This window comes from Vibrio anguillarum, from assembly GCF_001989995.2.
GTDB lineage: Bacteria > Pseudomonadota > Gammaproteobacteria > Enterobacterales > Vibrionaceae > Vibrio > Vibrio anguillarum.
In genome coordinates this window covers 1-40851 of sequence record NZ_JAHGUP010000062.1, presented here as the reverse complement: position 1 = coordinate 40851, position 40851 = coordinate 1, and the positions used below count along the sequence as shown (strand labels likewise).

40 protein-coding genes are annotated in these 40851 nt (G+C 45.7%); 26 read left to right on the top strand and 14 right to left on the bottom strand.

The features are described 5' to 3' along the window. Positions 1 to 285: 285 nt before the first annotated feature. The 3 genes from fadI to PL85_RS14070 all read left to right on the top strand — a co-directional run bounded on the left by fadI (position 286) and on the right by PL85_RS14070 (position 4416). Positions 286 to 1593 carry an acetyl-CoA C-acyltransferase FadI gene (fadI, locus tag PL85_RS14080; RefSeq protein ID WP_017044558.1) on the top strand — a complete coding sequence of 436 codons (1308 nt, stop codon included), beginning with the start codon at positions 286 to 288 and terminating at the stop codon, positions 1591 to 1593. Further along, on the top strand, positions 1593 to 3716 hold the full coding sequence (gene fadJ, locus PL85_RS14075) for a fatty acid oxidation complex subunit alpha FadJ (protein WP_088721090.1): 2124 nt from the start codon (positions 1593 to 1595) through the stop codon (positions 3714 to 3716). The genes fadI and fadJ overlap by 1 nt, the downstream gene beginning before the upstream one ends. 151 nt (positions 3717 to 3867) lie before the next feature. Next, positions 3868 to 4416 (top strand): NAD(P)H nitroreductase, encoded by a 549-nt coding sequence (locus PL85_RS14070; protein WP_013857243.1) that lies wholly within the window; start codon positions 3868 to 3870, stop codon positions 4414 to 4416. A gap of 61 nt (positions 4417 to 4477) precedes the next feature. On the opposite strand, the gene PL85_RS14065 is transcribed toward PL85_RS14070, so the two are convergent. Next, positions 4478 to 5353 (bottom strand): LysR family transcriptional regulator, encoded by an 876-nt coding sequence (locus tag PL85_RS14065; RefSeq protein WP_115339657.1) that lies wholly within the window; start codon positions 5351 to 5353, stop codon positions 4478 to 4480. A gap of 256 nt (positions 5354 to 5609) precedes the next feature. On the opposite strand from PL85_RS14065, the gene PL85_RS14060 reads away from it, so the two are divergent. The 6 genes from PL85_RS14060 to recR all read left to right on the top strand — a co-directional run bounded on the left by PL85_RS14060 (position 5610) and on the right by recR (position 11356). Then, positions 5610 to 6728: a response regulator gene (locus PL85_RS14060; protein WP_017044561.1), complete on the top strand. Its 1119-nt coding sequence runs from the start codon at positions 5610 to 5612 to the stop codon at positions 6726 to 6728. Positions 6729 to 7059: 331 nt separating this feature from the next. After that, on the top strand, positions 7060 to 7425 hold the full coding sequence (locus tag PL85_RS14055; protein WP_017044101.1) for a YbaN family protein: 366 nt from the start codon (positions 7060 to 7062) through the stop codon (positions 7423 to 7425). Positions 7426 to 7582: 157 nt separating this feature from the next. Further along, a complete protein-coding gene (gene apt, locus PL85_RS14050) occupies positions 7583 to 8128 on the top strand; it encodes an adenine phosphoribosyltransferase (protein ID WP_013857239.1) in 546 nt (181 codons plus the stop codon). A gap of 21 nt (positions 8129 to 8149) precedes the next feature. After that, positions 8150 to 10294 carry a DNA polymerase III subunit gamma/tau gene (gene dnaX, locus PL85_RS14045; RefSeq protein ID WP_115339658.1) on the top strand — a complete coding sequence of 715 codons (2145 nt, stop codon included), beginning with the start codon at positions 8150 to 8152 and terminating at the stop codon, positions 10292 to 10294. An 82-nt stretch (positions 10295 to 10376) separates the two neighbouring features. Further along, a complete protein-coding gene (locus PL85_RS14040; RefSeq protein ID WP_013857237.1) occupies positions 10377 to 10706 on the top strand; it encodes a YbaB/EbfC family nucleoid-associated protein in 330 nt (109 codons plus the stop codon). Positions 10707 to 10756: 50 nt separating this feature from the next. Beyond that, complete coding sequence (recR, locus tag PL85_RS14035; RefSeq protein ID WP_013857236.1) at positions 10757 to 11356, top strand: recombination mediator RecR; 600 nt, start codon at positions 10757 to 10759, stop codon at positions 11354 to 11356. Positions 11357 to 11434: 78 nt separating this feature from the next. Here the strand turns inward: recR and PL85_RS14030 are convergent, their stop codons facing one another. Next, entirely contained in the window at positions 11435 to 11683 is a 249-nt protein-coding gene (locus PL85_RS14030; RefSeq protein WP_013857235.1) for a YkgJ family cysteine cluster protein, read from the bottom strand. Between the two features lie 158 nt (positions 11684 to 11841). Here PL85_RS14030 and PL85_RS14025 point away from each other — a divergent pair, with 158 nt between their 5' ends. Further along, positions 11842 to 12282: a YcgN family cysteine cluster protein gene (locus PL85_RS14025; RefSeq protein ID WP_017047805.1), complete on the top strand. Its 441-nt coding sequence runs from the start codon at positions 11842 to 11844 to the stop codon at positions 12280 to 12282. Between the two features lie 22 nt (positions 12283 to 12304). On the opposite strand, the gene PL85_RS14020 is transcribed toward PL85_RS14025, so the two are convergent. The 5 genes from PL85_RS14020 to gap all read right to left on the bottom strand — a co-directional run bounded on the left by PL85_RS14020 (position 12305) and on the right by gap (position 16776). Further along, entirely contained in the window at positions 12305 to 12655 is a 351-nt protein-coding gene (locus PL85_RS14020; protein ID WP_013857233.1) for a hypothetical protein, read from the bottom strand. Positions 12656 to 12805: 150 nt separating this feature from the next. Next, on the bottom strand, positions 12806 to 13729 hold the full coding sequence (locus PL85_RS14015) for a ChaN family lipoprotein (protein WP_222717268.1): 924 nt from the start codon (positions 13727 to 13729) through the stop codon (positions 12806 to 12808). A gap of 70 nt (positions 13730 to 13799) precedes the next feature. Beyond that, complete coding sequence (rlmA, locus tag PL85_RS14010) at positions 13800 to 14621, bottom strand: 23S rRNA (guanine(745)-N(1))-methyltransferase (protein WP_088721095.1); 822 nt, start codon at positions 14619 to 14621, stop codon at positions 13800 to 13802. A 119-nt stretch (positions 14622 to 14740) separates the two neighbouring features. Further along, positions 14741 to 15625: a D-hexose-6-phosphate mutarotase gene (locus tag PL85_RS14005; RefSeq protein WP_115339660.1), complete on the bottom strand. Its 885-nt coding sequence runs from the start codon at positions 15623 to 15625 to the stop codon at positions 14741 to 14743. A gap of 155 nt (positions 15626 to 15780) precedes the next feature. After that, complete coding sequence (gap, locus tag PL85_RS14000) at positions 15781 to 16776, bottom strand: type I glyceraldehyde-3-phosphate dehydrogenase (protein ID WP_010317219.1); 996 nt, start codon at positions 16774 to 16776, stop codon at positions 15781 to 15783. A 337-nt stretch (positions 16777 to 17113) separates the two neighbouring features. Here gap and msrB point away from each other — a divergent pair, with 337 nt between their 5' ends. Continuing rightward, on the top strand, positions 17114 to 17518 hold the full coding sequence (gene msrB, locus PL85_RS13995; RefSeq protein ID WP_013857228.1) for a peptide-methionine (R)-S-oxide reductase MsrB: 405 nt from the start codon (positions 17114 to 17116) through the stop codon (positions 17516 to 17518). Between the two features lie 47 nt (positions 17519 to 17565). Here the strand turns inward: msrB and PL85_RS13990 are convergent, their stop codons facing one another. After that, positions 17566 to 18390 (bottom strand): DUF2989 domain-containing protein, encoded by an 825-nt coding sequence (locus PL85_RS13990; protein ID WP_013857227.1) that lies wholly within the window; start codon positions 18388 to 18390, stop codon positions 17566 to 17568. A 101-nt stretch (positions 18391 to 18491) separates the two neighbouring features. Between PL85_RS13990 and PL85_RS13985 the strand changes: the two genes are divergently transcribed. After that, positions 18492 to 18776 carry a YeaC family protein gene (locus PL85_RS13985; RefSeq protein ID WP_013857226.1) on the top strand — a complete coding sequence of 95 codons (285 nt, stop codon included), beginning with the start codon at positions 18492 to 18494 and terminating at the stop codon, positions 18774 to 18776. A gap of 92 nt (positions 18777 to 18868) precedes the next feature. Here PL85_RS13985 and ansA read toward each other — a convergent pair whose 3' ends face one another. Beyond that, positions 18869 to 19882, bottom strand: a complete 1014-nt coding sequence (gene ansA / locus PL85_RS13980; protein ID WP_017044568.1) for an asparaginase — start codon at positions 19880 to 19882, stop codon at positions 18869 to 18871. A gap of 120 nt (positions 19883 to 20002) precedes the next feature. Next, on the bottom strand, positions 20003 to 21853 hold the full coding sequence (gene sppA / locus PL85_RS13975; RefSeq protein WP_115339661.1) for a signal peptide peptidase SppA: 1851 nt from the start codon (positions 21851 to 21853) through the stop codon (positions 20003 to 20005). Between the two features lie 212 nt (positions 21854 to 22065). Between sppA and PL85_RS13970 the strand changes: the two genes are divergently transcribed. Continuing rightward, a complete protein-coding gene (locus tag PL85_RS13970; protein ID WP_115339662.1) occupies positions 22066 to 24069 on the top strand; it encodes an NADPH-dependent 2,4-dienoyl-CoA reductase in 2004 nt (667 codons plus the stop codon). A 125-nt stretch (positions 24070 to 24194) separates the two neighbouring features. Here the strand turns inward: PL85_RS13970 and purU are convergent, their stop codons facing one another. Further along, on the bottom strand, positions 24195 to 25028 hold the full coding sequence (purU, locus tag PL85_RS13965) for a formyltetrahydrofolate deformylase (protein ID WP_010317194.1): 834 nt from the start codon (positions 25026 to 25028) through the stop codon (positions 24195 to 24197). A 187-nt stretch (positions 25029 to 25215) separates the two neighbouring features. Between purU and PL85_RS13960 the strand changes: the two genes are divergently transcribed. The 8 genes from PL85_RS13960 to rnd all read left to right on the top strand — a co-directional run bounded on the left by PL85_RS13960 (position 25216) and on the right by rnd (position 32972). Next, on the top strand, positions 25216 to 25416 hold the full coding sequence (locus tag PL85_RS13960; RefSeq protein WP_013857222.1) for a hypothetical protein: 201 nt from the start codon (positions 25216 to 25218) through the stop codon (positions 25414 to 25416). Positions 25417 to 25510: 94 nt separating this feature from the next. Then, positions 25511 to 27454 (top strand): ATP-dependent DNA helicase, encoded by a 1944-nt coding sequence (locus PL85_RS13955; protein ID WP_115339663.1) that lies wholly within the window; start codon positions 25511 to 25513, stop codon positions 27452 to 27454. Positions 27455 to 27462: 8 nt separating this feature from the next. Then, the gene (gene tsaB / locus PL85_RS13950; RefSeq protein ID WP_088728747.1) at positions 27463 to 28164 is read left to right on the top strand and encodes a tRNA (adenosine(37)-N6)-threonylcarbamoyltransferase complex dimerization subunit type 1 TsaB; all 702 of its coding nucleotides are present in this window, start codon (positions 27463 to 27465) and stop codon (positions 28162 to 28164) included. 53 nt (positions 28165 to 28217) lie between these two features. After that, on the top strand, positions 28218 to 28523 hold the full coding sequence (locus PL85_RS13945) for a hypothetical protein (protein ID WP_026028052.1): 306 nt from the start codon (positions 28218 to 28220) through the stop codon (positions 28521 to 28523). Between the two features lie 15 nt (positions 28524 to 28538). After that, positions 28539 to 29102: a Slp family lipoprotein gene (locus tag PL85_RS13940; RefSeq protein WP_088728748.1), complete on the top strand. Its 564-nt coding sequence runs from the start codon at positions 28539 to 28541 to the stop codon at positions 29100 to 29102. A gap of 2 nt (positions 29103 to 29104) precedes the next feature. Further along, on the top strand, positions 29105 to 29959 hold the full coding sequence (locus PL85_RS13935) for an alpha/beta fold hydrolase (RefSeq protein ID WP_088728749.1): 855 nt from the start codon (positions 29105 to 29107) through the stop codon (positions 29957 to 29959). Between the two features lie 102 nt (positions 29960 to 30061). Continuing rightward, a complete protein-coding gene (gene fadD, locus PL85_RS13930; protein ID WP_026028639.1) occupies positions 30062 to 31756 on the top strand; it encodes a long-chain-fatty-acid--CoA ligase FadD in 1695 nt (564 codons plus the stop codon). A gap of 97 nt (positions 31757 to 31853) precedes the next feature. Beyond that, complete coding sequence (gene rnd / locus PL85_RS13925) at positions 31854 to 32972, top strand: ribonuclease D (protein WP_094124457.1); 1119 nt, start codon at positions 31854 to 31856, stop codon at positions 32970 to 32972. 56 nt (positions 32973 to 33028) lie between these two features. Here rnd and minE read toward each other — a convergent pair whose 3' ends face one another. Genes minE through minC form a run of 3 tightly spaced genes read right to left on the bottom strand, consistent with a single transcriptional unit; the run spans position 33029 to position 34794 of the window. Continuing rightward, positions 33029 to 33295 (bottom strand): cell division topological specificity factor MinE, encoded by a 267-nt coding sequence (gene minE / locus PL85_RS13920; protein WP_010317176.1) that lies wholly within the window; start codon positions 33293 to 33295, stop codon positions 33029 to 33031. Between the two features lie 4 nt (positions 33296 to 33299). After that, positions 33300 to 34112: a septum site-determining protein MinD gene (minD, locus tag PL85_RS13915; protein WP_013857214.1), complete on the bottom strand. Its 813-nt coding sequence runs from the start codon at positions 34110 to 34112 to the stop codon at positions 33300 to 33302. Positions 34113 to 34131: 19 nt separating this feature from the next. Beyond that, on the bottom strand, positions 34132 to 34794 hold the full coding sequence (gene minC, locus PL85_RS13910) for a septum site-determining protein MinC (protein WP_013857213.1): 663 nt from the start codon (positions 34792 to 34794) through the stop codon (positions 34132 to 34134). Between the two features lie 199 nt (positions 34795 to 34993). Here minC and PL85_RS13905 point away from each other — a divergent pair, with 199 nt between their 5' ends. From PL85_RS13905 to PL85_RS13885, 5 genes are all read left to right on the top strand, one after another. Next, positions 34994 to 35275, top strand: a complete 282-nt coding sequence (locus tag PL85_RS13905) for a YcgL domain-containing protein (RefSeq protein ID WP_094129503.1) — start codon at positions 34994 to 34996, stop codon at positions 35273 to 35275. Between the two features lie 23 nt (positions 35276 to 35298). Then, positions 35299 to 36267, top strand: coding sequence for a lytic murein transglycosylase (locus tag PL85_RS13900; protein WP_013857211.1), 969 nt, complete (start codon positions 35299 to 35301; stop codon positions 36265 to 36267). Positions 36268 to 36328: 61 nt separating this feature from the next. Continuing rightward, positions 36329 to 37276, top strand: a complete 948-nt coding sequence (locus PL85_RS13895; RefSeq protein WP_115339664.1) for a LysR family transcriptional regulator — start codon at positions 36329 to 36331, stop codon at positions 37274 to 37276. Between the two features lie 218 nt (positions 37277 to 37494). Beyond that, a complete protein-coding gene (locus PL85_RS13890) occupies positions 37495 to 38700 on the top strand; it encodes a NupC/NupG family nucleoside CNT transporter (protein WP_019282015.1) in 1206 nt (401 codons plus the stop codon). Positions 38701 to 39078: 378 nt separating this feature from the next. Continuing rightward, on the top strand, positions 39079 to 40851 hold a 1773-nt coding region (locus PL85_RS13885), incomplete at its 3' end, for an Ig-like domain-containing protein (RefSeq protein ID WP_234910758.1).

The window sequence follows — 40851 nt, the reverse complement described above, 5'->3', positions numbered from 1 at the left end:
CCCTTCCTACTTGAAGCCGCAGCGGTGTTGGCTACGTTCGTTCACCCCAATCACATAGTTTGCCTATGCTCATGGGGACTCACTCACTTGCCGCCTACCTGCAACTCCAAGTTGTTTGGGTATAACTCCATTATTCATTTAAAGATTAAGTGATTATCCATCTCCTTTCCCTACATTACTTTCTTCGATTCGATGCGAATATCACGTTTATTTAAACACTTGTTTGATTGTTTTAACAACCTCGTTACAATGTGCCAGGTCAGACCTCTATTCTAAGGAGAAACAATGGGCAAACAGGAAGTCAAAACGCGCTCTGGTGAGCGTGTGGCTATCGTCGCGGGGTTGCGTACCCCTTTTGCGCGTCAAAGTACCGAATTTAGTCAAGTTCCTGCAGTCGATTTAGGCAAGATGGTGGTGAGTGAACTGCTTGCGCGAACGGAACTCGATCCTAAATTGATCGAACAACTCGTCTTTGGACAAGTCGTGCAAATGCCTGAGGCACCAAACATCGCGCGTGAGATCGTTTTAGGGACAGGAATGAGCATCCATACCGATGCCTACAGCGTCACACGAGCGTGCGCTACCAGTTTTCAGGCGGCGGTGAATGTGGCTGAAAGCATAATGGCTGGCACGATTGATATTGGTATGGCTGGTGGTGCCGATTCGTCTTCCGTTTTGCCGATTGGAGTGTCTAAAAAATTAGCCGCTAGCTTACTCGCTTTAAGTAAAACCAAAACCGTTGCTCAGAAACTCAGCATCTTAAAATCATTATCTTTTAAAGATTTAATGCCAGTCCCCCCCGCGGTCGCTGAATATTCAACGGGCCTTTCGATGGGGCAAACGGCTGAGCAGATGGCAAAATCTCATCACATAAGCCGACTGGATCAAGATGCTTTGGCACATCGTTCTCACTCTTTAGCTTCACAAGCTTGGAAAGAGGGCAAAATCCAAGGCGAAGTCATGACGGCATTCCCAGAGCCCTATAAAAAGTGGATCGCTGAAGATAACAATATTCGTCATGACTCGACTCTGGAAGGTTATGCCAAGTTACGTCCAGCGTTTGATAGGCAATATGGTAGCGTGACGGCCGCCAACAGCACACCACTCACCGATGGCGCTGCCGCTATTCTATTAATGCGTGAAGGCCGTGCTAAAGAGCTTGGTTTGGAGATTATGGGTTATATCCGTTCTTACGCTTTTTCAGCGATTGGTGTTGAACACGATATGTTAATGGGACCGTCTTATGCGACACCGTTAGCCTTACAACGTGCAGGTATTGAGCTTTCCGATCTCACATTGATTGACATGCATGAAGCGTTTGCCGCGCAAACCCTCTCTAATATGAAAATGTTCGCCAGTGATAAGTTTGCACAGGAACATCTTGGTCGAGCAAAAGCGATTGGCGAAATTGATATGGATAAATTTAATGTGCTAGGTGGTTCTATTGCGTATGGTCACCCCTTTGCGGCGACGGGTGCGCGCATGATCACACAAACACTGCGTGAACTAAAACGACGTGGTGGTGGTTTAGGGCTGAATACCGCTTGTGCAGCGGGTGGTTTGGGCGCGGCAATGATTTTGGAGGTTGAATAATGAGCACAGAGAGAGCTTTTCATTTAACAATTGATGAACAAAATATTGCGTGGCTGGCGATTGATGTTCCCGGCGAAAAAATGAATACGCTACAAGCGGCGTTTGCCCAAGAGATGCAAGAGGTTTTTGCGACCTTGGAGGCTCAAAAAACCAGCCTAAAGGGGATGGTGATTCACTCGCTTAAGCCAGATAATTTCATTGCTGGAGCGGATGTCCGTATGCTGAACGCTTGCCAATCGGCCAGCGAAGCACAAGCATTGGCCAAGCAAGGTCAGGAGATGTTTCAAACCTTATCGGATTTGCCATTCCCAGTGGTTGCCGCGATTCATGGCCCATGCTTAGGTGGTGGTTTAGAGCTGGCGCTGGCTTGTCACTACCGGGTGTGCAGCGACGCGGACATCACGCGTTTGGGTTTGCCCGAAGTGCAATTAGGCTTGCTACCAGGCTCCGGTGGAACGCAGCGGTTACCGCGTTTGATTGGTTTGTTACCTTCTCTCGACTTGATTTTGACGGGTAAACAGCTGCGCGCAAAAAAAGCAAAACAGCTGGGTGTTATTGATGCTTGCGTAGCAGAGACTATCTTGCTGGATGTGGCCAAGAAGTATGTGCTCGATAATTCTGGGAAAAAACGTCATCAGGCCAATACGTCGGCCAAAGAGAAATTAATTTCTCATACGCAGCTTGGTCGCAAATTAATTTTTGATCAGGCCGCTAAAAAGACTAAGCAAAAAACACGAGGTAATTACCCAGCCGCAGACGCGATTTTAGAGGTGATCCGTCACGGTTTAGATCGTGGTTTGAAAGCCGGGTTAGAGCTTGAAGCGAAGCGATTTGGTGATTTGGTGATGAGCTCGGAATCCAAAGCACTGCGCTCGATTTTCTTTGCCACCACCGAAATGAAAAAAGAGACGGGCAGCGACGCAAAACCTCAAACCGTGAAACGTATCGGCGTATTGGGCGGTGGTTTAATGGGGGCAGGGATCAGCCATGTTAGCGTTGCAAAAGCCAAGGTTCCCGTACGAATCAAAGATGTTTCGAATGATGGAGTATTAAACGCGCTCAATTACAACTACAAATTATTCGATAAACAGCGCAAGCGTCGCATTTTATCCAAAGCGCAGATGCAGACAAAAATGGCGCAATTGTCTGGCGGGATTGATTTTACCAGCTATCAGCATATCGATGTTGTCATTGAAGCGGTATTTGAAGATCTCACGCTTAAGCAGCAAATGGTGGCTGATGTTGAAGCGAATGCCAAAACCAGCACCATTTTTGCGACGAATACTTCTTCGCTTCCAATCCAGAAAATTGCAGCGAAGGCGGCGCGTCCAGAGAATGTGATTGGGTTGCACTATTTCAGTCCTGTTGAAAAAATGCCTCTGGTGGAAGTGATCCCTCATCAAACCACATCGCAAGAGACGATAGCCACAGTAGTGGCCTTGGCGAAAAAACAGGGCAAAACGCCGATTGTGGTCAAAGATTGCGCTGGTTTTTATGTTAACCGTATCCTTGCACCTTACATGAATGAAGCAGCGCAGATCCTGATGGCGGGTGAGTCGATTGAAAAGATAGATACGGCTTTACTCGATTTCGGTTTCCCAGTCGGCCCTATCACGTTATTGGACGAAGTGGGCATTGATGTTGGCTCGAAAATCATGCCAATTCTAGTGCAAGAACTCGGCCCACGTTTTCAAGGACCAGACGTATTTGATTTGCTGCTCAATGACAACCGCAAAGGGCGTAAAAGTGGTAAGGGATTCTATACCTATAAAGGTAAGAAAAAAGAAATCGACAAATCTATTTATAAATTGCTGAAAATCACGCCAGATGCTAAACAGAGTGATAAGGAGATCGCGCTGCGTTGCGTGCTACTTATGCTGAATGAAGCCGTACGTTGTTTGGATGAGGGCGTAATTCGTTGTGCGCGAGATGGCGATATTGGTGCGATTTTCGGTATCGGTTTCCCGCCGTTTTTGGGCGGCCCATTCCGTTACATAGACCAAATTGGTATCAAGAAATTAGTGGAAATGATGAATCAACATGCTGAGAAGTATGGCGATAAATTCGCTCCTTGTGATGGGCTACTGACTCGAGCTGGGGTTGAAGCACGTTTTTATCCGTAGTCATCTCGGCTGTTTTCATCCATATGTTTGCTTAAATTAGGCGAGGGAATATCCTCGCTTTTTTTCATTTATAGCCAATGAGGTCATCTCTTTATGCGAGTTATTCTCAGTTTGGTATAAGATTATGGAAAATCATCAATAAGGAATCGAAATGGATGCACTAGAGTTGCTGCTTAACCGTCGTTCAATCGCCAATCTCACATCGCCTGCACCTGAAGGTCTGGTCTTGGAAAATATTATTAGAGCAGGCTTGCGAGCGCCCGATCATGGCGGTTTAACCCCTTGGCGTTTCGTGATTGCTCAGGGAGCGGGTTTGCAAAAGTTGTCGGGTATTTTGGCGTCTGCTGTGCGAGCGGATAACGGCAGTGATGCAGAGATAGAAAAAGCGAAAAATGCACCGTTTCGAGCACCCATGGTAATCACAGTGATCGCGAAAGTTACGGAGCATGAAAAGGTGCCAGCGATTGAACAGCATCTCTCTGCGGGATGCGCAGTACAAGCGATGCAAATGGCTGCGGTAGCCCAAGGTTTTCAAGGTTTCTGGCGTTCGGGAAGCTGGATGTTCCACTCTCACGTTCGGCAAGCATTAGGTGCTAAGGGCGATGATCAAATCGTTGGTTTCTTATACCTAGGAACTGCAGGGTGCACGCCAATGAAAGTGCCTGAACGTGATTTGAGTAAATTTATTGAGTTTCTATAGCGAGTTTATTGACTATCTGCCGCTGCGATAACTCATGGCCCAGCAATGCTGGGCCTAAAATCTAGTGGATGTGATAGGCAATCACAAAATCAATAAATAGCCTGACTTTTTCAGGTAGATGATCCTTGTGGTTATACAGCATATAAATATCACGAGGGTTGGAAACCCAGTCTTCCAGTACTCTGACTAAGCTGCCTTCTTCGATAAATTCTTTAATCATTACATCTGGCATTAAGGTGATACCCAGCCCCTCAGAGCAAGCGCTGCGCACTACGTTTAAAGCGTTGGCCTGAAAACGACCAGTATCACAATTGACCACGCATTCCCCTTTATTGTTGGTCAACTGCCATTTTACTAGAGGATATCCCTTCAATAATGAATGATTACTGAGCTCTTCGGCATGAGTTGGTGCAGGGTGTTTCGCTAAATACCCTGGGCTTGCGACTAACACATCTTTCACTTCATTAATTTTTCGCGCAATCAAACTGGAGTCTCGTTGAGGTCCAACTCTAAAAATGACATCCCATTCGGTTGGGTCGAGTTGATCGGCCTGATTGCTGGTGGTCAATTCTATGTTGATATCTGGGTACTGCATCATGAAGGCATTGAAGATAGGCATCATCATGCGTTTCGTGACATTAGATGGTGACGATATTCTTAGTTTGCCTGAAGCGCCACGACATTCATCGGTGAGCTCTTCTGCTGTTGCAGCTAAGCGATGCAGCAACGGTGAGCACTCTTGAAAAAAACGTTCACCCGCTTCAGTCAGCGAAAGTTTTCGAGCATGGCGATTCAACAATCTAAGATTCAGAGAATCTTCCAATGCTTGAATGCGTCGGGTAATGGTCGCAACGGGGATCATTGTTTTACGAGAAGCTGCGGTATAGCTTCCATTTTCGACAACCAGTCGAAAGAGGTTTAGGTCATCTAATTTCATTGTTCCTGACACATTATTTTTCGAATTTGAGTAATTTATACGTATATCATTTGTCAAATCTTGAGTCATATCAACTTGTTTGACGAAAGTAACATTCCGTACAATCCATACATAGCCCATATATATAGTATGCAACCGAGTTACAAAGTGGAACATTTGTATAAATCTTATTTTGCGACTACTTTATAAAGTAACCTATCAATTTATCCTATAACAATAAAATGACTGCTTTTTAAAAGCATTGTGAGGCAGGATTATGTATAAATCTCACATTCAGGCTAGTGAGTTCTTGGCGAAAAAACCTTCAGACAATCAGCACGTCGAGCAAAAACTGATCATGCTCGTTGATGATGACCCAATTTTTAGGCGAATAACCAGTGGTTATTTGTCGGCTCAAGGCTATAAAGTGCTTGAAGCTGAAAATGGCTTAGAGGGGTTGCGCAAGTTAAAAGATGCGGAGCCTGACCTTGTTGTGTGTGACTTAGCAATGCCAGTACTGAACGGCATTGAGTTTGTTGAAGAGGTGAGCCTTGAGTATCCCTCGCTGCCACTGATTGTGGTCTCTGCAACTGATGAAATGGCTGATGTTGCAAAAGTGCTGCGATTTGGTGTTAAGGATTTTCTTCCTAAACCGATTGGTAACCACCAGTATTTAAGCAGTGCAATAGAAAGTACGCTCGAAGATACGTTCAGTCGTTTATCTGATCAGCGCGATTTTTCGACGCAATGGTTCCGGGTCGATGATGGTGGTGATATTCCAGAAGAACAAGAGTTGCATTGGCATCTGGAGTATTTACGAGAAAACCCCAGTACCGCGAAAGATTTGCTGCACGCGTTATTACCAGAAAAGGATACTTCACAAGGCAGTTGGAAGTGTAGTTACCGTCTTTTACAATCGGCGGATGTGATGCCGCTGGTATTTGACTATGCGTGGTTGATGAACGGGCAGTTTGCCTTTTACTTGGTCGATTCAGATGCTCATTATGAAAATAGTGTGGCTTCAACATTGCTCGTTCGTGCTCTGTTTCACGATTATCTTCGCAACTTAAAAAGCTTCAGTGCCGATCTGAAAGACCTTGCCGACATACTGGAAAAAGGTATTGAATGCTCAGAGTGTGCTAATCCAATCAACGCAGTATTCGGTATTGCGGATTTAAGCGAAGGTACACTCTCTATCCTGCCAGCTGGGCTCGACAGTCAATGGTCAAATGGCTACTTAACTCAACATATTGCTGCGGGTGTTAGCCTTGGGCAGAACTGTTTAAAAAACTTTATCACTAAAGATTTACCGATCAACTCAACTTGTCAGCTATCAACTAATCGCTTAGGTTCGAGTAGTTTCAAACTCAATATTTACCAAGGTGGCAGCAGTTAATAACCTTATCTTTAGTCGGTGTTTGCGGTGATTTGTTTGAGGTATAGTTCGCGTCTAGAACAACAATCACCCAATTCGTTTACGTTACATTAACTTTGTTTATGGTGCCAAAACGAACGGAGTCATCCAACACTAGAGAAGTTATGATGGAAGAGCAGAATTTTAAAGAACCTTACAACATTTTTTATTTTTTAGGCTTTATTGCCGTACTTTCGATCCCTACATTGCCAGCAATACTGACTTGGATCCGTGTGTTTAATGGTTATTCAACTTTCTGAGTTGGATAGTACGTTGGGAGTTCACCATCAATATTCGTCATTTTCTTCTTACGGTGGCTGGTGGGCTCTGCCTTCTGTTAGGCGTGATAGGCATATTCTTACCGCTACTCCCCACAACCCCTTTCATACTCCTTGCTAGCGCTTGCTTCTTACGAAGTAGCCCTCGTTTTCATGCTTGGTTGCATCAACATCAGACGCTAGGCCCAATACTGGATAATTGGCAGCAACATGGCGCTGTTTCGCGGCAAGTGAAACAACGGGGATGTTTGTGGATTATTCTAAGCTTTATTTTTTCCATCTGGGTTGTCCCACACTTTTGGCTCAAAATTATGTTGTTTACTATGCTTGTGGTCCTGATCACTTGGTTTATTCGACTTCCCACTCATGAGCAGGTTGCTAACCAACAAGAAAATCACTAGCATTATGGGGAAGTGTGCCCATTCTTCGAATGGGCGTTTGTTTTTTCAGCGGCTAAGATATTGTGGCTTATCTATGTTGCTGAGAGCTCACGCTCTATCATTCTGATACGTAAATGTATCGTGAGAAATGAAGAGCCAATCTAAGTAAATGTAAGTTATGACAACCGAAACTATCTCTTTGATCAAATCGAGCATTCAAAGCATCCCTAACTACCCAAAACCTGGCATTTTGTTTCGTGATGTAACTAGCCTGCTAGAGGATGCAAAAGCCTATCAAGCAACCATTGCTTTATTAGTCGAAAAATATAAAGACATGGGCTTTACCAAAGTTGTGGGTACAGAAGCGCGTGGTTTCCTATTTGGCGCGCCATTGGCTTTAGAGCTTGGTTTGGGGTTTGTACCTGTACGTAAGCCGGGTAAGTTACCACGCGAAACGTTAGCTCAATCTTACGAATTGGAATACGGTACTGACACATTAGAAATTCACGTTGATGCGATCAAACAAGGTGATAAAGTGCTGGTGGTGGATGATCTACTGGCAACGGGTGGTACGATTGAAGCGACGACTAAATTGATCCGCCAGCTTGGTGGTGAAGTTGAGCACGCGGCTTTTGTCATCAACCTGCCTGAAATTGGCGGAGACAAACGTTTACAAGGTTTGGGCCTGAACGTTTATAGTATTTGTGAATTTGAAGGTCACTAAGCTAATCAACTGGACGTACTCATGAGTTATCTTGCCTTAGCGCGAAAATGGCGACCAACAAAATTTAATGAGGTGGTGGGACAAGCACATGTCTTAACTGCACTAGAAAATGCGTTGGCCCAAAATAGATTGCACCATGCGTATTTATTCAGCGGTACACGTGGTGTAGGCAAGACGACGATTGGTCGCTTGTTTGCCAAGGGGTTAAACTGTGAAACAGGTATTACGGCCACACCTTGTGGCCAATGTGATACTTGCCGAGAGATTGACCAAGGCCGTTTTGTTGATCTTTTAGAAATAGATGCGGCATCACGAACCAAAGTCGAAGATACGCGCGAATTACTTGATAACGTGCAGTACAAGCCTGCTCGCGGTCGCTTCAAGGTGTACTTAATCGATGAAGTGCACATGCTGTCGCGCCACAGTTTTAACGCTTTGCTTAAAACGTTGGAAGAGCCGCCTGAGTATGTGAAATTCTTGCTCGCTACGACCGATCCGCAAAAGCTGCCGGTTACGATTTTATCGCGCTGCTTACAGTTTCATCTTAAGCCGATCAGTGTTGAAAATATCCACGATCAGCTTGAGCATGTTTTAGCGGCAGAGCAGATCCCTTGTGAAGCGAGAGCATTAAGAATGATCGCTCATGCTGCCGATGGCAGTATGCGTGATGCACTTAGCTTAACTGATCAAGCGATAGCACTAGGTAATAAACAGGTGATGGCCGATGTAGTCGCCCCAATGCTTGGCACGCTAGACACAGATCAAGCACTCCATTTACTGCAAGCCATTAGCAGTAAACAGCCTCAAACGGCGATGGATAGCGTTGCACATTTAGCACAAAATGGTGTGGATTGGGATGGATTACTACAACAACTCGCGGTGCAGTTACACCGTATTGCGATGTATCAAGCGTTGCCAGCAACACTGGACAAAACCCAACCTGACTCAGAGAAAGTGCAACTGCTTAGCAAAGCACTGAGCCCACAAGATGTGCAGCTCTATTATCAAATTGCTTTAAAAGGGCGTGAAGATTTAGCACTCTCGCCAACCGCTCGAACGGGGCTGGAAATGATTGTGCTACGTATGATGGCGTTTCGTCCGGCTTCTGTATCGTTGGTGAATACGTTCAGTACTGAAGTGAGTTCAGATGTCGCAGTGCCAAGCCACGGCACTCCTTCACTACAACCCGCATCCGCGGCAACGCCTCTAACTGAACCTAAGCAAACGTCGGTGGCTCCCGTATCGGACAGTCAGGTTAATGAGCCACAAAGGCATGAGGATACTCAGCCTGATTATGGCATCGTTCAAGATTACGATAACCGCTATGCGGATATGAATGATGACATGTCCAGTGCAATGGAATATGCCCCAGAATCGTATGAGCCTGCACCAGTTCCTCAACCACCGGCACCTTCTTCAGCTCCACGTCTCTCACCGATTGCAGGGCTGCGACACCAGTTGCGTTCACAGCGCCAAGGGGTTGCTCAGCCAACAAAAGGAGTGAATGAAACAAAGAGCAACGGGACAAAAAAGCCTAATGCGGCATCGACTAAATCTGAATCTGTGCTTGAGCGTGTTGCCTCGCATGGAAAATCAGCTCGAGTGTCGCCTTTGTCAACATCCGCTCCTGAAGCCGCCCCAACCTTGGACAACGAGCCTTATCAGTGGCGTCCAACGCTGCAACCTGTGGTGGTTGAACAAAAAAAAACAGAGCTGACACCGACACAAATTAAGCAAGCGCTAGAACATATTAAAACGCCAGAGATGGCAGAAAAGTTACTTGCAGAATCGATAGAACAAGATGAGTGGGCAGCTCTGATCCACCAGCTCGATATTGCCAAGTTAGTGGAACAATTAGCACTTAATTCTGTCTACCACAAATCGGGCTCATCAATCGAGCTAGTGCTGCGGCCAAGTCAGGCCCATCTTAATACCGATAAAGCACAAAGCGAGTTGTTAGAAGCGCTCAATGAGACATTAGCTGAAGAGTGCCACCTTAGCGTGACAATTGGTGAGCAAGGTGAGACTCCATTGGAGCTTAGAGAGCGTCTTTACCAACTCAAATTAGAGCAAGCATTGAACAGCTTGGAGGCCGACCCTCACGTAATGTTCTTCAAGCGACGTTTTGATGCGGAACTTGATCGCGACAGTGTGCGGCCGATTTAATCAATTAAGCGAGTGTGGGGTTGAATCTATATGTTATGACCCCACCTTATGTGAAACACCCAATTCAACCAGAGAGATAAACATGTTTGGTAAAGGCGGTATGGGCAACCTAATGAAGCAAGCCCAACAAATGCAAGAGCGCATGCAAAAGCTACAAGAAGAAATTGCGAATATGGAAGTGGTTGGTGAGTCTGGTGCTGGTCTGGTAAAAGTGACCATTACTGGTAGCCACAGCGTACGCCGTGTAGAGATTGATGAAAGCTTAATGGAAGACGACAAAGAGATGCTAGAAGATCTGATTGCCGCCGCTTTCAATGATGCTGCGCGCCGCGTGGAAGAGACTCAAAAAGAAAAAATGGCTTCTGTCACTGGCGGTATGCAATTACCACCAGGTATGAAGATGCCGTTTTAACGAACGACTTTTTAACAAACAACCTTTTTAACAAACAAAATAGGTTACTAATGCGTACCAGTCATATGCTGGAGCATTTGATGGAGGCCTTACGTTGTCTGCCTGGGGTGGGTCCCAAGTCAGCACAGCGTATGGCCTTTCATTTGTTACAGCGCGATAGAAAAGGCGGCTTACAGCTCGCCGATGCTTTAAGCCAAGCCATGACAGAAATTGGACATTGCAGTGAATGTCGAACTTTCACTGAAGAAGAAACTTGTCATATTTGTAGCAACCCTAAGCGGCAGGATAACGGCCAACTCTGTGTAGTCGAAAGCCCTGCTGATATTGCGGCCATTGAAGCTACAGGCCAATATTCTGGACGTTATTTTGTTCTGATGGGGCACTTATCACCTTTAGATGGTATCGGCCCGAGTGATATTGGTTTAGATACGCTGGATTACCGTTTGCAACGTGGTGGCATTGCCGAAGTCATTCTTGCCACTAACCCAACCGTTGAAGGGGAAGCGACCGCGCACTACATTGCGGAATTATGTCGCGCCCATCAAGTCTCTGCGAGCCGTATTGCTCATGGTGTGCCTGTTGGCGGTGAGCTTGAGCTTGTTGATGGCACGACGCTATCACATTCTTTGCTTGGCAGACAAAAGCTGTAGCACCTTTCGAATCATTGCCCTAGCTGCTGGGGCAATTTTGAGTGACGCCATTAATTAATGGCAAACAAAGCAGTGCCATCAAGTGATTTTTTCGAGTTCGGTAATGTTGCTCAAAGCTTCTTGGTTCGTGTTGCCACAGACCATCGGGCAAGGCTTAAATTCGTGGCATACTTTTGGACGTTCAGGCTTACCAAATAACTTGCACAAATTAGCGTCATTAAGTTGAATGCAACGTACACCTGCTGGCTTTCCTTGCTCCATACCCGGGATGGAGGAAGAAATACTAGGGGCGATACAACACGCACCACAACCAAGTCTGCATTCCATAATTGAGTACCAGTAAAAAGAAAAGGGTGACGATCCTAGCAGATGTGACCGAAGTGTACAGCAATAGCTTCCTAAATTAACAAGCCGTTTTTATCCTTGAACTTTGGTTGGTGTGGAGGTATAACACGCACCCCATTCGTTAAGTAAGATAGAGACTCATGAACACACCATTCTGGCAAAATAAGAAATTAGAACAAATGACGGAATCGGAGTGGGAGTCGCTTTGTGATGGATGCGGTAAGTGTTGCTTACACAAGTTAATGGATGAAGATAGTGATGAGGTCTATTACACCAATGTCGCTTGCAGTTGGTTAAACAGCGATACCTGCTCATGCAAGGATTATCCAAACCGCTTCAATTCTGGTGAGGAGTGCTTAAAACTGACGCGTGATAAAATTGATGAATTTAATTGGTTGCCGGATACGTGCGCCTATCGTGTACTGTCAGAAGGCAAAACATTGCCGCAATGGCATCCTTTGATTACCGGCTCCAAAGAGGCGATGCACGCCGCGCAAGAAAGTGTTCGCAACAAAGTCGTTTATGAGATTGATGTTATCGACTGGGAGGACCACATCATCAACCATCCAAACCGCAATTAATATCCAATAGAAATCTAAAAGACTAGAGAAGCAGTAACAAACCTCCTACTGTTGCTGCGGCGGAAAAATATTTCCCTGCGGAATAGGAGCTATCGTCTTCTTCTGGTTTTTTATCTGGATGATCTAACCCCAAAGCACCATGAGCAAATGACTCCACTTTGCCTGTCACGGTTTTCTCTTTGTTTTCTAACTTACTCTCTTTGTCGAGTTGTTGCAGCGCTGCGAGCAAGGCTTTGCCTTCATCAGACAAAGTGACGGTATTCTGCTCCACTTTGAGCGGGGCAGAGGGGGCGGATGCCGCTGTAGAATTTGCTTGAGCCTTAACTTGCTGGAGTGAATGCAGTTGCGCTGAGCTTGTCCCTACCGGTGTCATACTTCTCTCCTATAAATGCCATCAGTTAATGTATCGACAGATTTATGAAAAACTTGTGCAAAAAATTCGCAATTTGTATGAAGTATGTACAAGCAAAAAACGCGCCTACTTTATATGAAAAGAATAAGCAGGCCCGTTATTCGCCGCTAATTAGTCGCAAGTGAGATCTGTGTTGCGATTCTTTATCTGTTGATAGGCTTGCATGCGATGCTCTGCTTGAACATAGGCGGTAGGAATTGGCAGTACAGTGAGTTGGAAATCCGGATATGATGCCTGGGTATCCTCTACGGGCGTGATGATGGCAACCTTTAAATCAGGATTTCGGCGAAGGATAGAATGCGCCGTGCCTAAACCCTGCTCGGTGTGGAACTTTCCTGCGATGTGCATCACCTGAGCTGTCGGGTGGTTTTGTAAATAATCCACCACGCTTTCTGCCATCGTTTCATCCCAAGCGACCTGAGCTGCGTACTGTTTTTCAGTTTGCTCTTTTGAACCGTGGTGCATTGATTCCATGAACTTCGCTTTGTATGGAGAGGCTGAGGTGTCAATTTGGTGTGCAACCTGAGCCCGCTCTACTGGCGTTAATTTATCAAGGTATTTGATCCCTACTTTGCCGATACAACGTACGAAAGGTTTAGGCGCATTAGCGGCAATGACATCCAACTGCTGTGATTTTGCAAATTCAACCAGTGGGCGGTAGTCACTTTGATAGTTTGGCCACGCTCTGGTCTGAGAAATAAGGTATTGTTCGCCGATTTCTCCTGCTAGATAGCGGTTCAGTATCTTTTGTTCATCGCGTGAAAATTGTTCCATAGACAAGGCTACATGGGTGTTTTCGCGGTTGAGTTGTGCCAATAGCTCGGTTTGGAAGCGATGAATGGCTGGGTGTGTATGCCACTCACCGACTAAAATGATATCGGCATTTTTTATCTCATTCGGCAGCGAATTGAGATTCAATGGTTTGCCGCTAGGGGTAGATAATTGGTAGTCATAAAAGTGAGCAATGGGCTTCGGCTGGTGCGAAGCACAGCCAAAAAGTGGTAATAGTAGAGCCAGAGAAGTAACTAAGCGCATGAGGGTCTCCATTTTGAATTTGGCATAATAATGGAGACACTATGGATTTGCAATATAATGAGAATTATTATCAACTAACTTTGCGGTAAACGCTGATCATAAAATCGGCCTCACAATTAAATTGCTCAGCTTGCTTTAATTGCGCTCTTAGCTTATCACTGGCCCGCCATGCAAACGGCGTCATCTGTAATAAATCAAAAGCATCGTTACCGCTTAATGCCATAGTGTAGTGCAGTTTTTGTTGCTCTACTAATGTAAACCCAGCTATCTCTTCTGCGGTTTCATCATGCAGTTGAACATTAGGATAGATCCCTTCTTTTAACTGATAGAGGTGCCTTGCCGCGGGTGTAACGGTAATCACCACTCCTTGGTTTTGAATGCAGCGGTAAAGCTCTTGCGCTTTACAGGGTGCATAAATTCGTAATATACCGGCTAGGGAAGCATCGTCAAAGGGCAAGCGGTGGCTGGAGGCAACGACAAAGTTGACCATAGGGTAGCGCTTTGCTGCATAACGGACGGCGATTTTAGAGATATCTAACCCATAGGTGACCGATTGTATCGAGTGTTGTGCAAGCGTTTGAGCGACAAATTGGGTGTAGTAACCTTCGCCGCAGCCAATGTCTAAAAACTGATAAGAAGAATCTTGCAGATATTTACTGCACAACTGAGCAACCGTTTGACGCATCAGATCGTAATGTCCACCTTCAAGAAAACGGCGACGAGCTTGCATCATCTCTTTATTATCACCCGGATCTTTTGAGCGTTTATGATGTGCAGGCATCAAATTGACGTAGCCCTCTTTGGCTATATCAAATTGATGATTATTTTCACATTTCAATATTTGCTGCTGTTGCAACAGAGGTTGCTGGCAAAGGGGGCACAGATACGCCATGAAGATCTCGCTTGAAAAACAAAGGCGCCAGTTTAGCGTCTGCGGCTAGAAATAAAAAGGACAGCGTGATTTCACTGCCCTCAGCATGAGTATGATGACGGAAAATTCGCCAAAAAAGCTTAGTTGGAAAAAACCGTCGTGACGAGCTGATGGCTTTCACCTGGTTGCAAGGTTTTTCCAGCGGATAAGCAAGGGGCATGCAGTGTAGATTCAATACACAGCATCGTTTGATAACCATCGTCAGGCATATCGGCCATTGATTGAGCGCCTTGAGCCCATGGATTCCACAAGACGGCAGAGTTGTGCCCAGAGTTTTCAACCACTAACGTGCGATTCAAAACAGGATCTTGGACCTGAATTTGTGCTTCAGGCGCGGTATAGACGCGATCAATCGTATCGGTGAGGATGAGTGTTGAACCACCTTGACACATTTTTGCATCTTGTAAGCTGTCTATATATTCAACGCCCATACCTGTAGTAGTGGTCTGGGTAATATTACCAACCTTGAGGTAGCTGTGCAGCGCTGCAGAAAACGTCCATGCTTTGTCATCCGTATTGGTCGTTTCTAAAGTGACTTTTAACTTGTCACCGATTTCAACATAAAGACGGGTTTTGAATTGAAATGGCCAAATAGCCAGTGTTTGGGGCGAATGGTCGAGCCCTAACACGATAATGACGCCCTGCTCGTTTTCTCTATGTTCAATCAATGCCCATTCACTGGTGCGTGCGAAACCATGGGCTGGTGCAGCAATACGGCCAAACCATGGCCAACAAACAGGGATCCCGCCTCTTAGAGCGGCTTTACCGTCAAAAATGGCCGTGTCACTCATCCAAATGAGCTCATCTTGTCCTTTAGGAGTGAATGAGATGACATGGCCGCCATGCATTGTAATTCCGGCGGTCGCTTTGTCATGAATAACGCGAACAATTTTAACGCCCTCTTTCTCAACGATGGTGACGTTGTCTGAAAGATAAGTCAGGGTAGGGAGAGATTGCAGATCCATAAATTCGATACCTCATACCATTCCTACCGGATAAATAAGTGAGGAACGGCTCGGATTGTCTAACGCAGTCCCATTAATGAAAGGGACAGATACTAAAAAGGCGACACAATGGCCGCCTTTTTGTTCTCAACGAATTTCTTCGCTAAACACTACGATTATTTAGAAACGTGAGCGATTAGGTCTAGAACTTTGTTTGAGTAACCGATTTCGTTGTCGTACCAAGATACAACTTTAACGAATTTGTCAGTTAGTGCGATACCAGCTTTAGCATCGAATACAGATGTGTTGATTTCGCCGATGAAGTCTTGAGAAACAACTGCATCTTCAGTGTAGCCTAGAACGCCAGCGAATTCGTTTTCAGAAGCGCGCTTCATTTCCGCACAGATTTCTGCGTAAGATGCTGGGTTTTGTAGGTTAACAGTTAGGTCAACTACAGAAACGTTCGCTGTAGGTACGCGGAAAGCCATACCAGTCAGTTTGCCGTTTAGTTCTGGGATTACAACGCCAACCGCTTTAGCTGCGCCAGTTGAAGATGGGATGATGTTTTGAGAAGCACCACGACCACCACGCCAGTCTTTCGCAGAAGGACCATCTACAGTTTTTTGAGTCGCTGTAGTTGCGTGAACAGTAGTCATAAGACCAGACTCGATGCCCCACTTGTCGTTAAGAACTTTAGCGATAGGTGCTAGACAGTTTGTAGTACAAGAAGCGTTAGAAACGATGTCTTGACCAGCGTAAGAAGCGTGGTTAACACCCATTACGAACATTGGAGTCGCGTCTTTTGAAGGACCAGTTAGAACAACTTTTTTCGCGCCAGCAGTGATGTGCTTACGAGCTGTTGCATCGTCTAGGAATAGACCTGTTGCTTCAGCAACCACGTCAACACCGATTGCATCCCATTTTAGATCTTCTGGGTTACGCTCAGCTGTTACACGTACAGTTTTGCCGTTTACAACTAGGTTGCCAGCTTCAACTTCAACAGTACCGTTGAAACGGCCATGAGTTGAGTCATACTTTAACATGTATGCCATATAATCTACGTCGATAAGGTCGTTAATACCTACAACTTCGATGTCGTTGCGCTCTTGCGCTGCACGGAATACGAAACGACCGATACGGCCAAAACCGTTAATACCTACTTTGATAGTCATTATAGTTGCTCCACAACTTAATTTCTGATTAAAGATAACTGGTAGTAAAATTACAGAATCCAGTAAATGTCTGCAACAGATAATCGGACTTAACTTGTTTAAAGTCAAAAAAAAGCGTCGCTTTTTTTCACAATTAATCGTAAGTGATTAAATTTTAAACTTTATACCGCTTCTGTTTACTTTCAGTTGGCGTAAAATACTTTAGCCTTCTAAGGCAGTTAGAAATTACATACCTACCATTTCATGGTGAGAAAGTATGTGCTACAAAGAGTGGAGTATGCAAGTTTTTGGCATAAAAAGTACCAGTTCAATATTGAGAAGAAGGGAAGTTTTGTAAGTGAAATCGAAGATTGAGAATAATGTTAAGCCTGATGAATACTGGCGTGAAAGACTAACGGATGATGAGTTTTATGTTTGCCGTCAACGCGGTACAGAAGCCCCGTTTAGTGGCAAGTTATTACATAATCGTGACACAGGTGTGTACGCGTGTACCTGTTGCAGCAGCCCGTTATTTGTCTCCAACAATAAGTATGATTCGGGGTGTGGTTGGCCAAGTTTTGATGCACCGATCAATGATACTGCAATCCGCTATCTTGAAGATTTAACGCATGGAATGATTCGAACTGAGATCCGTTGTGCGGTGTGTGATAGCCATCTAGGGCATGTTTTTCCCGATGGACCTCAAACAACAGGTGAACGATTTTGTGTCAATTCAGTGTCGTTAATTTTCAACAAAAAGTGAAAAAGCGGTGAACTTATCACCGCTCTTTGTTTTATGATTACATTTTGTTAGTTGGCAAAGTCGAGAGGAATGAGCTCTGGTTTAAACTGTCCATTTTTGATAGCGTCAACGATTTTTTCGGCGATATCGTCGAGTGCATCAAATTTTTCTTGATCAAACCCGTACAGCAATTTGAGTTCTGTCTCTGAAGCAACCGGCACATTGAATGTTTTTCCTACCATCGCCCAAATGTAAGCTTTTTCTTTCTGTTTGAGAATTTGGTTGGTACTGGCAAGAGATTTGATAGCATCAAGGTTGATACTGCCTTTTGGGCTGAGTTCTAAGGTTCGATGGAGCAAATAGATTGCTTTTTCTCGATCCCGTTGAACATAAAAAGTAGCGAGAGCGTATTGCATTTCTGCTGTATCTAGCTCGGGTTTACCTTCACGTTGTAAGAATTTTCTTTGTGCACTTTTATCACCAATCTGACTCCAGAGAAAGTATAAGGTTTCCGCGGAGCTGGATGACTGAAGCTCTTTTTCAATCTGCTCTAAATCTTTCCCTGTATTGACGAGTGCTGAAAATCGACGTTGTTTGAGTTCCGTTTGATCAATCGCTTGAATTTGTGAAGCGAGCTCGAGACATTTTCGATAAGCTTGAACTAATCCGTATTCTTTAATCTTGTTGCTATCGCTTGGATTTTTAAGTACTTCAAATCGATGCCAGATGAGGTCCGTGCGTGGAACTCTACATTGCCCATCATTTATATTGAGCCTTTCACAGCGCAAATTAGGATTATCAGCACATAGCTTGTCGGTATCTCTGTTATTCTCAAAGCAGCCACTTATAAGAAGTGATAGGCTGAGAATCATGGGCACTTTTATCAAATTCATAATATTAGCTTGTGATCAAATACACTTATTTATTGGGCTTGTCTTGACTCAATATCATGGCAAGTTATGTTTGTGACGAATTCGTTAATTAAGGATAGACCATGGATGCCGATCAACTCATTAACGCCATCACCCCCGAAGCTTACAAGCGATTAATGCACGCTGTTGAAACGGGTAAGTGGCCTGAAGGTACACCACTTTCACAAACACAGCGAGATTCATGCATGCAAGCTGTGATGTTGTATCAATCTAAGCATAATGTAGAAGCGGACCATATGACAGTTGCCGCTGGTGGAGAAATCAGTTTTAAATCAAAAAATGAGCTGAAAAAGCGCTTTCAAAACGGACAAGACGATATTGTTCGAGTCAATCCAAACCACGAATGAGTCTATTTGACTTGCACAGAATACAAAAATCCCCAATTCATTGAGTTGGGGATTTTGTTAATGAGGGGAAAATATATTGTGGGTGTTTAAAGCTATAAGCTCATTTCACCACGTAATACTTCCTGCATTTTCTGCTTCACTTCTTCATAAGAAAGATTCTGGCTCAGTAAATAGTGAAGCTTGGCTAAAGCGGCTTCGGGTGTCATGTCGTAGCCGCTGATCACGCCTGCTTCTGCAAGTGCACAGCCAGTTGCGTAACCGCCCATGTTGACTTTACCTGCTAAGCACTGAGTTAAGTTCATGACGATCACGCCACGTTCTGAGGCTTCTTTTAAATGCGCTAATAGTTGCGCATTTTGAGGTGCATTGCCCACACCAAAAGTCAGCAAAATCATCGCGTTGACTGGCTGTAATAAGGTGTTGCGGATCACTTCGTGAGAGATGCCAGGGTACATGGTAATCACACCGATCGGTTGTGGTGTAATGTTATGGACTCGGAAGGCTCCTTGCGGCTGTTCGCCAACTTTAACGTTACTGCTGATTTGAATATTGATCCCAGCTTCTAACAGCGGAGGAAGGTTCGGCGAGGTAAACGCATTAAAACCATCGGCGTGTGATTTGACACTGCGGTTACCCCGCATCAACTGATTATTGAAGAATAACGTCACTTCATTAATGGGGTAATTAGCGGCGATGTGCAATGCATTAAGTAAATTCGCTTGTCCGTCAGAGCGCAATTCGGCCAACGGAATTTGTGAGCCTGTCACAATGACGGGTTTACCCAAGTTTTCCAACATGAAAGAGAGTGCCGATGCCGTGTAAGCCATGGTATCCGTACCATGTAAAATCACAAAGCCATCGTATTTATCATAATTATCTCGAATATCGTTGGCGATTTGTTGCCAATCTTCAGGCGTCATGTCTGAGGAGTCAATCAGAGGGTCATATTCATGAATGGTGAACTCAGGCATTTCAGGGCGCTGAAATTCAGGCATACTTGCGAGTTGTTTTTCCATGAAGCCCGCAATAGGGACATAACCATGGTCGGATTTTAGCATGCCGATAGTACCGCCAGTGTAGGCGATGTAGATATGTTTTCTTGCCATAGCTAGAAATCACTCGTGTAGGGGAACAGAGCGGGGGATTATAGCGTATTCACTTAATATAAAAAGGGGCGCTCAACACAAAGCGCCCCAATGGTTTTTAGTCATTACAGATTGATATTGCTACTGAACTTGGCAGTTTAGGCAGAACGCATATTGCCCTTTCGGATCATTAAAATGGTTGAGTAAGCTGGCATCTTGCACCCATTGTTTTGCTACAGGTTGCAGCGACGCTGGCACTAGTGTTGATACATCAAAACCGAAGCGAACTTGCACTTGATTCATGATGTCTTGCAAGAACTGCTCAGCGGGTGAAAGGGGTTCTTCTACCCAATAAATATTGTAGGTCTCTAATTTTGCCAGTTGTGCTGCGAGCTTAATGGCATCATCAAAGTCACCCATTTGATCGACTAAACCATGATCCATCGCATCTTGTCCTGTCCATACGCGGCCTTGCGCGACCTGATCGACTTGTGCCAATGAAAGGCCGCGGTTCTCTCCCACCAAACTGATAAAACGCTGGTAACCATGGTTAATGCCCAGTTGTAGTGCGTCGGCCACGCCTTTTGTTAGCCCTGTGGTGACACCGACACCAGAAAAAGGTGAGGTTCCTACGCCATCGGTATAAACCCCCAATTTGTTGAGTCCTTTTTCGAATGTGGTGATGACACTAAAAATACCAATCGAACCGGTTAACGTGGTTGGCTGCGCGATAATTTTATCCGCACTCATTGAAATCCAATAACCGCCAGACGCTGCAAGGCTCGACATTGAGACGACAACCGGTTTGCCTGCGTCTTTTAACGCTTGAATTTCATTACGAATAACTTCGGAGGCAAAGGCACTTCCTCCTGGGCTGTCCACACGCAATACGACGGCTTTGACTTTATCATCGTTACGCGCTTGGCGAAGTAATGCGGCGGTGGTATCACCACCGACTGTGCCTCGTGGGTGATCTCCATCCATGATGGTACCACTAGCCACGATCACGGCTACATCGTCCATATCAGCGTTAAACTGTGGCCTAATGGTGGCTTGATATTCGTAGTAACCTACGGCGTTGTAGCTATCTTCTCCATTGCTGCCAAATGTTTCGGCGAGCGATAGGCGCATTTGTTGGCGAGTGGCCAATTCATCTACTAACCCTAATTTTAATGATAAAGCAGCGAGATCACCCTCGGTCGCTTTTAATTGGGTCAGAAATTCATCCATTGATGGGTTTAACGTTTTCCCGTCAATCTTACGGTTGGTCGCTACGTCATCGACGTACGCTCCCCACAACTGCGTTAACCAGCGAGAGGCGGACTCTTTTGCCGCGTCGGACATATCGTCACGAATAAATGGCTCAATGGCTGATTTATAAGTACCGACACGGAAAACGTGCGTATTGACATCCAGCTTTTCCAGCAAAGTTTTGTAGTACATTGAATAGGCACTGTAGCCTTTCAGCATCACTGCGCCATCCGGTGCCAAATAGACTTTATCGGCGTAGCTTGCCAAATAATATTGGCTTTGATTATAGAAATCTCCCACCGCGTAGATGGGTTTGCCCGTGGCTTTAAATTCGTTCAGCGCTTTAGCAATGTAACGTAGCTTAGTGAGGTTGGTTTCAGGCATTTCTCCGAGAGCGAGCACAAGGCCTGTGATTTTCGCATCGTCTTTCGCATGGCGAATGGTTTCTACTACATCAAATAATACATTTTCTTTGGGTAAGTCTTTGCCAAAAAATGAACCAGTCATTGAATCCATCGGATTGATGTAAGAACTCTGTTCAACAATCGGTCCCGATAAGTTCATTACTAATGCGGACTCTTTTTCTATGGTAGGCAGGGGAGAATCGGCATGCACATACAAGAAATAAATCAGTGCAATACTGAGCAAAAAGAACAGGTTGGTTAAGGCTAAACGAATAAAGGTAATGATTTTCCAAAAACCTTTAAATATCAAACCGATAAATCGAAATAGTGATTTCATTGTTTCTCCACTGCGGCTATTCGCAAGCGTGTTTAAATGAATCAAGGGATTAACCTTGAGATATTAATGGCTTACATCCTACGTGATCTAGTATACCCAAACAACCGCAAGATTGATCGGTGTTACAAAAATGTAAACACTTGTTTGATTTTTTTTGTGGGCAATAATATTCTGGTCAGACCATAACGCATAATTATAAAAGTGAAGTCGCCATGTACCCACATCTGTTAGAGCCTTTGGATTTAGGATTTACTCAGTTACGCAACCGTGTATTGATGGGATCAATGCACACGGGATTAGAAGAGCACAAGGAAGGGCTCCATAAGCTGGCCGCTTTTTATGAAGAGCGTGCAAAAGGTGGGGTTGGGCTGATTGTGACGGGCGGGTTTTCGCCTAATTTGCGCGGTCGACTTCACCCTTTCAGTGCTGAATTTAGCAAGGCAAAACATGCGCGTGCACACCAAGTTGTAACTGAGGCAGTGCATCGCCAAGGTGGAAAGATCGCCTTGCAATTGCTGCACGCAGGCCGATACGCAATGCACCCTTTTGCCCAAAGTGCTTCGGCGATTAAAGCACCTATTGCGCGTTTTGCACCGAGTGAAATGAGTGCCCGTCAGATAAAAAAAACCATTGATACCTTTGCCAGCAGTGCTGAATTAGCTCACCTTGCAGGATACGATGGTGTGGAAGTGATGGGCTCGGAAGGGTATTTGATCAACCAATTTATCTGTAAACGTACCAACATGCGTTACGACGATTGGGGCGGTAGTTACGAAAATCGTATCCGTTTACCCATTGAGATAGTGAAAGCGATTCGTGCAGTGGTTGGTAAAGAGTTCATCATCATTTTCCGTCTTTCAATGCTGGATTTAGTCGAAGAGGGCAGCACTTTTGAAGAGGTTTTAATGCTCGCTAAGGCACTTGAACAAGCTGGCGTGACCATTATCAATACGGGCATCGGTTGGCATGAAGCGCGCGTTCCAACGATAGCGACTCAAGTACCCCGTGCTGCTTTTACTTGGGTAACGGAAAAAATCCGCCCACATCTCTCTGTGCCCGTCGTGACCTGTAATCGCATCAACACTCCAGAAGAAGCAGAAAAAATATTAGCAACGGGTCAAGCGGATATGGTGTCGATGGCGCGTCCATTTCTTGCCGATCCAGAATTTGTTGCCAAAGCCGAGCAAGGAAAAGCCGCGCTGATCAATACGTGTATCGGCTGTAACCAAGCCTGTTTAGATAACGTATTTAAAGGCAAACGGGCCAGTTGCCTCGTTAACCCGCGGGCCTGCTATGAAACGGAAATGGTTATTCGCCCTGCGGCTCAGCCGAAAAAAATGGCGGTGATTGGCGCAGGTCCTGCGGGACTTGCTTGCGCGACTACCTTGGCTGAGCGTGGGCATCATGTTGATCTGTTTGAAAAAAATGATCGCATTGGTGGCCAGTTCCGTTTGGCGATGCAAATTCCCGGCAAAGAAGAGTTTCGAGAAACCATTCGCTACTTTGCAAATCGTATTGATCAAACCGGTGTGCATCTGCATTTAGATACTGACGTCAATTTTGAGATGCTCGAACCGTACGATGAAGTAGTGATGGCGTCGGGTGTCGAGCCGAGAAAAGTAAAAATTGATGGTATTGATAACCTAGAAAAGGTGGTGGATTACCAAACGCTGATCCGTGAAAAAACACCCGTTGGTGAAAAAGTCGCGATTGTTGGTGCTGGTGGAATTGGTGTCGACGTCGCCACTATGTTGACTGAGCCGACAGAGCATACGCTTGATGATTGGCTGCATGATTGGGGCATCGATAAAGAGATTGCTTATCCCGGAGGTTTGTACCCATTTCCCGATTGTATGAGTGAAAAAACGGTATGGCTATTGCAGCGCCGCAAAGGACGAGTAGGTAAAGGCCCCGGTAAGACCACAGGTTGGATCCATAAACGCACCTTAGAAAAGCGTGGAGTGAATCTACTGGGTGGTGTCGGTTATGAAAAAATTGCCGCTGACGGTTTACATATCACGCTTGACGGTAATCCTTTGCTGTTAGACGCCGATAAAATTGTGATTTGTGCCGGGCAAGAATCGGTACGTCCTTTTGAAGATAAATGGGCATCATTGGGTGAGAAGATGCATGTGATTGGTGGTGCCGATTATGCTGGTGAGCTTGATGCTGTGCGTGCGATTCGTCAGGGGGTCGAACTGGCGATTAAGTTATAATTTGTGGTCCAAGCTAGCCGGTGGTGTTATTACTTGGAGTGATCAGCCAGCAATCGTAAAACAACAAAAGGCGCAAATCGCGCCTTTTGTCTTTCCTATGTTCGTGAAGAACAGTCTTCGCTTTGCTATAAAATGACCGTTTTGTTGCCATAAACAAAAACGTGATCGTTGATAACTTTGTTCAAGGCTTTACTCAGCACATTTTTCTCAACATCCCGTCCAGCTTGCGCCATGTTTTGCGCGCTGAATGTGTGATCAACCGGGATTACATCTTGCTTAATAATCGGGCCTTCATCTAAATCATTAGTGACAAAGTGCGCCGTCGCACCAATGATTTTTACACCGCGCTCGTATGCTTGCTGGTAAGGTTTTGCACCAATGAATGCCGGTAAAAAGCTGTGGTGAATATTAATAATTTTGTGATGGTACTTATCGACAAAACCAGGAGTGAGTACCCGCATGTATTTGGCGAGGACCAAATAGTCGGCGTGATATTGGTCCAGCACTTCTAACAATTTCTGCTCATGTTCCTCGCGGTTTAGCCCTTCATGAGAAACATGGTGATACGGGATATCAAACTTTTCGGTCAGATTTTGCAGCGTATCGTAATTGCCAATCACTGCAGCAATATCGACATCCAAGCTGCCATCATAATTCTTAATCAAAATATCGCCCAAGCAATGTGCTTCTTTAGTCACCAAAATAACGATGCGTTTGCGCGAAGAATCAATCAGTTTACGCTTTGCGTGTGCAGGCAAGGCTTGGTCAAGGTCGGCTAGAAGGGTGGTGTCGTTAAAGTAGCCTTCCAATTCAGTACGCATAAAAAAGTGACCACTGATGTTATCAACATACTCATTGTTATGAATAATATTGAGTTGATGTTTATAACAAATGTTCGTGATTTTAGAGATAAGTCCGGGCGCATCACTACAATGAGTGAGCAGTGTTTTTCTTTCCATTATTAATTACTTCCGTGCATGATTTTTTTCGTTCTAAAAACTAATTCGTGAGCGTGTGAACGGTGAGGCGCCCCGCAATATAAGGGCTATAATTAATCTATTATTAAGTTGGTTTCAATATATAAACGGGTTCACCGTTAGGCTTTTACTAATTTTCTTCCTCACAGAGTGTCTTAAGGCGGTATTTATGGATAGAGAACTCCTCGCACGAAAGCTGTATATGGAAAGAGTGAGTGCATTGATGGGAGACCATCAAATTGACGAAATCATTTTGGAAGACATGTGGGAGAACCGAGCGTCACCCGCCGAGGCGGCAAAAGCAATGACCCAAACGGAGAATGGGTACGAAGGACCAGCTTGGTTATCTCGTTACCTCAATCGCAAATAGAACACACCTAACTGGCGCGGGTTGCACTTGGATTCGCGCCAGCTCATCAAACCTGACATAATGCCCCGCAACGAACACTTACCTCCACTTTTTGATGATTGCAAAAACCTTTTCTTCACAAGGCGCATTAGGCAAAGCCATTGCCGGTTTTCAAGCTCGACAAGCGCAAATTGACATGGCTGAAGCGGTCGCTAAGGCGATTTCCCAACAATCGCAATTAGTGGTTGAAGCAGGGACTGGTACAGGCAAAACCTTTGCGTATCTGGTGCCTGCGCTGCTCAGTGGTAAAAAAGTCATTATCAGTACGGGTTCTAAAAACCTACAAGAGCAGCTTTTTCATCGTGATTTACCCTTGATGATTGATGCGCTCGGTTTCTATGGCAATGTCGCGCTATTAAAAGGCCGAGCAAACTATCTGTGCCTTGATAGGCTAAGCCGCCAAATGGTGGAAAGCCACACCAACCAACCTGATCCACAGCTGCTGACTCAATTAGTGAAAGTGCGTCGTTGGTCATCGGAAACCAAAAGCGGTGATTTAGGTGAATGTGAAGAGTTGCCTGAAGACAGTGCGGTCATTCCAACCATCACCTCAACCAACGACAATTGCCTTGGCAAAGAGTGCCCAAGTTACGTCGACTGTTTTGTCTCTAAAGCGCGCAAAAAGGCGATGGATGCCGACGTTGTCGTGGTCAACCATCACCTTTTTCTAGCCGATCTGGCGATCAAAGAAACCGGGTTTGGTGAGTTGATCCCCGAAGCCGAGGTCTTTATCTTCGACGAAGCGCATCAGTTACCGGATATCGCCAGCCAATATTTTGGTCAATCAGTCTCCAGTCGCCAAGTCCAAGAGCTGGCGAAAGATATTGAAATCGGCTATCGCACTGAAGCAAAAGATATGCGCCAATTGCAGAAAGTGGGCGATAAACTGGTACAGTCAGCGATGGATTTACGCATTGTGTTGGGTGAACCCAGTTTTCGAGGCAACTGGCGTGAGGCGTTAGCTTCACCATCGATTTCGCGAGAATTAGCGCGTTTGCGAGACAGCTTAGATTTTGCTATCGATGTGTTAAAACTCGCGTTAGGTCGCAGCCAGTTATTGGATACCGCATTTGAGCGCGCCAACTTAATCAAAGGACGAATTGATCGAGTGTGTGATGTCTCTATTACTGGTTATTCCTATTGGTATGACACCACGCCGCGTCATTTTAGTTTACACATCACCCCACTTTCGGTGGCCGATAAATTTCACGAACAGGTGCAACAAAAGCAGGGCGCATGGATTTTCACCTCCGCAACTTTGGCTGTAAACGACGATTTTAGCCATTTCACTCAGCGTTTAGGGCTAAAGCCCCAAGCTCAGTTTTCATTACCAAGCCCGTTTGACTATCAGCAGCAGGCGCGGCTGTGTGTGCCACGCTATTTACCCGAACCCAATAGCCCTGGCCTTGCCGATAAATTGGTGCGTATTTTGTCGCCAGTGATTGAGCAAAACCAAGGCCGCTGCTTCTTTTTATGTACTTCCCACAGCATGATGCGCGAGTTAGGTGAACGTTTTCGAGAAGTGTTAACCGTGCCAGTGCTGATGCAAGGGGAGACGAGTAAACAAAAAACGTTGGCCGAATTTATGGAATTAGGTAATGCCTTATTGGTCGCGACAGGGGCATTTTGGGAAGGGATAGATGTTAGAGGTGACGCATTAAGCTGTGTTATTATCGACAAACTTCCATTTACCGCACCGGATGATCCGCTGCTGAAAGCGCGAATTGAAGATTGCCGAATGCGCGGTGGAGATCCATTTGCGCAAGTACAACTACCCGATGCTGTCATCACCTTGAAACAAGGGGTCGGGCGTTTGATCCGCGATAAACATGACAAAGGTGTACTGATCATTTGTGATAACCGTTTAGTCACCCGTGACTACGGTGGGCTATTTCTTGCCAGTTTACCGCCCATTCCACGTACGCGGGATTTGGACAAAGTAAAAGATTTCTTAAGTCAAATTTCAGTCACGACACCCGTAACTATTAACAACAATTAGAGACAGTAATGAGCGCAAAGATCCTTGCCTTAGACACAGCAACAGAGAACTGTTCTGTTGCTTTAATGATGAACGGCAAACTGTACGTTCGCAGTGAAGTTGCCCCTCGAGATCACACCAAGAAAATTCTACCCATGGTGGATTCCGTCCTCAAAGAAGCGGGCATCACCTTACAGGAACTAGACGCGCTAGCCTTTGGCCGTGGTCCGGGCAGTTTTACCGGAGTACGGATTGGCATTGGAATTGCACAAGGTTTAGCATTCGGTGCTGATTTACCTATGATAGGTATTTCGACCCTGGCAACGATGGCGCAAGGCAGCTATCGTTTACAGGGTTACCAGCAGGTGGCGTGTGCAATTGACGCCAGAATGAGTGAGATTTACTGGGGTCGTTATACACGTCAAGAAGATGGCTCTTGGCAAGAGATAGATGCAGAGTGCGTCATTGCTCCTAATACTCTTGCTGAGCAAATCAAAGCTGACAGCATCACTTGGGGCTGCGCTGGAACGGGTTGGGCGGCTTATAAAGAAGAGTTAGATACGTTGCCTATCTCGTGTCAAATGGGGGAAGTATTGTACCCAGATGCACAGGATATAGTGTTTCTTGCTCAGTATGAGTTTGCCAAAGGAAACACGCTAACGGTGGAAGAGTCGAGCCCTGTTTACCTGCGTGATAACGTGGCTTGGAAGAAGTTACCGGGCCGAGAATAATCAGTGAAAGGCAAGGCGTTGCATTCGTCTTGCTCTAATTGAATAGGAACAGTATGGTTTCAATTAATGGTTTACCTCCTGCGATAGTGCCCGGTAGCAATAGGGCTAATCGCGCAAATAAGAACAATGGGGTAAAGAAAGGCGATGCCAAAACCGGAGTAGGCCAACCTACTAAGGTGGCGAATGCTGTTTCTCATTCAATTCGTCATGTCGATCCATCAGAGATTCATCGGGCTAATCTGGAATACGATCTTCCTGAAGGCCGATCAAGAAAGGCAATGGAAGAGTACATGGACGTGATGAACCAAGCAAAAAAAGAGGAACTTGCTCAACTGCTTGGAGTCGATATCTACATCTAATCCAACAAGGTCATTATGATGCGATCTTTTTCCACTTCTAAAACGCTACTATTGTTATCGTCCACATTGCTGCTTGGTGCATGCTCAAGCTTACCGGATGATCTTCGTGCCAGTAGTGATGCCGTGATCTCCGATTACGCCACTTGGGTCAATACGCCAACCAATGAACAAGATGAAGTCCGGCTGGGCGGCGTCATCGCCAGTGTGACTAATTTGGCGGATAAAACCCGGATTGAAATAGTCAATTTGCCGATTAGCTCATCAGGCCGACCGGATATCGACCGCGAACCGCAAGGGCGTTTTGTTGGCTATGTTGACGGGTTTGTTGACCCAGTGGCTTATGCTAAAGATCGTTTGGTGACGCTAGTGGGAACCAGCCTTGCTCCAGAAAAAGCCAAAGTAGGTGAGTTTGAATACACTTTCCCAACCATGGCCGTAAAAGGGCTACATTTGTGGCGAGTTGAAGAAAGAGTGGTCGTGAATGATCTCGGTACTTATATGTACCCTTGCCACAGCTTATATTGTCGTCAAATGTACATTGGTGCTCGTGAAGGGCGCGTGGTACAAGAAGTGAAATAGCGATGCAACAAAAACAGTACTCTCTTGCGCAAGGAATGATTGCGACTCAAGAGTTGGGAAACGCACAAACGGCCGACTTATCGGTCGTTTTTTTGCATGGTTGGTTAGATAATTCATCCAGTTTTCTTACCGTTATCAAAGCGTTAAGTCACCTTAATCCACAGTTACACCTTTGCGCAATCGATTTACCGGGACATGGCCTTTCAAGCCATAAAGCCGACGGTCATTTTTACCCATTTCATGACTATATTGATGATATTTACTCATTTTTGCTCAACTTATCACCAAACAGGTTAGTGATCGTAGGGCATTCCCTTGGTGCTTTAATCGCAAGTTGCTATAGTGCCGCCTTTCCTGAGCAAGTCGCAGGATTAGTTCAAATCGAAGGAATGGCTCCATTGGCTGAATCGCCACTAGAGGGTGTGGCCAGGCTGCGCAATGGCGTACTCAGCCGCCAGCGGATCCGGCGTAAGCCTCGTCGTAGGTTACCGAACTTAGAATACGCTGTTGCTCGCCGAGCCGAAGTCAACCAGTTAGAAGCAGCCTTGATCCAACCCATCGTTATTCGAGGGGTTGAGCGGCGCAATGACGAGTGGTATTGGCGTCATGACCCACAGTTAAACAGCGATTCCTTGTATCGCATGTCGTATGAGCATGCTCAGCACATAATGGCGCACATCCAATGCCCACAACGTGTGATTTTCGGTACACAAGGTTTTTCTGAGTTACGAGCCGCTCGAGGCTATTTCGCCGATGATCGGCAAGAGATGTTCACTATTTCTGGTGGTCATCATTGCCATCTTGAGCAACCTTCGCAAGTCGCCGAACTAATTTTTGGCTTAGTTAACAAAATTTAAACAAGTGTTTGAGTGTTTCGTGCTCAAGCGCTTTGGCTGTGCTGTAATAGCGCACATAAAAATATCGCCGTAGAGCAGCCGCCAATAACGAGGAGTATTACCGTGGAGAAACCTTGGCTTTCACGCTATCCAACTGACGTACCTGAATTCATCAACCCTGATCAGTACCTCTCTTTGGTCGAAATGTTTGAGCAATCGGTTCATAAATATGCCGATCAACCAGCCTTTATGAATATGGGTTCGGTCATGACTTTTCGTAAACTGGAAGAGCGCAGCCGAGCATTTGCCGCCTATTTGCAAAATGAGCTAAAGCTGAAAAAAGGTGATCGTGTCGCCTTAATGATGCCTAACCTATTGCAGTATCCGGTCGCGTTATTTGGCGTATTACGAGCCGGGTTGATTGCGGTAAATGTTAACCCGTTGTACACCCCGCGAGAGCTTGAACATCAACTGAATGACGCCGATGCAAAGGCGATCGTCATCGTCTCGAATTTTGCCAATACCTTAGAGCAAATTGTTGAAAATACCTCGGTAAAACATGTGGTATTGACCAGCCTTGGACAGATGTTACCTAGAGCAAAAGGGACGTTGGTTGATTTCGTTGTGAAATATGTGAAAGGGATGGTGCCAAAATATGACTTACCAGGTGCCATTTCCATGCGTAAGGCGTTGCACAAAGGTCGCCGTTTACAGTATGTGAAGCCTTTTATGTCTGGCGACGACATTGCATTTTTGCAATATACCGGTGGTACAACCGGTGTGGCAAAAGGGGCAATTCTGACCCACCGCAACATGATTGCGAATGTGCTCCAAGCAAAAGGGGCATATGGCCCAGTATTGGCCGAAGGCCGCGAACTGGTTGTGACGGCATTACCGCTTTATCACGTATTTGCACTGACCGTAAACTGTTTACTGTTCGTCGAAATGGGTGGGCGTAACCTATTGATTACTAATCCACGCGATATTCCAGGCTTTGTCAAAGAGCTGCAAAAGTACCCATTTACTGCCATTACGGGGGTGAATACGCTGTTTAATGCGTTGGTCAACAACGAAGATTTCCATGAACTTGATTTCAAAAATCTTAAGCTTTCTGTTGGTGGTGGCATGGCGGTACAGCGCGCGGTGGCCGATCAGTGGAAAAAAGTGACGGGTATCCACCTGCTTGAAGGTTACGGTTTGACTGAATGTGCGCCATTGGTGACAGGTAATCCTTATGATTTAAGTGATTATTCGGGAGCCATTGGTTTACCCGTTCCTTCAACCGAAGTGCGTATCGTTGATGATGAAGGCAAAGTGTTGGCTTATGATCAAGTCGGTGAGTTGCAAGTGCGTGGCCCACAAGTGATGCAAGGTTATTGGCAAAGACCGGAAGCGACGAAAGAAGTGATTGATGCCGATGGTTGGCTCTCTACAGGCGATATCGTCAAGTTTGATGAGCAAGGAATGGTCTATATTGTCGATCGCAAAAAAGACATGATTTTAGTCTCTGGATTCAACGTCTATCCTAATGAGATTGAAGATGTGGTTGCACTGCATGGCAAAGTATTAGAAGTGGCCGCTATCGGCCAGCCTCATGAAGTGTCTGGTGAAATCGTCAAGATTTATGTGGTTAAGCGTGATCCGAGCTTAACCAAAGATGAAATCATTGCCCATTGCCGTAAACATTTGACTGGCTATAAAGTGCCTAAGTTGATTGAGTTTAGGGAAGATTTACCAAAGAGTAATGTGGGTAAAATTTTACGCCGCGTACTTCGTGAAGAAAATGATGCGGCAATTGAACAAACAAAACGTGCCTAAGCATCAAGTCAGTATGAAAAAATAGTGCTAGAATGCCGACTCAAACCGTCGGCATTTTTATGTCCCCTCTAGTAGGGTTGCCCAAAGTGAGCCATTAGTGAACTACCAAATAATTACCCAGCCTAACGACCTACAACGTGTATGCCTTGCCGCGCGAGATGCCGATGTGGTGATGCTCGATACCGAGTTTGTCCGAGTGCGTACCTTTTACCCACAGCTCGGATTGATCCAGCTTTATGATGGTGAAAACCTCTCTTTAATCGACCCACTTGCCTTTGATGACATGGCCCCTTTTGTCGAGCTACTGCAAGACACCTCCGTGCTCAAAGTGCTGCATGCGTGTGGTGAAGATCTCGAAGTGTTTCATAATGCATTTGGCTGCACACCTTTTCCAATGGTCGACACACAAGTAATGGCGGCCTTTCTCGGTCATGGACTGTCTACCGGATTTGCCGCATTGGTCAATGAATTCTTAGGGATTGAAATTGATAAAAGTGAATCGCGTACTGATTGGTTAGCAAGGCCTTTATCGCAAAAGCAGTTGGATTACGCTGCCGCCGATGTGTTTTATTTGCTGCCGATTTACGAGAAATTACTCGATAAAGTGACGCAGGCGGGCTGGTGGCAAGCGGCGCAGCAAGAATCTGAACTATTGAGCGTCAAACGCATTAAACAGACTAATCCCGATTTGGCCTATTTGGATATCAAAGGGGCATGGCAACTAACACCGCAAGAATTAGCGATTCTCAAACCCTTAGCTACTTGGCGCTACGAAGAGGCGGTACGCCGTGATTTGGCGCTCAATTTTGTGGTCAAAGAGACAGATTTGCTGACTATCGCTCGTTTGGGATTGACGAGTGCAAGCCGTATGATTGATGAAGGGGCCGATCCGAGATCGATTCAACGTCACAGTACCAAAATCATTGCATTGGTGAAAGCGGGCCAGCAGACTCCGGCTGATCAATACCCACCTAAAATCGACCCTTTGATGGACTATCCCGGCTATAAACAGTTGTTTAAACGGTTGAAAGATGAAGTTAAATCAGTGTCTCAAACCACGGGTTTAGCGACTGAATTTTTAGCCTCTAAAAAACAGCTCAACCAGCTATTGAGTTGGGTGTGGAAGAAAGAGAGAGATCCCGCGCAATTGCCGGATGTGATGCAGAGCTGGCGCTTACCTATTCTCGGTGAACGGCTCAACAAATTGGTTGAGTAAAATTGGTTAGTAAAGAGAAAGAGCCTGCAATTTTGCAGGCTCTTTTATCATAAGGATTACTTTTCTTCGTCTGGCAGTTTCACGTTCAATTCCAGCACAGAGATATCATCATCTTTGTGCTCAAAAGAGACTTCAACCATCGAAGGGTCAACCGCGACGTATTTGGCGATCACCTTGAGAATGTCTTCTTTCAATTGAGGCAAATAGGTCGGTGCAGGGTCATTTTCACTACGACGTTCGGCGACGATAATTTGCAAACGCTCTTTGGCAAGGCTTGCTGAGGTCGTTTTCTTTTGTGGTCGGAAAAACTCAAGTAGAGACATAATATTAACCCCCGAAAAGTCGTTTAAAGATGCCCTTTTTCTGCTCCGTTAGAAAACGAAACTCGACTTCTTGCCCTAATAAGCGCTCGACAGCGTCAGCATAAGCTTGGCCTGCGTCTGATTGATCGTCAAAAATAACCGGAACACCTTTGTTGGAGGCATTAAGCACCGCTTGGCTTTCTGGGATCACGCCAAGTAAAGAGATATGTAAAATCTCTTCAACATCTTCCACGCTCAACATTTCACCTTGTGTCACGCGAGTAGGGTTATAACGGGTCAATAAAAGGTGCTGTTTAACAGGCTCTAACCCTTGCTCTGAGCGCATTGATTTGGAATCCAAAATCCCTAAAATGCGGTCCGAGTCGCGCACGGAAGAGACTTCAGGGTTCGTCGTTACAATCGCTTCATCAGCAAAGTACAAAGCCATCAACGCGCCTTGCTCAATACCTGCTGGTGAGTCGCAAATGACGAAATCAAAGCCCATCGTATCGAGTTCATCCAAAACGCGCTTTACGCCCTCTTTGGTGAGCGCATCTTTATCACGGGTTTGTGAGGCAGGCAGAATAAACAGGTTTTCGGTGCGTTTATCTTTGATCATCGCTTGGTTAAGTGTCGCCTCACCGTTGATGACGTTGACAAAGTCGTACACCACGCGGCGCTCACAACCCATGATTAAGTCAAGGTTACGCAGACCGATATCAAAATCGATGACTGCTGTCTTTTTACCTTTTAAAGCCAAGCCAGAAGCAATTGCTGCGCTTGAGGTTGTTTTACCAACGCCGCCTTTTCCTGACGTTACAACAATAATGCGTGCCATTATGTTTTCCTTGTTAATTTTAAATCGTGAGCGTTTCAAAATGCAGTGAATCATCAACCATGCTGAGCATCACTTTCTTCTGCCAAAACTCACTTTCAATTTGATCGCTAAGCCAATAATTTCCAGCAATGGAGACCAGCTCTGCTTGTAAATCGTGACAAATAATTTTTGCTTCCGTTTGGCCGCTGGCACCGGCAATGGCCCTTCCGCGCAGTGAACCATGAATGTGAATTGAACCATCGGCGATCACTTCGGCCCCCGCGCTGACGTGATTGAGGATCACTAAATCGCTATCTTTGGCATACACTTGCTGGCCAGAGCGAATGGGCGTGCGAATCACCTTGGTTGGCGCTATTTGAGCGGGTGCTTGAGAAGGCGACTTGCTTGCTGCCATCACGGCAAAGCCAGCTTCTGAGGCTAAGTTTTGGCTGCGTTTATCACGGCAACCTGTCACACCGACCGGGATCATTCCCGCTTCAGTGATGCCTTGTTTGAGTATCGCAAAATCAATATCGCCAATCACTTTAGCAATATTGATCACTACAGGTGCAGAGGCAAAAAAAGCAGGAGCTTGGGCGACTTTTTCCTTGAGAAACTCAACGGTATTGGCAACTTCACTGTCGCAAAGGTGTAACACTGACAAAGTAAAACTGCTACCTTTTAGGTCAGGAGTATTCGACATCTTATATTGACCTCAATAACTAATGGCTTCACTAGAAAGGGCGTTGCCTGAAACTAGGGTTGTCATGTTATATTCCCTGACTTAGCTCAGCAAGTTATCTTGCGGTCAAATGTTTGTTTTAATCTCAAATTTGGTAAAAGTTTAACGTTTCTAACTTAATTGGCTCGAAAAGCCAGTTTATTACAATAAAAGGTTTGTCATGCTTTGCTCTATCTACAAAAGCTCTAAAAAAGAAGGTGCCTATCTCTACGTTACTAAAAAGGATGACTTTTCACAGGTTCCTGACACATTAATGGCGATGTTCGGTAAACCTACTTTAGTCATGGTAGTGAAACTGGAAGGGCGTACACTTGCCCAAGTGAACATTGAAAAAGTAAAAGAGTCTCTAGAAAATGAGGGTTTTTTCCTACAGTTACCGCCACCGCCACAAAATTTATTAGAACAATATAAGCAGCAAAAGGCTCAGCAAAAAGATAGCTAAGTTTTCAGCTCAAGGAGGACGATTTGAGAAAGTTATTGTCAGTCGTATTGGGATTAAGCCTCTCCACGCCATTGATGGCGAATGAGGTTAGTTTTGAACACTATGTTGAAGGCTTGAAGCAGCAAGCACGAAATGAAGGCATTTCAGAGCAAATTTTAATCGATGCGTTTAAAAATGTGGAGTACAAGCCACGTGCTGTGACGGCCGATCGCAATCAACCAGAAAAGAAACTAACGCTGGATGAATATATCCCACGCGCGGTTCCAGAATGGAAAGTGAACCAAGCAAAGGCGCTGTATGAAAAGCACTATGCAGAGCTTAGCCGCATTGGCGAACAATATGGCGTGCAACCGCGCTTTATCGTGGCTTTGTGGGGCGTAGAAAGTAATTTTGGTGCGTTGACCGGTGGTTTTAGTGTTATTGATGCGCTGACGACTATGGCTTATGACGGTCGTCGAGAAGAATTTTTCCGCAAGGAGACGATGGCCGCGTTGCAAATTCTACAGCAAGGTCATATCCAAGCTGATGAGATGAAAGGTTCATGGGCTGGCGCGATGGGACAATGCCAGTTTATGCCGAGTTCGTTTTTGGCGTTCGCTTCCGATGGTAATGGCGATGGCAAAAAAGACATTTGGCGCTCAAAGGAAGATGTATTCGCGTCGACGGCCAATTATCTCAGCCAATCGGGATGGGATGATAAATACACTTGGGGCCGTCAAGTTAAAGTTCCGCATGGGTTTGACCGCACTTTAGAAGGGCGACAGCCCGAAAAAGGGAAATCACTGAGAGAGTGGAACAAGCTCGGTATTACCCGTTACGAAGGTAAACCACTGCCTAATTTAGACAACGTTCAAGCTTGGCTTATCATGCCAGATGATGAAAATGGCCGCGTTTACTTGGTATACAACAACTATAATGTGTTGATGAAGTGGAACCGTTCATATTATTTCGCCCTCGCGGTGAGCCATTTGGCGGATAGAATTACCTATTGATTTGAACCTTAATTGAACGCAAAGGGCTCATCATGAGCCCTTTGCTATTTCTGGAGAGCGTGTGCTAGTTGAACGTGCAGGGCAAATGGTGATATTTGCTGCGTTAATCAAACATCGAGGCTTTACCGCTGCGGCCAAAAGCTTAGGCGTATCAGTATCGCATGTTAGTAAGCAGTTGGCCTTACTGGAAGCCTCGCTCGGGGTGAAGCTCGTTCAGCGAACCACTCGCAGCTTCACCAAAACCGAGGCTGGAGAGGCTTTTTATCGCCATTGTATTGCGGTCGTTGGGTTGATGGATGCTGCGCAGTCTGAAATGGAAAGCCAGCGTGATGAGGTGTCTGGGCTGATTAAGCTTGGTCTTTCACAGTCGTTTGGTTCTTTGCACATTTTGCCAGCACTGGAGGCGCTTCGTCAGCGTTATCCAAAACTACAAGTGGAAGTGCATTTGTTCGATTATAGAGTCGATATGCTCGAAGAAGGGCTTGATTTGTGGGTGACCAACAACGAACATTTGCCGGAAGGGTACGTGGCGCAACGTCTCGCCGATTGCCAATTTGTGCTGGCGGCGTCACCGGAATACTTATTAAACCATTCACCCCCTCAGACACCTGGTGATCTGTTAGGTCACAACTGCCTTATCTACCGCAGTTGGGAGCGAGATTACACCCGTTGGTCGTTTGCTAATCCAGAGCAAAAGGTCAACATCAATGTGTCGGGTAACTATTCGGTGGATTTAGCCGAAGCCGTGCGTGACGCCGCCGTGGCAGGGTGGGGTGTTGCTTACTTGGCGACTTATTTAATTCGAGATGAATTTCGAACTGGTAAACTGATCCAGTTGTTGCCAGATTGGCACGCAAATCAAAGTATGCCTTTTTATGCGGTTTACCCGAGCCGACAACATATGCCGAAGAAAACCTCAGCCGTGATTGAATTTATCAAGGCTTTAATCGGTACACCTTGCTACTGGGATACTCAGTTAGAGCCTTACATCCGTTTGACAAAAGTGTAATGAGTACGAATTATTATTTCCCAACTCAGAAACATCTTTTCTATATGGAAAAGATAAGCCTAAGCAATCGTTTAGCTTGTTACAAATCAACAGCTTGAAATAAGAGGCTTAAGGCTGCTATTTTTAAGCACACCTCTGTAACATTTGCGACTTGCGCATTCGTTTTCGCACGATAGAATGCGCGCCTTTCCTATCCCCGTTATCTGGATTGACAGCAAATGAACTCATTACTTGGCGTCGTCGCCATCTTATTTACGGCTTGGCTACTTTCTACCAATAGAAAAAACATCCAATTTAGAACCGTGTCGCTCGCTTTTTTATTGCAAGTAGGCTTTGCACTATTGGTTCTGTATGTCCCTATGGGGAAAGAAGTGCTCAACAGTGTCACGGGTGCGGTATCGAATTTGATCAATTATGGGCAAGAGGGAATTGGCTTTCTCTTTGGCGGTTTAGCCAATGGTAGCGTTGGTTTTGTGTTTGCGATTAATGTGCTTGGCATCATCATTTTCTTCTCCGCTTTGATCTCCGGTTTGTACCACATTGGTTTGATGCCTAAAGTAATTAATTTGATTGGCGGTGGTTTGCAAAAATTATTGGGTACGGGGCGTGCAGAGTCACTGTCAGCCACGGCGAACATTTTTGTCGGCATGATTGAAGCGCCGTTAGTCGTTAAGCCCTATTTAAAGCACATGAGTGATTCGCAATTTTTTGCGGTGATGACGTGTGGCTTAGCCTCGGTTGCGGGTGGTACGTTAGTGGGTTATGCCTCACTGGGCGTTAACCTTAACTATCTTATTGCGGCGGCATTTATGTCAGCTCCAGCCGGTTTGTTGATGGCGAAAATTTTGGTGCCGGAAACCGAAGCGCAAAGTCAGCAGGTGGCCAACGAAGAGGTTGAGATACCAAAAGCAACTAATGTGGTTGAAGCCGTAGCTGATGGTGCAATGTCTGGGCTTCGTATCGCGGTTGCGGTTGGGGCAACGTTACTGGCCTTTATCAGTGTGATTGCGCTACTCAACGGCCTATTGGGCTGGGTGGGTGGTCTGTTTGGTTTAACCCTTAGTTTTGAATTGATTTTAGGCTACCTATTTGCTCCAGTTGCGTGGCTGGTGGGCATTCCATGGAGCGAAGCGATGACGGCAGGCTCACTGATTGGTAATAAAATTGTCGTGAACGAGTTTGTCGCTTTTATCCAATTGATGGACGTAAAAGATTCGCTCAGTGAACATTCTCAAGCGATTGTAACTTTTGCTCTGTGCGGCTTTGCCAATATTTCGACCATGGCAGTATTGATCGGTGGTTTGGGCAGTTTGGTGCCAGAGCGTCGCAGCTTCATCTCTCAATATGGTTTTCGAGCGATCAGCGCTGGCGTGCTGGCTAACTTGATGAGTGCTGCACTTGCTGGGGTTATTTTGTCGCTATAAACGTAGCGTTTCTATTGGTTACGAAAACCCACCATACATTTTGTATCTTCGATGCCGGCTAACAGAGCCGGCATTTTTATCCATCCATCTCACCAAAATAATATTGACCATATCAATTTCTCAACGACGTGTGATTAGGTAAGTTCGTGAAGTCCGCCGAAAAAGATTTGCAAGCGGTGTTGATGTTGAAATTATGCCGTGATTTTGAGCTGAGATAATTAAAATTATCAGTTATTTAGAGTGCAATTCTCGTCCTCTAGCTTATTAGTTATATACCCTGCCTACTTGATGTTGCCTTGTCTTTATCTCGCGTATTGCAGGCCACCACGTCAAGTTACTTGGGAACGGGTTAATTATTCATAAGCAAAGGAGAGAACAATGAGTTCTTATCTACTCAGAGCTGCCATCATTACAACGTTAGGGATAAGCTACCAAGCTCAAGCCTATAACTGTGATGGCTTGGGCTCTTGGGATACGGCCGCCATTTATACGTCCGGCGATAAAGTGACGCAATCTAACGCAGCCTATCAAGCTAACTATTGGACGCAGGGAAATGATCCTGCAAGCAATAACGGCCCCTGGGCATTTTGGCTATCACTCGGGCAGTGTGACAGCGGTGGTGGCAATGTTCCACCCACGCTAAATCTCGTTTCTCCTGCCAATAATGCACAAATCCCACAAGGCAGCTTAATCACGCTACAAGCCACCGCGTCTGATAGCGATGGTAGCGTGGCACAGGTTGAATTTTTGATTGATGGCGTGTCGATAGCCGTCATCACACAAGCGCCTTTCCAAACCGATTGGACTGCCGCTTTAGGCGCAACCCAAGTGACTGCAATTGCCACTGATAATCAGGGTGCGACTACGTCAACCGCGTCAACCATCTCGGTTACTCCTGTTGGTGGTTTAGTGCCTCCTTCCATCTCCTTAACCAGCCCAACAGGTGCTGAGCAGCTAGTGGCTGGCGACTTATTGACGCTAAGTGCTAATGCTACCGATTCGGATGGAACCGTCACGCAAGTTGATTTTTATGTGGATGGACAACTCATCGCTTCAGATACTTCAGAACCTTATGCCCACGATTGGACTGCTGTCTCAGGTTCTCACACCTTTAAAGCCAAAGCGACGGATAATGATAACCAAACGACTCATAGCCAAGAGGTCGCCTTGGTTGTATCTGGAGGCTCAAGTGGTGGTTGTGCAGGTTTAGCAACCTATGTGGCGGGTAGCAGTTACGCTGCGGGCGAACTGGTGCAAAACAATAATCAAAAGTTCCGTTGTGATATCGCAGGTTGGTGCTCTTCCAGCTCAGCGTGGGCCTATGAGCCGGGCAAAGGAAGTTATTGGCAAGAAGCGTGGACAGGAATGGGCGCGTGCGCCACGCCACCTACCGTTTCATTGACGAGCCCTGCTGACAATGAAGTGATTCTGGCTGGTTCTACCATTCTGCTCAGCGCACAAGCTAATGATGCCGATGGCAGTGTAGTACAAGTGGAATTTCTTGTTGATGGCACGAGCCTTGGCTTAGTAAACCAAGCGCCTTATTCGGTTGAGTGGGTTGCGAGCAAGGTCGGAAGTACCACACTCAAAGCCATCGCAACCGATAATGACAATAATAGCGCTGAAAGTCAGATTAACGTTTCAGTGAGCGATCAAGCGTTAGTGGTGTCGTTAACATCGCCAACGTCAGGGCAAACCGTCGGTTTAGGTAAACCAGTCAATATTGCTGCCAATGCGACGTCACTCACTGGTGCTGTTTCTAAAGTCGATTTCTTAGTGAATGGAGCGGTGGTCGCAACTGATACTAGTGCGCCTTATGCCTACACTTGGACACCTACGGCTATCGGCGAATACACAGTGGCTGCGCAAGCTTATGATGCAGGCAGTAGTGTATTGTCAGACGCAGCTGCCGTGAAGGTGGTTGAACAGACACAGAAAAAGCACAAATTGATCGGTTACTGGCATAATTTTGTCAATGCTGCTGGCTGCCCAATGCGTCTCGCTGATATGTCTGATGCGTGGGATGTGATCGATATTGCATTTGCCGATAATGACCGAAACAGTAATGGAACCGTGCATTTCAATCTTTTCGCAGGCGATGCGCATAGTAGCTGTCCCGCTTTAGATGCTACCCAGGGAAACCGCATGAAA

Coding starts and splice junctions, on each gene's coding strand:
- fadI (WP_017044558.1), top strand. CDS start 286: ATGGGCAAACAGGAAGTCAAAACGCGCTCTGGTGAGCGTGTGGCTATC.
- fadJ (WP_088721090.1), top strand. CDS start 1,593: ATGAGCACAGAGAGAGCTTTTCATTTAACAATTGATGAACAAAATATT.
- PL85_RS14070 (WP_013857243.1), top strand. CDS start 3,868: ATGGATGCACTAGAGTTGCTGCTTAACCGTCGTTCAATCGCCAATCTC.
- PL85_RS14065 (WP_115339657.1), bottom strand. CDS start 5,353: ATGAAATTAGATGACCTAAACCTCTTTCGACTGGTTGTCGAAAATGGA.
- PL85_RS14060 (WP_017044561.1), top strand. CDS start 5,610: ATGTATAAATCTCACATTCAGGCTAGTGAGTTCTTGGCGAAAAAACCT.
- apt (WP_013857239.1), top strand. CDS start 7,583: ATGACAACCGAAACTATCTCTTTGATCAAATCGAGCATTCAAAGCATC.
- dnaX (WP_115339658.1), top strand. CDS start 8,150: ATGAGTTATCTTGCCTTAGCGCGAAAATGGCGACCAACAAAATTTAAT.
- PL85_RS14040 (WP_013857237.1), top strand. CDS start 10,377: ATGTTTGGTAAAGGCGGTATGGGCAACCTAATGAAGCAAGCCCAACAA.
- recR (WP_013857236.1), top strand. CDS start 10,757: ATGCGTACCAGTCATATGCTGGAGCATTTGATGGAGGCCTTACGTTGT.
- PL85_RS14030 (WP_013857235.1), bottom strand. CDS start 11,683: ATGGAATGCAGACTTGGTTGTGGTGCGTGTTGTATCGCCCCTAGTATT.
- PL85_RS14025 (WP_017047805.1), top strand. CDS start 11,842: ATGAACACACCATTCTGGCAAAATAAGAAATTAGAACAAATGACGGAA.
- PL85_RS14020 (WP_013857233.1), bottom strand. CDS start 12,655: ATGACACCGGTAGGGACAAGCTCAGCGCAACTGCATTCACTCCAGCAA.
- PL85_RS14015 (WP_222717268.1), bottom strand. CDS start 13,729: ATGCGCTTAGTTACTTCTCTGGCTCTACTATTACCACTTTTTGGCTGT.
- rlmA (WP_088721095.1), bottom strand. CDS start 14,621: ATGGCGTATCTGTGCCCCCTTTGCCAGCAACCTCTGTTGCAACAGCAG.
- PL85_RS14005 (WP_115339660.1), bottom strand. CDS start 15,625: ATGGATCTGCAATCTCTCCCTACCCTGACTTATCTTTCAGACAACGTC.
- gap (WP_010317219.1), bottom strand. CDS start 16,776: ATGACTATCAAAGTAGGTATTAACGGTTTTGGCCGTATCGGTCGTTTC.
- PL85_RS13990 (WP_013857227.1), bottom strand. CDS start 18,390: ATGAATTTGATAAAAGTGCCCATGATTCTCAGCCTATCACTTCTTATA.
- PL85_RS13985 (WP_013857226.1), top strand. CDS start 18,492: ATGGATGCCGATCAACTCATTAACGCCATCACCCCCGAAGCTTACAAG.
- ansA (WP_017044568.1), bottom strand. CDS start 19,882: ATGGCAAGAAAACATATCTACATCGCCTACACTGGCGGTACTATCGGC.
- sppA (WP_115339661.1), bottom strand. CDS start 21,853: ATGAAATCACTATTTCGATTTATCGGTTTGATATTTAAAGGTTTTTGG.
- PL85_RS13970 (WP_115339662.1), top strand. CDS start 22,066: ATGTACCCACATCTGTTAGAGCCTTTGGATTTAGGATTTACTCAGTTA.
- purU (WP_010317194.1), bottom strand. CDS start 25,028: ATGGAAAGAAAAACACTGCTCACTCATTGTAGTGATGCGCCCGGACTT.
- PL85_RS13960 (WP_013857222.1), top strand. CDS start 25,216: ATGGATAGAGAACTCCTCGCACGAAAGCTGTATATGGAAAGAGTGAGT.
- PL85_RS13955 (WP_115339663.1), top strand. CDS start 25,511: ATGATTGCAAAAACCTTTTCTTCACAAGGCGCATTAGGCAAAGCCATT.
- tsaB (WP_088728747.1), top strand. CDS start 27,463: ATGAGCGCAAAGATCCTTGCCTTAGACACAGCAACAGAGAACTGTTCT.
- PL85_RS13945 (WP_026028052.1), top strand. CDS start 28,218: ATGGTTTCAATTAATGGTTTACCTCCTGCGATAGTGCCCGGTAGCAAT.
- PL85_RS13940 (WP_088728748.1), top strand. CDS start 28,539: ATGATGCGATCTTTTTCCACTTCTAAAACGCTACTATTGTTATCGTCC.
- PL85_RS13935 (WP_088728749.1), top strand. CDS start 29,105: ATGCAACAAAAACAGTACTCTCTTGCGCAAGGAATGATTGCGACTCAA.
- minE (WP_010317176.1), bottom strand. CDS start 33,295: ATGTCTCTACTTGAGTTTTTCCGACCACAAAAGAAAACGACCTCAGCA.
- minD (WP_013857214.1), bottom strand. CDS start 34,112: ATGGCACGCATTATTGTTGTAACGTCAGGAAAAGGCGGCGTTGGTAAA.
- minC (WP_013857213.1), bottom strand. CDS start 34,794: ATGTCGAATACTCCTGACCTAAAAGGTAGCAGTTTTACTTTGTCAGTG.
- PL85_RS13905 (WP_094129503.1), top strand. CDS start 34,994: ATGCTTTGCTCTATCTACAAAAGCTCTAAAAAAGAAGGTGCCTATCTC.
- PL85_RS13890 (WP_019282015.1), top strand. CDS start 37,495: ATGAACTCATTACTTGGCGTCGTCGCCATCTTATTTACGGCTTGGCTA.